We start from the raw sequence: 56,944 nt of genomic DNA, 5'->3' as shown, positions 1-56,944 counted from the left end.
GTGTCGGACTACTCCCGATACCTTCCGGCTGACACTCCGGCGCGCACGACCTTCGCGTGGACCTACGCCGGCTCCGTGATCGGCGGTTCCTGGGTTATGATCCTCGGCGCGGTCGGTGCCACGATTAGTGCCGAGGCAATGGGAACCGATTCCATCGGCTTTCTGAGCGGCCTGGTGCCCGCCGTCGGCGGGGTCATCCTGCTTGCGCTGCTGATCAGTGCCGTGCCCGCGGGCGCATACGGAGTATACGGCGCCTACCTCACTTTCATCAGCGCCGTCTCCGCCGGCGGCAACGGCCGAGCGACCCCGATGGTCCGAACGGTCTTCTCCATCGTCTTCACCATCGTCGTCACCGCGATAACCCTCGCCGCCGATGGCGACATCCTAGCGACCGTCCAAGAGATCACGCTGTTCCTCCTGTACCTCCTGGTGCCCTGGACGGCGATCAACCTCACGGACTACTACTTCGTGCGAAAGGGCAGCTACCAGGTTGCTGAGCTGTTCAAACCCCGCGGGGTATACGGGCTCGTGAACTGGCCGGCGATCATCATCTACGTGCTCGCGATGGCCGCCGAAGTCCCGTTCATCAACAGCAGCCTGTTCGTTGGACCACTCGTCCCCTTCTTCGGCGGAGCAGACCTCGCCTGGATCGTCGGGCTCCTGCTGCCTACGGTGCTCTACCTCGGCTACGCGCGGTGGCTGACGGTGAAAGCGCCTGTAGCGGCTGACGTAGCGGACCTTGCAGAGTCCAACGCCGACATGTAACCGGAATTCGCAATCGAACGCCGACCGCTATCCACGCTCCTATCTGGCGTGGTTCGACGAAGGCGTGTCACCACTTGAAGTCAGGGAACGCAGCAGCCGCCGTTATACGGAGTCCGCGGCGGTGCCGTCGGCGTAGGGCGCAGCGCCGGTCACGACGTCGTTCGAGGGATTGTTGGACCATTCGGAGAAGGAGCCCGGGTACAGGGCGGCCGGGAAACCGGCAATTTCCAGCGCCGCGATTTCGTGGGCCGCCGTCACCCCCGAACCGCAGTAGACCGCGGTGGAGACGTCCGGCCGCGCACCGAGGCCGGTAAAGCGCTCGCGCAACTCTTCGGCCGGCAGGAACCGGCCGTCCGGGCCGAGGTTGCCGGTGGTGGGCGCGCTCACGGCTCCCGGGATGTGGCCTGCGCGCGGGTCCACGGGTTCGATTTCCCCGCGGTACCGTTCCCCCGCCCGGGCGTCGAGCAGCAAGCCCTGCCGGCCCCAGCTGGCCGCCCGCCCCGCGTCGATCACGGGCATGGCACCGGCGGCCAGGACGACGTCCCCGGTCTCCGCTTGCCGTTCACCGCGGTCACCGCGTTCGACGTCGAATCCGGCGGCGCGCCAGGCGGCCAGTCCGCCGTCGAGCAGGTAAACGTCCGCGAAACCCGCGTTCCGGAGCATCCACCAGAGCCTGGCGGCGGCCATGTTGCCGCTGTCGTCGTAGGCAACGACGACATCTCCACTGCGGATGCCCCAGGAGCGGACGGATGCCTGGAATCGCTCCAGGGAAGGGAGCGGGTGGCGGCCGCGGCTTGGATCCGCGGGGCCGGCCAGTTCGGTGCCGAGGTCCACGAAGACGGCGCCGGGGAGGTGCTCCGCCAGGTAATGCTCCCGGCCGTGCGGGTCACCGAGCGCCCAGCGCACATCCAGCAGCACGGTCCGCCGGCCGGTTTCGCGGACGCCGTCCAGCCGGTCTTTGACTTCCGCTACATCCATGAGGGTCTGCATCCGCCAACTCTATCCGTGCTGGTCATCGTTGGCGCGGCCGCCGCGGGTAGGCTGGTGCGGTGATGAGAGAGCGCACAAACCACCGGGCCTGGGCCGATGAAGCCATCCGCAGAATCAACGCCGAGAACAACCGCTCCGCCGACACCCACCTCTATTCCGTCCCGCTGCCGGAACATTGGGGAGTGCAGCTGTACCTCAAGGACGAGTCCACGCACCGTACCGGCAGCCTGAAGCACCGGCTGGCGCGCTCCCTGTTCCTTTTCGGCCTGGTCAACGGCTGGATCGCGGAAGGGACCACCATCGTGGAAGCGTCCAGCGGCAGCACGGCCGTCTCGGAAGCGTATTTTGCCCAGCTGCTGGGGCTGCCGTTCATCGCCGTGATGACCCGGACCACCAGCCGGGAAAAGATTGCCCTGATCGAGCAGTTCGGCGGGTCCTGCCTGCTGGTGGATCACGCGTCGGAGGTCTACGAGGCGGCCGCCGAACTGGCCAGGAGCAGCAACGGCCACTACATGGACCAGTTCACCTACGCCGAGCGGGCCACGGACTGGCGGGGGAACAACAACATCGCCGAGTCGATCTTCGGCCAGCTCGCCCTGGAAGAGCACCCGATCCCGCGCTGGATTGTCGTGGGCGCCGGGACCGGAGGAACCAGCGCCACGATCGGTCGGTACCTCAGGTATCACCGCCACGATACGGAGCTGGCGGTGGTGGACCCGGAGAACTCGGCGTTCCATCCCGCGTGGCTGGCCGGCCGCGATGGCGGCGCCGGTGCAGCCGGCGTCGCCGGGCTCCCGTCGCGGATCGAGGGCATCGGCCGGCCCCGGATGGAACCAAGCTTTGTCCCCACGCTGATCGACCACATGATCCAGGTCCCGGACGCAGCTTCGGTGGCGGCGATGCGCCACCTTCGGCAGTTCGCCGGGCTGCACGCGGGCCCGTCCACCGGCACGAACCTCTGGGGCGTGTGGCAGCTCATCACGAAGATGATCGCCGAAGGACGGCGCGGCAGCGTTGTGTCCTTGATGTGCGACGGCGGTGACCGCTATGCCGGCAACTATTACAACCCGGACTGGCTTCAGGCCCAGGGACTGGACCCCGAACCGTACGAGGCGACGCTCCGGGAGTTCTTCGCCACCGGGGCCTGGCCGGCCTAGACGTTCCCAAGGGGCCCTCCGTGCGGGTCAGACCTCCACCGTGTCCCCGCTGGAGAGGTGGCGGTATTCGGTGCCGTACTTGGCGCCGATCCGCGTCACCTGTCCCTCAATCAGGCCCAGCCCGCTCTGGTTGAGCAGGGCGTCGTGGATCGGGAACGCCTTGGGTGCCCGGACGCCGATCACGAAGTCCACCACCTCGCCCACCTTGTTCCACGGCGCGTGGATCGGCACGAGCAGGGTCCGGACCTCCACGCCGTCGGGTATCGCGAAGGAGTCCCCCGGGTGATAGACGTTGGAATCCACCAGATAGCCCACATTCGCCACCACCGGAATCAGGGGATGGATCAGCGCGTGCTGGCCGCCGAAACTCCGGATGGCGAAGCCTGCGGCGTCAAACTCCTCGCCGGGGGCCACGGCATGGATCCGATTCGCAGCACCGTCCGCCTTCCCGCGCAATTCCTCCGCGACCCCCGCCGGCGCGAAGAGCTGCAGCGATTCCCTGCCCTCCAGGGCGGCAACGACGGCGTCGACGTCGACGTGGTCCGGATGCTCGTGCGTGATCAGCACGGCGTCCGCACCGGCCAGCGCCTGCTCCGTCTCGGAGAACGTCCCCGGGTCGAACACCAGCACCTTGCCGTCCTTCTCGAGGCGGACACAGGCGTGCGTGAATTTCGTCAGCTTCATCGGGCCAGCCTAGGGACCGGGCGCCGCGGTGTCCACGCCCCCGGCTGGTAATCTGGGACATTGCCAGCACCCCAAACGAAACCGACAGTGAAACGAGCTCCACAATGTCCCAGGGCGCCACAACCGACGGCAACCGGACACCGGCCCCCGCTCCCGCCGCGGGCAAGGAACAGCGCGTCACCAAGCAGCGCCTCGCGGTCAGCGCCGCCCTGGACGAACTGGCGGACTTCGTCAGCACCCAGGAGCTGTACCGCATCCTGCAGGAGCGGGGCACCTCGGTTTCCCTTGCCACCTCGTACCGGATCCTGCAGTCCCTTGCCGATGACGGGCTGGTAGACGTCCTTCGGAACGCCGACGGCGAGGCGGTCTACCGGCGCTGCGCCGTCACCGTCCACCACCACCACCTGCTGTGCCGCAATTGCGGGAAGGCCGTCGAGGTCGAGGCACCCGCGGTGGAAGCCTGGGCCGCGCGGATCGCCAAAGAACACGGCTTCACCGCGGTGGAACACACCGTGGAGATCTACGGGCTGTGCCCGGAGTGCACCGCCCGGCCGTCCGGGACATAGCCAAGGCCGTACCGGCGGCCCGGCAACTCAGTCCCTGCTGAGCCGGATTTGGCCAGCACCGCCCACCATGCCTTGTCATGGCGCCCTAGAGTGGTGCCATCACGCAGTGGTTGCCCCTTCCGGTATTGGAGATTTCATGACAGCAATAGCCCGCCTGGCCGCAGTTTCCGTCGATTGTGCAGACGCCGCCGTGCTGGCGGACTTCTACCGACGGCTGCTCGATGCGGAAGTGTTCTTCGAGTCTGACGATTTCGTTGCACTCAAAGGTGCGGGAGTGATGCTGACATTGCAGCGCGTGCAGAACTACCGTCCGCCTGAATGGCCCGGGGACGTTTCACCCAAGCAGCTCCATCTAGAGTTTGCTGTTGAGGATCTTGACGCTGCTGAACAGCAGGTTATTTCGCTCGGCGCCCGTCGCGCTGACGTCCAGCCCTCGCCGGACCGCTGGAGGGTCCTGCTTGATCCGGCTGGGCACCCTTTCTGCCTGATGCACCCGATTCCCGGCGCCTGACCCCGTTCGGCGCCTGACCCCGTTCACTGCCTCAGGCCGCCGGGACCGGTTCGCCCCGCAGTACCCGCCCGTTCATCCCGCGTTTGGCCCGGATGCCGCCGATGGCACGGCAGACCACGTAGATCAGGAACGACAACGTGGTGACGTAGGGGCTGATGGGGAGCCGGCCGCCGAGGGCCAGCATGATGCCGCCCACCGTCGCCGTCACGGCGAACACCACGCTGAGGAGCACCACCAGCCGGGGCGACGACGTCACCCGCAAGGCGGCAGCGGCAGGCGTGATCAGCAGCGCCAGGACCAGCAGCGCGCCGACAATCTGGATGGAAAGCGCCACGCTGACGCCCAGCAGCAGCATGAATCCGAGGGCGAGGGCCCGGACCGGCACGCCCCGGGCCGCGGCGACGTCGGGATCGACGCTTGCAAAGGTCAGCGGCCGCCAGATGGCGATCAGGGCCAGCATCACGACGACGGCGGCGACGGCCAGCACCTGCAGCTGGACGGTCCCGACGGACACGATCTGCCCGGTGAGCAGGCCGAACTTGTTGGCGGCGCGGCCCTCATACAGCGAAAGGAACAGGATGCCCAGGCCCAGGCCGAAGGGCATGAGCACGCCGATGGTCGAATTCTTGTCCCGGGCGCGGACCCCCATCAGGCCCAGCAGCAGGGCCGCCACCACCGACCCCAGCAAGGAACCGAGCACGACGTCCATGCCGATCAGCAGGGCGAAGGCCGCACCGGCAAAGGAGAGCTCGGAGATGCCGTGTACCGCGAACGCCAGGTCCCGCTTCATCACGAAGGTCCCGACCAGGCCGCCCAACAGTCCCAGGACAGCCCCGGCCCAGATCGAATTCTGGACCAGCGCGAGCAGTTCACCGTAGTTCTCGAAGTTGAAGATTGAATGAAGCACGCTGTCCAGGTCCATTCAGCCCACCTCCCCGGCCACCGCGTGCGCATCCTCGTGGTGGTGCGTGGTGGCATCCGGAACGCCCACCACCACCATCCGGCCATTTGCGTGGATCACTTCGACATGGCTGCCGTAAAGATCGGACAGGACCTCGGTGGTCATCACGTCCTCCGGCCTGCCCACCCGGAAGCGTCCGCCGGCCAGGTAGAGCACCGTGTCCACATAGTCCACGATGGGGTTGATCTCATGCGTCACAAACACCACGGCGCTGTTGTGCTCGTGGCACTGGTCGTTGATCAGGCCGCTGACGGCGTGCTGGTGCTGCAGGTCCAGCGACAGCAAGGGCTCATCGCAGAGCAGTATCTTCGGATCCGTGGCGAGGGCCTGCGCCACCCGCAGCCGCTGCTGTTCGCCGCCCGAGAGCAGGCCCACCGGAACCTTGGCATACTCGTCGGCGCCTACCAGCCGGAGCAGCCGGTCAATCGTCCGGTTCGCTTTGGCCGCTCCGAGCCGCACTCCCCAACGGTGGCCGTCGACGCCGAGGCCGACGAGGTCCCGGGCACGCAACGGGGTGTCCGGGTCAAAGGATTTCTGCTGCGGGATGTAGCCGATCCCCCGGCTGCCGCGTTCGACCGGGCGGCCGTCGAGTATGGCCGTTCCGGAGCTGAGCTCCTGCAGTCCGAGGAGCACCTTGAGGAAGGTCGTTTTGCCGCTCCCATTGGGGCCGAGAACGGCGAGGAATTCACCCGGGTTGATGTCCAGATCCAGGTTCTCCCAGAGGGTCCGTTTACCAAACGTGAGGGACGCACCGCGGAGGCTCACTACGGGTGTCAACTTGGATTTCCTCGATTTCTGCGTGACTGGTTCTACTCACGCTGTCCCGATAATCTTAGGCCCCCGGCTTTCCGGGGCCCGGTCATTCCGACGGCGATGGTGGCCCGGGCTGTCCTCAGGACAGCGTCTTGCCGATGGCGTCCACGTTGTCCGCCATCCACTCCAGGTACGTCTTGCCGTCGGGCAGCGTCTCACTGAAGTTCAGCACCGGAACGCCCGACGCCGCCGCCGCATCCTTCAGCGCCACCGTCTGCGGCCCCTCGGTCTGCACGTTGTAGGCCAATAGCCTGACGCCGCCGGAGCGGACAAGGTCGACTGCGGACTTCAGCACGGCGGGCGGAACGTCCGAACCGGACTCAATGGCCGCCATGTACTCGGCGGGGGTCTTGTTTTCCAGTCCGGCCGCCGCCAGCAGATACAACGACACGGGTTCAGTGACGGCGACCGCCCGCGGGCCCGACGCAGCCTTGATGGTGGCCAGCTTGGCTTCAAGGCCGGCGAGCGAGTCCTTGAAGGCGGCCGCGTTGGTACGGAAGGTCCCGGCAGAGGACGGTTCCAGCTCGCCGAGCTTGGCGGCGACGGCGTCGGCGAGCCGTGCCATGGCGGGCAGGCTGTACCAGACGTGCTCGTTGAAGCCAGCGTGGTCGTGGCCATCCGCGCTGGCGGTGCCTCCGCTGCCGGCGTCGTTGCCCTCCAGCCCGGAAAGCTCGACGGCGTTCAGCACCTTGGCCTGGTCCAGCCCGGTATCGTCCGCCAGCTTATGGATGAAATCGTCGTAGCCGCCGCCGTTCTCCACGAGCAGTCCGGCCTTGGAAACAGCCAGCTTGTCCTGGGTGGTCGCCTCGTAGGAGTGCGGGTCCTGGCTGGTGCGGGTGATGACGGAGTTGACGCGCACCTTGTCGCCGCCGATGGTGCTGACGATGTCGCCGTACACACTCGTGGACGCGACGACCTCAACGACCCCCTCCCCGGCGGTCCCCGGGGCGCTCCCCGCCGTCGGGCTGCAGGCCGTCAGCATCACGCTGAGGCCGGCAAGGGCGGCAACTATGGCACGGGCAGCAGGACGACGCACGGGGAACCTCGGATCAGTTATTGAGAATCAGGAGCATTAGCAACAGCCACGAGTGTATCCATAAATAGGAATCATTCCCATTTAGGGATACACCGCGCCGCTGCCTAGTCCTGGCCGAGCCGCCGGTAACCGGTGGCCTGGGTGGCGTCCCGGATCTCGCCGACGAGCTGCTCGATGACGTCCTCGAGGAACAGGACGCCCTGGGTGTGCCCGTCCGGCCCGATCACACGGGCGAGGTGCGAGCCCGTCCGCTGCATGACGGACATGGCCTTCTCGATCTCGTCGTCCATTGCCAGGTTCGCCAGGGAACGGATGCGGCTTTCGGCGATCGGCTGGTGATAGGCCGCGTCGGGGATGGACAGCACGTCCTTGATGTGCAGGTAGCCGGCAAGCATGCCGTCCTCATCGAGCATCGGAAAGCGGGAGAAACCGGTCCGGCTCACTGCCTTCTCGAACTCCACCGGCGTGGTGTTTGCCTTCTGCATCACGAGCTTGTCCAGTGGGACCATCACGCGGGACGCGGTGTGTTCCGAGAACTCCAGCGCGCCGGTGATCAGCCCGGCGTCGTCATCCACCAGGCCATGACGGGTGGATTCCTGCACGATCGACTGGACTTCCTCCAGCGTGAAGGAGGAGGTGACCTCGTCCTTCGGCTCGATCCGCATGAGCCTGAGGATGTGGTTCGCGGCCCAGTTCAGGGACACGATCACCGGCCTCACCGCCCGGGCGATGAACATCAGCGGCGGGGCGAGCAGCAGGGCCGCCTTGTCCGCGACGGTAACCGAGATGTTCTTCGGGACCATTTCGCCGAAGGTGACGTGCAGGAAAGTGACGGCCAGCAGCGCGATGGCAAAGGCCACGACGTCGGCGATTTCCATCGGGAGGCCCACCGCCTTGAGCGGCACCGCCATCAGGTGGTGGATCGCCGGTTCCGCGACCTGCAGGATCAGCAGGGAGCAGACCGTGATGCCCAGCTGGGCGCAGGCAAGCATGAGGGAGACGTTTTCCATCGCCAGCAGGGTGGTCTGTGCGCGCTTGGACCCGGCCTCCGCCAGCGGCTCGATCTGGCTCCGTCGGGCCGACATGACCGCAAATTCCGCCGCCACGAAGAAGGCGTTGCCGGCCAGCAGGACCACGAGCCAGAGAATGCCTGCCCAGTCGCTCATGCGGCACCGACCTGGCCGGACTTCTGGCTCCCGCCATGGTCCTCGCCATGGTCCTCGCTGACGTCCTCGCCGTGGTCTTCACCATGCTCGTGGCCGTGGGCGCGGGCGGGCTGGAAGCAGATCCGGTCGATCCTGCGCCCGTCCATGCGGGTCACGCTCAGGGTCCCGCCGCCCACCTCGACGGCGTCCCCCACTGACGCGATGCGGCCCAGCTGGCTCATGACGTAGCCTCCCACCGTTTCGTAGGCAGCTTCGTCGGGCACGGTCAGGCCCGGGATCTGTTCGGAGAGTTCGTCGGGGCGGAGGAGTCCCGGGAAGTACCAGTCCCCCGAGGCGCTCTGCAGCAGCCCCGGACGGACCTTGTCATGTTCATCGGCGACTTCCCCGACGATTTCTTCCACGAGGTCCTCCAGGGTGGCGATGCCGGCGGTTCCGCCGTATTCGTCGAGGACCACGGCCAGTTGCAGGTTGCCTTCGCGCAGCTCCGCCAGCAGGGCATCGAGATGGATGGTCTCCGGAACCCGCAGCACATCGGTCATGATGGCGCCCGCCTCCAGCTTGGCGCGCCGGCCCGAGGGAACGGCGATGGCCTTCTTGATATGCACCACGCCGCGGACGTCATCGGAGGAGTCCCCGATGACTGGGAAGCGCGAGTAGCCCGTGCGCCGGGCGGCCTCTACGATTTCCGAGACCGGCTGCTCGGCGTCGATCGTCTCCACCCGGATGCGGGGGGTCATGACGTCCGCCGCCGTCCGGCCCGAAAACTTGAGCGTCCTCGCGATGAAGTTGGCGGTCCCGGCGTCAAGGGTTCCCATCGCCGCCGAGCGGCGGACAAGGGACGCCAGTTCGGCCGGAGTGCGGGCGCCGGAGATTTCCTCCTTGGCCTCGAGTCCGAAGACGTTGAGGACCTTGTTGGAGAAGCCGTTGAGCACCACGATGGCGGGTTTGAAGATGGCGGTGAAAACCAGCTGGGGCCGGGCGAGGGCCTTGCCCATGGGAAAGGCCAACGCAATGGCCATGTTCTTCGGCACCAGTTCGCCGATCAGCATGGAGAGCAGGGTGGCCACGGCCATAGCGGCCACCAGCGAGATGGAGACGGCCGCGGCTTCGGGGACCCCGACGGCGGCCAGCGGCCCCTCGAGCAGCTTCCCGACGGACGGTTCCATAACGTAGCCGGTGAGCAGGGTGGTCATGGTGATGCCCAGCTGGCAGCTGGAGAGCTGCGTGGACAGGGACTTGAGGCATTTGAGCAGCGGTGCGGCAGCAGTATCGCCGCTGTCCACGGCCCGCTGGACGGTGGACTGGTCGAGGGCGACCAGGGAGAATTCAACGGCTACGAAGAAGCCCGTGCCGAGGATGAGCAGCAGGCCTGCTGCCAGAAGGAGCCATTCCATTTAGCGGCCTGCTTCCGGAGCAGCGGCACAGCGTGGGTGCTCGTGGAATCGGCCCGGCGGAGGATGGTCGGCGTGGGCCGACCCTGTTTCCTGGCCGGCCCCGGATGGGTATGGGGCTGGGTGTGGGGCCGGAGAATGATGGGCACGTGTTCGGGGTTTGCCGGCTCTGCGGGTGGACTGCGCGGTAACGGTTTCCGTTCTCCGCTGACAGCCCCCAGGCCGGCACCTAGATTTACTGTCCATAAGAAGTTCAGTCTACAGGAGCGGCCGCCGCCGGCCGTCACGTGACGCCCGGCGGCTGCCGCTTCAGCCGGCAGTCACATCACCAGCTTTGCGGAACCGGACGGCCCTCCTCGTAGCCTGCAGCGGACTGGATCCCCGCGACAGCGCGTTCCCGGAACGCGGCCAGGTCTGCCGCGCCGGCGTAGCTCATGGAGCTGCGGAGCCCGGCGGTGATCATGTCGAGCAGGTCCTCGACGCCGGGCCGGGCCGGGTCCACGTACATGCGCGAGGTGGAGATGCCCTCCTCGAACAAGGCCTTGCGGTCCTTTTCGAAGGCACCCTCGCGCTGGTTGCGGTTCTGTACGGCCCGGGCCGAGGCCATGCCGAAGCTCTCCTTGAACTGCCTGCCGCCGGCATCCAGTTGCAGGTCCCCCGGGCTCTCGTGCGTGCCGGCGAACCAGGAGCCGATCATGACCTGGCTGGCCCCGGCCGCCAGGGCCAGGGCGACGTCGCGCGGGTAGCGGACGCCGCCGTCGGCCCAGACCCGGCCGCCGGCCGCGCGGGCGGCGGCGGAACATTCCAGCACGGCGGAGAACTGCGGGCGGCCCACCGCCGTCATCATCCGGGTGGTGCACATGGCCCCGGGTCCGACGCCGACCTTGACGATGTCCGCCCCGGCCTCGATGAGCTGCCGGGTCGCGTCGGCGGTGACCACGTTGCCCGCCACCACCGGAACGCCGGGATTGAGGCCCTTGACGGCGGCCAGGGCGTCGAACATTTTCTGCTGGTGGCCGTGCGCGGTGTCGAGGACGAGCACGTTGACTCCGGCGGCGAGGAGCTCCGCCGCCCGGCCGGCGACGTCTCCGTTGATCCCGACGGCGGCGGCAACCGTGAGCCTGCCCGAATCGTCCAGCGAGGGCCGGTACAGGGTGGAGCGCAGGGCCCCCTTCCGGGTGAGGACGCCAACGAGGGCGCCGTCCTGCTGGACGGGGGCGAAGTCGGTGCCGGCGGCGTCCATCGCGGCAAAGGCACGGCGCAGCGCCGCCTCCGCCGCGGAGCCGTTTCCGCCGTCGAACGCGCCTTCGAACAGCGCCGCGTCCAGCACCAGCGGCTGGTGCCGGACCACAGAGCCCAGCGACGCGAAGCGGTCCTGGCCCTCGCAGTCCGCCGCGCGGATCACGCCGGCCACGGCGCCGGCGTCGTCCACAACGATGACCGCGCCGTGCGGCCGCTTGCCCATCAGGTGCAGCGCATCGATGACGGTGTCCAGGGGCGAGAGCGTCACGGGCGTCTCGAGGACCGGATGACGGGTCTTGATCCAGGCGGTGACGTCCCGGATCACCTCGAGCGGCACGTCCTGCGGCAGGACGGCGAGTCCGCCGCGGCGCGCCATGGTCTCCGCCATCCGTTTGCCGGTGACTGCCGTCATGTTCGCGGCCACCAGGGGAATCGTGGAGCCGGTTCCGTCGTCTGCCGCCAGGTCCACGTCCAGCCGCGACGTGACGTCGGAACGGGAGGGCACCAGGAAGATGTCCGAATACGTCAGGTCGGTGGTGGGCTCAGTCAGAAATCGCACGCTGCTCCTTGGTAGGCACTCTCAGTACTTAGGGGTTATTTGCGATTCTAGGCGAGCCTTCGCCTGCCTGCGAAGCGGCTCCGGATGCTACTCCGGGAGGCGACTTCGCGAAGGCTTCCGATGACTTCATGATATGAGCCGCCTTATTGGCGGTTTGGGAAGAATCGTCACTAGACTGGCATGGGTCTGGGTTCACTGGACGCGGAGACTGGTTCAATCGTCGTGCTGAGGCACCGTGGAAGCCAGTGGGAATCAAACTCATGGAAGAGGCGTAATTCAAGTGCCAGAGCAGCCTAGCCACCGTCTACCCGAGGAATTTGGCGGAAACGAGTGGCTCGTTGACGAACTGTACGAGCGTTACCAGCAGGACAAGAACACGGTTGATGCCAAGTGGTGGCCGCTGTTCGAATCCTTCGACGCCGGCGACGGTTCCTCCACCAACGGAACCTCGGGTGCAGCGCCTGTTGCGCGCCCGACCACTCGCGAACTTCCCGTAGTAGCTCCTGCTGCCGCCTCTCGGGCAGTACCTGCGCCGGCAGCCCCGGCTCCGGCCGCTGCTCCTGCCGCTGCTCCTGCCCCGGCAGGATCTGCGCCGTCAGCCCCGGCTCCCGCCGCCCAGAGGTCCCCGGCCACCGTCGCCCGGGACGGCGCCAAGACCACTAAGACCACTGAGGCCGGACCCGGCACCAAGCCGATTCCGGCCCAGCTGCCCAAAAACATCAAGGCCCCGACGGCGCCGGAAGAGGACGTCGTCTCCGTCCTCCGTGGCCCGGCCAAGGCCATCGCCACCAACATGATCACCAGCCTGGAGGTTCCGACCGCCACGAGCGTCCGGGCCATCCCGGCGAAGCTGCTGATCGACAACCGCGTGGTCATCAACTCCAACCTCGCCCGCGCCCGTGGCGGCAAGGTCTCCTTCACGCACCTGATCGGCTACGCCGTCATCCGTGCCCTGTCCCAGTTCCCCTCGATGAACGTCTATTACGACGAGGTCGACGGCAAGCCGGTCGCTGTCCAGCCGGCGCACGTGAACTTCGGCATCGCCATCGACATGCCGAAGCCGGACGGCACCCGCCTGCTCATGGTGCCCAACATCAAGAAGGCGGAGACGCTCAACTTCTCCGAGTTCTGGCACACCTACGAGGACCTGATCAAGCGTGCCCGCGCCGGCAAGCTCACCGCGGACGACCACTCGGGCACCACTGTCTCGCTGACGAACCCCGGCGGAATCGGCACCGTGCACTCGGTACCGCGGCTGTCCAAGGGCCAAGCCGCCATCATCGGCGTCGGTGCACTGGATTACCCGGCGGAGTTCCAGGGCGCCAGCGAGAAGATCATCGCACAGAACGCCATCAGCAAGGTCCTCACGCTGACCTCCACCTATGACCACCGCGTCATCCAGGGTGCCGGCAGCGGCGAATTCCTCAAGCTCGTGCACCAGCTCCTGCTGGGTGCCCAGAACTTCTACGACGAGATCTTCGAGTCCCTGCGGATCCCGTACGAGCCCGTGCGCTGGAGCCCGGACCTACAGGTTGACCCGTCGGACGAGATCAACAAGGTCGCCCGGATCCAGCAGCTCATCCACTCCTACCGCGTCCGCGGACACCTCATGGCGGACACCGATCCGCTCGAGTACGTCCAGCGCAAGCACCCGGACCTCGACGTCCTGACCTACGGGCTCACCCTGTGGGACCTGGACCGCGAATGGCCCACGGGCGGCTTCGGCGGCAAGCCGATGCTCGCCTTCCGGGACATCCTCGGAGTCCTCCGCGATGCCTACTGCCGCACCACCGGCATCGAGTACATGCACATCCAGGACCCGGCGGAGCGCAAATGGTTCCAGGACCAGCTCGAGCACCCGTACTCCAAGCCCAGCCGTGACGAGCAGCTGCGCATCGTCTCCAAGCTCAACGCCGCCGAAGCCTTCGAGACCTTCCTGCAGACGAAGTTCGTCGGCCAGAAGCGCTTCTCGCTGGAAGGCGGCGAGTCCCTGATTCCGCTGCTGGACGCGATCATCTCCGACGCGGCCGACGACGAACTCGACGAGGTTGCCATCGGCATGGCCCACCGTGGCCGGCTGAACGTGCTCACCAACATCGCCGGCAAGACCTACGCACAGGTCTTCCGCGAATTCGAAGGCACCCAGGATCCGCGCTCCGTGCAGGGCTCCGGCGACGTGAAGTACCACCTCGGCACCGAGGGCACCTTCACCTCTGACAACGGCAAGGAGACCAAGGTCTACCTCGCCGCCAACCCGTCCCACCTCGAAGCGGTGGACTCCGTCCTCGAAGGCATCGTCCGGGCCAAGCAGGACCGCCTCGACCAGGGCGAAGCGTTCCCCGTGCTGCCGATCATGGTCCACGGCGACGCCGCCTTCGCGGGCCAGGGCGTGGTGGCAGAAACGCTTAACCTCTCCCAGCTGCGCGGCTACCGCACCGGCGGCACCATCCACATCGTGGTCAACAACCAGGTCGGCTTCACCACCGCCCCGTCGTCGTCGCGCTCCTCCACCTACTCCACGGACGTCGCCAAGATGATCCAGGCACCGGTGTTCCACGTGAACGGCGATGACCCGGAGGCCGTGGTCCGGATCGGCCAGCTCGCCTACGAGTTCCGCCAGCGCTTCCACAAGGACGTTGTCATCGACATGGTCTGCTACCGGCGCCGCGGGCACAACGAGGGCGACGACCCCTCGATGACGCAGCCGCTGATGTACAACCTGATCGAAGCCAAGCGTTCGGTGCGCAAGCTCTACACCGAATCCCTGATCGGCCGCGGTGACATCACCGAGGAAGAAGCCGAGCAGCTGCTGCGCGACTACCAGGAACGCCTGGAGCGCGTCTTCGCGGAAACCCACGCTGCCCAGACCTCCCCGATTCCGATCATCACGGCCGATTCCGCTGCGGTCTCGGACCTCGAGCGCCCGATGGCCCAGCAGGCGGACACCGGGACCAGCGCCCCGGCCTCCACCGCGGTTTCCGCCGAGACGCTGGCCCGGATCGGCAAGGCCCACACCGAGATTCCCGAGGGCTTCACCGTCCACGCCAAACTCAAGCAGCTGCTGGAGAAGCGTGAGCAGATGTCCCGCGAGGGCGGCATTGACTGGGGCTTCGGCGAGCTCGCGGCCTTCGGCTCGCTCATCATGGAAGGCGTCCCCGTCCGGCTCGCCGGCCAGGACTCGCGCCGCGGCACCTTCGTCCAGCGGCACGCAGTCTTCCATGACCGTGCCAACGGTGACGAGTGGCTGCCCCTGGCCCACCTGTCGGACAGCCAGGCCAAGCTCTGGATCTACGACTCGCTGCTTTCGGAATACGCCGCGATGGGCTTCGAGTACGGGTACTCGGTGGAACGACCGGACGCCCTGGTGCTCTGGGAGGCCCAGTTTGGCGACTTCGTCAATGGTGCGCAGACCATCATCGACGAGTTCATCTCCTCGGCCGAACAGAAGTGGGGCCAGCGCTCCTCGCTCGTACTGATGCTGCCGCACGGCTACGAAGGCCAGGGGCCGGACCACTCCTCCGCCCGGATCGAACGCTTCCTGCTGATGTGCGCGGAGGAGAACATGATCGTGGCCAACCCCACGACGTCGGCCTCGCACTTCCACCTGTTGCGCCGCCAGGCGTACAGCCGGCCGCGGAAGCCGCTCATCATCTTCACCCCGAAGCAGCTGCTCCGCCTCAAGGCCGCAGCGTCGTCGGTGGAGGACTTCACCACGGGTTCCTTCCGGACGGTCATCCCCGAGCACGAGCAGCTGCAGGCGGACGCCGTCGAGCGGGTGCTGCTGGTCTCCGGGCGCCTGTACTACGATCTGCTGTCCACCCGGCAGAAGACCGAGGACAAGACGACGGCGATCGTACGCGTCGAGCAGCTCTACCCGCTGCCCGACGCCGAGATCGCGGCGGAGCTGGCCAAGTACCCGAACGCCGAAGTTGTCTGGGCACAGGACGAGCCGGCCAACCAGGGTCCGTGGCCGTTCATCGGGCTCAACCTGCCGGACGCCCTCGACCGCCGTGTGCGCCTCGTGTCCCGTCCTGCCTCGGCTTCCACCGCGGCGGGGTCGATGAAGCGTCACGCGGCCGAGCAGGATGCCCTGCTCAAGCAGGCATTCGCACGTAAGTAGGGTCATTGCTTGCCCGGCCGGAGATGGAACACGCAACTCCGGCCGGGCAGCTTTGTTTAACCGTCTGTGTTCAATTGACGCCGTCTCAACGACGCTGATCAGCTGACGCTTTGGACTGAAGAGGTAGTCGTGGAAGATCGAAAGCTGCGGATCGCAGCCGTTGGCGATGAACTGCTGGCCGGGCTCGGTGATCCCCGCGCGCTGGGCTGGCTGGGCCGTGTGCTGGCCCGTACGCCGCAGGACGGCCTGGTCATGGAAAGCTACTCCCTGCCGTGCCCGCAGGAAGGCACCGAAGGGCTGGCCGCGCGCTGGCTCGAGGAGGCCGACCGCCGCTTCAGCGCCCACCACGAGAACCGCCTGGTGATCGGGCTGTCCGGCCGCGACATCGAATTCGGGCTCTCCACGGCCCGCAGCCGGCTGAACCTGGCGAACATCCTGGATTCAGCCTCGCAGAACAAAATCGAGGTCTTCGTCGTCGGGCCGCCACCCACCCTCGATCCGACGCAGAACCGCCGGCTGGGCGATCTCAACACTGCCTTCGCCGATGTCACCACGCGCCGCAAACACCTGTATGTGGACACCTTCTCGCCGCTCCTGAACCACGAACAATGGCGCCAGGACCTTGCCGCGAACGGCGGCACCCCCGGCCAGGCCGGCTACGGGCTGATGGCGTGGCTGGTGCTGCACCGCGGTTGGTTCCAGTGGCTGGGCATGGACGCGCCGGAATAGACCATGGGCCGCCTCCGGCCTGAGCGAAATTCGCGATATATCTTGACCGTGCGGATCCGGCGATATATCGTGATTTTGAGGTCACGATATATCGCGACCATTCGCAGGAAATATCGCATTCCCGGAGGAACCATGGAAGAGAACACCTGGACCGTCACCGGCCCGCAGACCATCGACGTCGACGGCGTCAGTTCGCTCAAGCTCGGCATTGTCCGGGGGCGCTTCGACATCGTGACGCATGACGAGGACGTCGCCCGGATCGAGGTATCCGAAATCTCCGGGGATCCGCTCTCCGTCAGCCTGGTCAACGGCCGGCTGGAGGTCCGGCACCAGCTGCACGGCCCGCAGGGCTGGTTCAAGAACCTCATGGGCACCGTCAACAACAACAGCAGCAATTCCGTGGTCATCAGCATCGCCGTGCCGGCCGGCGTCGAGGTCGAGGCGGGCACCGTCAGCGGCGACGGCATGGTGTCCGGGATCAGCGGCCATACCCGTCTGAACACCGTCTCCGGCTCCGTCCTCGCCGACGGCACCTCCGGGAACCTGTCCGTCAATACGGTCAGCGGCGAGGTCATCGCGCGCAACCACCACGGTGTGCTGACCGCCAAGAGCGTCTCCGGCGAAGTCACGGCCTCCGGCGAGTTCAGCAACATCCGCGCCAACACCGTCAGCGGCGATCTCAGCTTCGATCTGCACGGTTTCACCCAGGACTTCGGGGCCAACTCCGTCTCGGGCGACGTCACCATCCGGCTCCCCCACGACGTCGGCGTGGACATCGTGGCGAAGTCCGCCAGCGGCGCCGTCATCATTGACGAGCAGATGTACACCCAGCCCGGCGGCACCGTGCAGACCATCGCCGGCCCCGACACCCACCTCATGCTGGTCCGGACCAACTCCGTCTCCGGAAAGACCTCGATCTTCCACGGAACCGCGGATACCGAAGCGGGCCTCTGATGCCTCCCGTCTTCGCCCACGGCGCGTTGCGGCTTTATCTGCTGGCGCTGCTTGAGTCGGGCCCCAAACACGGCTACGAACTCATCAAGGCCCTCAGCGAACGCTTCGGCGGGACCTACTCCCCCAGCGCCGGGACCATCTACCCCCGGCTCGGCAAACTCGAGGAGGAAGGGCTCGTGGCCACCCAGCCGGAGGGCCGCAGGACCAACTACTCCATCACCCCCGCCGGTCTCGTGGAACTCAACAGCCGGCGGGACGAACTCGCCGGCGTCGAGAACGACATCTCTGCCTCGGTCCGGCGGCTCGCCGACAATCTGCGGCAGGACATCCGCGTCAACATGCGCGGGCTCAGGGCGGACCTGGCCGCGACGGCGGAAGCCGCACGGTCCGCCGCCCGCTCTGCGGGATCGGCCCCCGGGGCCGAGGCAGGCCCGCGCTACTCCCAGGAGGGCGACCGCCGCCTGCGGGAAGCGGAGATGCTGGTCCAGGCGTTCCGCGACGACATCCGCGTGGAGCTGCGCCGCCACGGCAGCCGCAACCCCGTCACTGCTGTCACGCTGGAGACAGTCAGGACCGTGCTGGACCAGGCCCGGATCTCCATCCGCAATTCGCTGGACAGTTGAGCCGTAGTGATCGCCGGCCCGGTTCGCGGCCCAACCCGTGATGTGGGAGACTTGAGGGCAGCTCTTTTGAGTACCAAGATTAAGGAGGCCAGCTATGAGCAAACGTGCACGTAAACGTCGTGACCGTAAGCGTGGCGGCGCGAACCACGGTAAGCGCCCCAACGCCTAAGCAAAAGCTTGGATTACAGCTTTAAAGCAAATGACCCCGGAAACCTTACGGTTTCCGGGGTCATTTGTCTGTGGACCATTACTGGACCCTCCGGTGGACCGGCCTGGCCCCTCCGGTGGATCCGGCCTGGCGGCGACGAGGCCTCAGGCTTCGACCGGGCGGATCGAATGAATCCGGTCGAGAATCGCGTTCTTGAGGTTCTCGGGGGCAGCTTCGGTGCATGAACGCTTCACCATCACGCGGATGACACATTCGAGGTCGTACTGCTCAAAGCAATCCGGACACCCGTCCAGGTGGTCCTTGATCTCAGCGATGTCATCGTGCGTGAGCGCCCCATCCAGATACTCGTAGATACGTTGCATCCGGGCGTCGTCGCAATCGCCCAGTCCCTGGCAGTCGCTCATTTCCTGTTCTCCTGTTTGTTGCTTCCGGCCGCTGTGGTGGATTGTGCGGCCTTGAATCCCCGCTCGGAGGCGTAGTCGGCGAGCATATCCCGCAGCATCTTCCGGCCGCGGTGCAGCCGGGACATGACGGTCCCGATCGGGGTGTTCATGATGTCTGAAATTTCCTTGTACGCGAAGCCCTCCACATCGGCGAAGTAGACGGCCAGCCGGAACTCCTCCGGGATAGCCTGCAGGGCGCGCTTTACGTCCGAATCCGGCAGGTGATCCAAGGCCTCTGCCTCAGCCGAACGCAACCCCGACGACGTATGCGACTCGGCACGTGCCAGCTGCCAGTCCTCGATGGTGTCCGAATTCGACTGCAACGGCTCACGCTGCCGTTTGCGGTACAGGTTGATGTACGTGTTGGTGAGGATGCGGTACAGCCACGCCTTGAGGTTGGTTCCCGGCTTGTACTGGTGGAAGGCCGAGAACGCCTTCGTGTAGGCCTCCTGGACCAGGTCCTCGGCGTCCGCGGGGTTCCGCGCCATCCTCATGGCCGCGGAATACAGCTGGTCCACGTATTGCATCGCATCGCGTTCAAAACGGACCCGGCGCTCTTCCACGGTTTCGGTCGAGGTATCCAGCGGCTTCCCGTCCACCAGCGTCTCCTGGGCAGGATCGGCGGCTGCGCCAGCCGGGCTGGCTACAGGGGACTTGTTGGGCGTGGCGTCGTTTCCGGCAACCTCGTGCATGGCCGCAACGGCCGGATCCATGGTGCTCATTGCCTTCAAGTCTACTGTCACCCTCCCGAGGCCAGCTGAAACCGCACCCAGGGCCTCAACCCTGCGGACAGGCCGGGCCTTGGTCCAAGGATTCCCCGGGCCTGTGTCCAGCACTGTGTCCCACTCCGTGCTTGCCTTCACCAGCAACAAATTTCCGCCTCCCTTGCCTTCGCGCTTGCCTTCGCGGTCCTGCCGCCAATGCTCCTGTGTTATCGCACCGTTGTCGCACCGTTGTCGCACCACCTTGCGGCGTTGCCGTCATGGCACCGCGACCACGCTTCTGCAGTGCACTGCTGTTCTGTACTACTTCGAGCCCGCAAACCAGGGCCGATCTGACTCTTAATCCGGCCGCAGTAAGCGGCTGGAACCTGCAATTCACAACCACGCGCAACAGGCAAATATTCCGCAAAAGTGCAAGACTAGAACCGGTTCTCCCGCTTCATTTCCGCGGTTCGTCCATCCAGGAGGAAATTCATGTCCCTTGTCCGTTTTCTCGCCCGGCCCATGCTCGCCTCCAGTTTCGTCCTCGCGGGCATGGACAAGCTGAAGAATGCGGATGACACTGCGACACAGCTGTCGCCCCTCTTGCGCCGCGCGGCCGAATCGCTGCCGTTCCAGACCAATGAGAAAGTCCTTGCCCGCGTCATCGGCGGCACCCAGGTCGGCGCCGGGGTTTGCCTCGCCCTGGGCAAATCGTCTCGTCTCGCAGCCACCGTACTGGCCGTCATCTCGGCGCTCAACGGCTATGTTGAATGGCGCAGCGCGGACATCACCTCCAAGGCGGGCCGCGACGCACGCCGCAAGCAGCTGCTCAAGAACGTCTCGCTGACCGGAGGCGTCCTGCTGGCCTCCGTCGACACGAACGGAAAGCCCAGCCTGGCCTGGCGCGCCGAGCACCTCGCTGCCGGCGCCAAGAAGAACGCCGGACACCTCGCCGCCGACGTCAAGAAGACCACGGGCAAGCAGCTCAAGAAGGCCGACAAAGCCGTACGCAAAGCCGTTGACCACACCGTCGGAGCATAAGAAGGCAATGACAGGCGCCACCCCCACAGCAGCCGCCACCCCCGTTCCGGCAGACGGCGCTCCGCACTGGCCGGCGCCGTTTGCCGAGCGGCCCGTCGACGCGACGGTCACCGTTCCGGGATCCAAGTCCCTGACGAACAGATACCTCGTGCTGGCCGCCCTCGCCGACGGCCCCTCGCGCTTGCGCGCCCCCCTGCACTCGCGGGACTCGGCGCTGATGATCGGGGCTCTCCGCCAGCTCGGCGCCACGATCGCGGAGGTCCCGGGCGACGGCGCCTTCGGCCCCGACCTTGAAATCCTGCCGATCGGCCAGGACGGAGCCGCGGAACAGACCGGGATCGACTGCGGCCTGGCGGGCACTGTCATGCGCTTCGTCCCGCCGGTGGCAGCGTTGCGCCGCGGAGCCACCCTGTTCGACGGCGACCCGCACGCCCGCAAGCGGCCGATGGGAACCATCATCGAGGCGCTGGCCGGCCTTGGCGTCGAGGTCCGCTCGCCCGACGGCGGTCCAGTGTCCGCGCTGCCGTTCACCGTCCAGGGTGCCGGCGGGGTGCGCGGCGGCCACCTCGCCATCGACGCGAGCGCCTCGTCACAGTTTGTTTCCGCCCTGCTGCTCGCCGGCGCCAGGTTCAGCGAGGGGCTGCATCTGGAACACTCGAGCGTGGAACACCCCGGCACCCCCGTCCCCAGCCTGGACCACATCAACATGACCGTCGCCGTCCTCCGCGGAGCCGGTGTGGCAGTGGACGATTCCCGTCCCAACCACTGGATCGTGTCCCCCGGGCCCATCCGCGCCTTTGATCTCAGGATCGAACAGGACCTGTCCAACGCCGGGCCCTTCCTCGCTGCCGCCCTGGCCACCCGCGGGACGGTCCGGATCCCCAACTGGCCCGCCGGGACCACCCAGGTTGGTGACCTCTGGCGCAGCATCCTTTCCACGATGGGCGCGACCGTCACGCTGGAGAACGGCACCTTGACCGTGACCGGCGGCGAGGAGATCAAGGGAGGCGATTTCGACGAAACCAGCGAGCTCGCCCCCACGGTGGCAGCGCTCTGTGCCCTGGCCACCGGCCCCTCGCGCCTGAGCGGCATCGCCCACCTCCGGGGGCACGAAACGGACAGGCTTGCCGCCCTCGTGGCCGAAATCAACCGCCTCGGCGGCGACGCCGAGGAGACGTCCGACGGCCTCATCATTCGTCCGGCCACCCTGCACGGCGGTGTGGTCCGCAGCTATGCGGACCACCGCATGGCCACCGCAGGCGCCATCCTGGGCCTGGCCGTGCCCGGCATCGAGGTCGAGGACATCGCGACCACGGCCAAGACCATGCCGGATTTCCCGAAGCTGTGGACAGCCATGCTGGCACAGGGCCCTGGGGCCGAAGCCGCGGTTGCACCGGCCGCAGAAAAGGACGCCCCCCGTGGCCCGCAGCACTGATTCGTGGGACGAATCCGACGTCCGGATCCGTCCCAACAAGAAGGGCACCCGACCGCGCACCAAGGACCGGCCCAGCCACGACGAAGCCGTCACCGGGCGCATCATCACCGTTGACCGCGGACGCTACACCGCCGTGGTCGGCGAAGGCACCGGGCACGAACGCAAGATCATCGCCGCCCGCGCCCGGGAACTGCGCCGCAACCCCGTGGTGGCCGGCGACTTCGTCTCGCTCGTGGGGGATGTCACCGGAGAACCGGACACCCTCGCCCGGCTGGTCAGGATCCAGGACCGCAAGACCTTGCTGCGGCGCAGCGCCGACGACACCGATCCGATCGAACGCGCCGTCGTCGCCAACGCCGACCAGCTCGTGATCGTGGTGGCCGCCGCCAATCCGGAGCCGCGGACCGGGTTCATCGACCGCGCCCTCGTGGCAGCCTACGACGCCGGCATCGATCCGCTGCTGCTGGTCACCAAAGCCGACGTCAAGGATCCCGCCGAGCTCCTCTCCAACTACCAGCACCTGGATTTCCCGGTCATCATCAGCAAGACGGCGGATTCGGCCGCCTCCGGCATCGACGCCCGCTCGGATGACGGGCTCTCCGCCCGGCTGGACAAGGACGCGGTGTCACAGCTGCGCGACTACCTCGACGGCAAAGTCACCGTCATGCTGGGCCATTCCGGCGTCGGAAAGTCCACCATGGTCAACGCCCTCACCGGTGCCGAGCGCGCCACCGGCGGTGTCAACGCCGTCACCGGGCGCGGCCGCCACACCTCCTCCTCCGCGCTGGCGCTCAAGGTCAACGATGCGCCCGCCGGCAGCTGGATCATCGACACCCCGGGCATCCGGTCCTTCGGCCTGGCCCATGTGGATCCGGACCGGATCCTGCATTCCTTCCCGGACCTCGAACCCGGCACCGACAACTGTGAGCGGGGCTGCAAGCATGACTCCAGTGCCGTCAACTGCGGCGTGGATGCGTGGGTGGCTGCGGGCCATGCGGGGCCATCCGGCCCGGCGAGGCTGTCCTCGCTGCGCCGGCTGTTGGGCACGGACCCGCGGATGGAAGCGCAGGACGTCAAGGAACTCGGCACCGTTTCCTAGATTGTGCCGGGCACGCCCGGTCCACCTCCCGTGGCCCGGCAACGTGGCCTCCCGGCGAGCCGCCCCCTTTGGCGGTAGTTTGGAACCATGAGTCAACCCGCTTCGAGCTATAACGACGACCTGCGCCTTGCCCATGTACTGGCAGATTCCGTAGATTCCCAGACCATGAGCCGCTTCAAGGCGCTCGACCTTCGGATCGAAACGAAGCCTGACCTGACGCCGGTGACGGATGCGGACAAGTCCGCAGAGGAAGCGATCCGCGGCCAACTGTCCCGCTCCCGCCCGCGCGATGCCGTCCTGGGCGAGGAATTCGGCAGCTCCGGCCACGGGTCCCGGCGCTGGATCATCGACCCCATCGACGGGACCAAGAACTTCGTCCGGGGTGTCCCCGTCTGGGCCACCCTGATCGCCCTCGTGGACGAGGGCGAGCCCGTCGTCGGCGTCGTCAGTGCACCGGCGCTGGGCAAGCGCTGGTGGGCGGCCAAGGGTGCCGGCGCCTACATGGGCCGATCGCTCGCCGCCGCGACCCGGCTGAAAGTCTCCAACGTCTCCCAGCTCTCGGACGCTTCCCTGTCCTACTCAAGCCTGGGCGGCTGGAAGGAACGCGGAAACCTCGACGAGTTCCTGGGCCTCACCGAGGAAGTATGGCGGACCCGCGCCTACGGCGACTTCTGGTCCTACTGCCTGGTGGCCGAGGGCGCCGTCGACATCGCCTGCGAGCCCGAACTGAACCTGTATGACATGGCGGCCCTTGTCCCGATCGTCACGGAAGCCGGCGGCCGCTTCACCTCGCTCGAGGGTGAGGACGGGCCGTTCGGCGGCAACGCCCTGGCCACGAACTCGATCCTGCACTCGGAGGTCCTCAAGCGCCTCAACCCGGGACTGGACGACCTGCTGTAAGGTCCCGCTTACGGACGACGGCGGACTCCCGTGCGGGGGCGTCCGCCGTCGTTCTGCTGTGCCGCGGGGCTCCCCGCGCTCAAGATATCCCGAAGGTCGATGCATCACTCTGGCCACGGCAGCGGGCCTGAGTGCCCGCCGCGACGCGGCCTGGCCCTTTTCTGGGAGGAGAACAGCCATGTCCGGAACACATCCAACGGCGGATCCCGCATCCGGGGAATCCGGATCGGGGCCGGTCCTACTGGCGCTCATTGCGAGGTACCGGGACCTGGACCACGATTCGGCTGCGCGGCTGCATGCTGTCTCCGCCGAGCTCGCCCCGGACCTCCTCGCCAGCAGTCCCGCCGTTTCCGGATCGCTGGTCTTGTCCACCTGCAACCGCTTCGAAATCTACTGCGAAGTCCCCTCGGCCCCGGACGTTGAGTGCGCGCGGTCCGATGCGCTGGCCGCCCTCAGCCGATGCTCCGGCCTGCCGGCCGCCCTGCTCACGTCGCATTTCGAGTACCTCCAGGGCGCGTCGGTCCCCGCGCACCTCTTCGCGGTGGCGGCCGGACTGGATTCCGTTGTGGTCGGCGAGCGCCAGGTGTCCGGCCAGGTCCGCCGCGCCCTCGCCGACGCCCAGCTGGCGGGTACGGCCGGCGGACGGTTGAGTCGGCTGTTTCAAGCGGCCTCCCGCGTTTCCAAGGAGGTAGGGGCGCGGACAGCCCTCAGCGCCGCCGGACGATCCATCGCCACCGTCGCCCTGGATCTGGCAGCCATAGGATCCAGCCAGGGAAGCCTGGCCGGGGCATCCGTGGTCCTGGTAGGCACGGGTGCCTACGCCGCGCACGTGGCGGAACTCCTGAGAACCAGGCAATGCATCAGTGTTGCCGTCTACTCCCACTCCGGGCGGGCGGCTGCATTTGCGGCCGCCCGGGGCGGAACGCCGCTGACAGAGCGGGAGCTGCCCGCCGCCGCCGCCGCGGCAGACGTCATCATCGGCAGCAGCGGCACCGGGGCTCGCATTGGCGCCGCCAGCTTGGCGCGCTGGAGGCAGGACGCAGCCCGTCCGCTTACCGTCATTGACTTGGCTCCCAGCCACGATTTCGACCCGCACGTGGCGGAACTGCCGGGCGTCGAACTGATCACGCTGGGATCCGTGCAGCTTGCCGCTCCCCCAGCGGACGCCGAAGCACTTCGCCTCGCCCATACCCTGGTCGGGCAGGCTGCCCGGCAATTCGAGGAGCAGGAAGCGCTCCGTGCCGTCGACGCCGCCGTCGTTGCCCTGCGCCGGTACATCCAGGACGTCCTCGACGCCGAAATGGAGCGGGTCAGACGGCAACACGGTGGTGGCGCCCTGGCTGAGGACGTGAACATCGCCCTGCGCCGCATCGTCCGGCGGCTGCTCCATACACCGACCGTCCGGGCCAGGGAGCTGGCCACGGCCGGTCGGCAGGCCGACTACACGGCAGCCCTGGAGGCCTTGTTCGGCCTTGATGTCCAGCTCAGCAGCGCAGCCAGCGCCGCGCCGTAGGGTGCGACGCACCAAAGGCAGCAGCCACTGCGGTGCGTAACAAAGCGCTTCACATTCCTGCCCGGCCTTTTCCGCGGCGGCCGGGATGTCCTAGGCTCGAAGCAGGTCACGAGTGCCAGCGCTAAACCCCGGTTTGCTGGCCGGCAACCCTCCATTCGCGGTGGGGTGCCCCGGGTGACGACCTGGCCGGTCCGGAACGGACCCGGCAAGCGCGGATCCCCGGTGCGTGGGGTCCTTTTTCGAGCGAGGTCCCATGACAACTGCCACTTTTCCTGCCACCTTTCCTGCCTCCCTTCCTGCCTCCGGCGGCGGCCGCCCCGCGTCCGCAGCGGCGCTCCCGGACCGCTTCGCCGTCGCCGGCAGGCCGCTCGCCGCGGTCACCGGGGCGGAGATCCAGGCCCCGCTGATCCAAGGCGGACACGTCCGCTACGCCAACCTGGACTACGGAGCCTCCGCCCCCGCGCTGTCCGTGGTGTCGGCCTACCTGAACGAGATCCTGCCGTTCTACGCCAGCGTCCACCGCGGCGCCGGCTACGCCTCCCAGATCAGCACCTCCGTGTACGAAAACGCCCGCAACATCGTCCGCGAGTTTGTCGGCGGCCGCCCGGACGACTCCGTGATCTTCACCCGCAACACCACCGACTCGCTGAACCTGCTGGCCGGCTGCCTGCCGGTCAGCGACGGCAGGCACACCGGGGAGGTTCTCTACCTCGACATCGAGCACCACGCCAACCTGCTGCCCTGGCAGAGAGTGCCGCACCGCGCCGTCGTGGCCGCCCCCACCCTTGCCGCCACTCTGGACAAGCTGCGCGAGCAGCTGGCGCAAGGCGGCATCAGCCTGCTCGCCGTCACCGGCGCCTCCAACGTCACCGGCGAGATCCTGCCCATCCGCACCCTGGCCGCCCTTGCCCACGAGTACGGCGCCCGGATCGTCGTCGATGCGGCCCAGCTCGCCCCGCACCGGCGCATCGACATCACCGCGGACGACGTCGACTACCTCGCCTTCTCCGGCCACAAGCTCTACGCGCCGTTCGGCTCCGGCGTGCTGGTGGGCCGCCCGGACTGGCTCGACGCCGGCACCCCGCACCTGGCCGGCGGCGGAGCCGTCAGCGACGCCAGGCTGGACACGGTCAGCTGGACCACCGGCCCGGCCCGGCACGAGGGCGGCTCCCCCAATGTGTTGGGCGCGGCAACACTGGCCCGGGCCACCCAGGTGATTGCCGCCCTGGACCGGACGCAGTGGTACGCCCACGAGGAGGCCATCCGCTCCTTCCTCGTCGAGGGTCTCCGGCGGATCGACGGCGTGAGCGTCCACCGGATCTTCGCGGACACGGACCCCGAAGGCGACGGGCAGGGCGCCGGCATGATCGGCGTCGTCAATTTTTCGGTCGAAGGCTACGACGCCGGCCTCGTTGCCGCCTACCTTTCCGCCGAGCACGGCATCGGCCTGCGTGACGGCCGGTTCTGCGCCCACCCGCTGCTCAAGCGGCTGGGCCTGCCCTCGGGCTCGCTGCGGGCCAGCTTCGGCCTCGGCTCGCGGCTCGAGGATGCGCAGCGGCTGCTTGCCGGCATCCAGGAGCTGCGGCGGACCGGCCTCGGCTGGGACTACGTGGTGGATGCCGGCCGCTGGGTGCCGTCCAACGACGCCCGCAGCTACCCGCACTGGGCACCGAACACGCCGGGGACCGCCGGCGCCGCGCCGTGCGCGGTGGTGGAGTAGGCCTACGAACCCCCGGACCGGTGCCGGTGCCCGCGTGCGGTAAATTCGAAAGGTACCCATCAGACCTGCCGAAGGAGATCGCACGTGGCACGCGGCGGCCCCACCCTGCACGGTGGACCCAAACTTCATCAGGACCGCCGCCGGGAACTCGGGCAGAGCTTCCGGGACGGCGGCGCCCACTATGAGCGGGTCCGCCCGGGATATCCCGGCGAGTCGGCCGAGTGGCTGATCCCGGCCGGCGCGAGGGACGCCGCGGACATCGGCGCCGGAACCGGCAAGTTCACGGCCCTCCTGGCTGAACGCGGGCTGCACACCGTCGCGGTCGATCCTTCCGCCGATATGCTCGAACAGCTCCGGCGGACACTGCCCGGCGTGGCCGCCGCCGAGGGCACCGCCGAAGACACCGGGCTGGCTCCGGCAGCCTACGATCTTGTCACGATCGCCCAGGCCTGGCACTGGTGCGACCCGCTCCGTGCCAGCACCGAGATCGCCAGGATCCTGCGCCCGCACGGCGCAATGGGGCTGATCTGGAACCAGCTGGACACCGCCGTTCCCTGGGTCCACCGGCTCACGCGGATCATGCATGCCGGCGACGTGCACAAGCCCCACTTCAAACCGCCCCTCGGGCCCGAGTTCGCCGGCCTCGAGAGCCACCGGACCCGTTGGGAGGATCCGCTGACCACAGCGGACATTATGGAACTGGCAAAATCCCGGAGCTACTACCTTGCCGCCGGTGAGGCGGCCCGGGCCAAGGTGCTCGCCAACCTCGACTGGTACCTGCACGAGCATCTGGGCCATGCCCCCGGCGAGGTGCTTCCGCTGCCCTACCTGACCCAGAGCTGGCGGGCCGTCCGGGCCTGAGGATGTCCGGCCACGTTGCAGGCAGTGGCCGCGGGGGTTTATGGTTTCGGTATACCTAACAATCAGTTGTAGGCAGTCATAACTTTGGGACCGGCCCACCATCCGCCGGGACCGACCGTCGCGTCAATGTTGACGCCCCGAGCCATGGGAGCCGCAGTGCTGGAAGTAACTGGACACCAACCGCCGGCGGCGGGAGCGCCCAACCGGCGGACACCGGGAGCGCGCAGGGCACTGCTCGGACTGCTGGGTCCTGCCTTCGTGGCCTCCATCGCCTACGTGGACCCGGGCAACGTCGCCGCCAACCTCACGGCCGGGGCGCAGTACGGCTACCTCCTGGTCTGGGTCCTCGTCGCGGCCAACGTCATGGCCGTGCTGGTCCAGTACCAGTCCGCAAAACTCGGCATCGTGACCGGCAAGAGCCTCCCGGAGATCCTCGGCGAACGGCTCAAGCCGTTCTGGCGGCGCGCCTTCTGGGTCCAGGCCGAAATCGTGGCCGCAGCCACCGACCTCGCGGAGGTCGTGGGCGGAGCGATCGCCCTGTACCTGCTCTTCGGGCTGCCCCTGCCCCTCGGCGCCGTGATCGTCGGCGGCGTGTCGATGCTCCTGCTCGCGGTACAGGCCAAGAACAAACAACGGCCCTTCGAATTCGTCATCATCTTCCTGCTGGGCATCATCACCATCGGATTCCTGGCCGGCCTCTTCATCAGCCCGCCCAGCCCCGGCGGCGTCCTGGCCGGGCTGGTGCCGGGCTTCCAGGGGCCGGACACGGTCCTGCTGGCCGCGAGCATGCTGGGCGCGACGGTGATGCCGCACGCCATCTACGTCCACTCCGCCCTGTCCCGTGACCGGCACCGTCCCAATCCGCACCTGCATGTTCCGCTGCCCGCGATGGCCAGGCTGGTCAAGGCCACCCGGTGGGACGTCGTGGTGGCGCTCGCCATCGCCGGCATCGTAAACATCGGCATGCTGCTGCTGGCCGCGTCAACGCTGGGCGGACAGGACGGGACGGAGACCATTGAGGGGGCGCACGCCGCGATCACCGCCAACCTGGGGCCCGTCGTCGGCGTCATCTTCGCCGTCGGCCTGCTCGCCTCGGGCCTGGCCTCCACCTCGGTGGGCTGCTACGCCGGCGGAACCATCATGCAGGGCCTGCTCAAGATCCGCATCCCGCTGATGACCCGCCGCGTCATCACGCTGATCCCGGCCGTCGTGCTTCTGTCCGTGGGCTTCGACCCCACGTGGGGCCTCGTCCTCAGCCAGGTTGTGCTGAGCTTCGGCATTCCCTTCGTCCTGGTCCCCCTGGTGGTCCTGACCAGCAACAAGACGCTCATGGGCCGCTTCGCGGACGGCATCCCGCTCCGGACTGCCGCCATTATCAGCGTGGTCCTGGTGGTTGCCCTGAACCTGGTGCTGCTGTGGCTCACCTTGTCCGGGGCTGCCGGACGGTAGGCTTGTGGCTGTGAAGACCAGCTCGCCATCCTCCTCCATCGAGGACTACGTCAAGGTCATCTACTCCTTCACGGAGTGGCAGGACAAACCCATCACCTCCACGCAGCTGGCCCAGCGGCTCGGCGTCGCCAACTCCTCGGTCTCCGAAATGGTCCGCAAGCTCAAGGACCAGGGCCTGGTGGACCACCAGCCGTACAGCGCGATCACACTGACGGCCGACGGCGTCCGGCTGGCCCTGTTGATGGTCCGGCGTCACCGGCTGATCGAAACCTTCCTCGTCCAGGAGCTGGGCTACCGCTGGGACGAGGTCCACGACGAAGCCGAGCTGCTGGAGCACGCGGTCTCGGACACCTTCATCGAGCGGATGGCGGCCAAGCTGGGGAACCCGCTCCGGGACCCGCACGGCGATCCGATCCCGGCCGTCGACGGCTCCGTGCTGATGCCCCCGGCCCACCGGATGAGCGATCTCGACGACGGCCACACCGGCCGGATCATCCGGATCAGCGACGAAAACCCCGAGTTGCTCCGCTACCTTGCCGCCGAGGAAATCGACCTTGACGCCGCCGTCGAAGTCATCGGCCGGAGGCCTTTCGGCGGCCCTCTCGTCGTCCGTGTCGGCTCCGGCGCCAGCGGGCGCGAGGTGGACCTCGCCGAGGAAGTAGCCTCGGCGCTGTGGGTTCACAGCGAGCCGGCCCACGCAGACTGCCGTATCGCAGGACGCTGAATGCCGGGCACGCCGAAGCAGGCCAGGGCAGGGAAACGCCCGGGCCTGCCGGGCTGGCGGGCGTGGGCGGCCGTGGCGGCCGGCGGGTTGCTGGGAACGGAGCTGCGCTACGCGGCTGGCCTTGCCTTTCCGGAGGCGGCAGACGCGGTGCCGTGGACCACCCTGGCGATCAACGTCGTAGGCAGCTTTGTGCTCGCCACCCTCACCACCGTCTGGATCGCTCGGCCCAAGACCGCCTTCTGGCTCCGGGCCGGTCTCGGCCCCGGGCTGCTGGGTTCCTTCACCACCTTCTCAGCGGTCGTCTTCTCGGTGGACCAGCAGCTCCGCGGCGGCATCCACGGAACCTGGCTGGCCTATCTGGGGCTTTCCCTGGTGCTCGGGCTCGGGGCCGCCGCCGCCGGCTGGAAGTCCGGCAAGGCGCTGTCCGACCTGAGGGGAAGGGTCTCATGATCGCCGCGCTGCTCGTGGGCGTCTTCGGGGTGGCCGGGGCCCTGCTGCGGTTCGCCGTTGATTCCTGGTTTGCACACCGCCCGGGGCCCCACCCGCACTGGCCCTGGGCAACCTTGACGGTGAACATCGTCGGATCTTTCATCATCGGCCTGTCCATCGGAGTGACGGACCGGCTTGGCCTGGGACCCGAATGGCATGCCGGGCTCGCGACCGGCTTGGCCGGGGGCCTGACCACCTTCAGCTCCTGGACCACCGCCACGGTGCGGCTTGTCAGCGAGACGCGCTACCGCGCCGCCGCACTCAATGTGGCCGCCAATCTGCTGGCCGGCCTTGCTGCCGCGGCGCTCGGCCTCAGCCTGGCTGGCTAGAGGCGTCCGGCGCCTGCTTAGCCTCCCCCGGCCGGTTCCGGATGCCGACGGCGGAGCACACCGCCCCCACGACGAACAGCGCCGCGGTGACCGCCGAGGTGTTGTGCAGGCCCGACGTCGTGACGGCCGGTCCCGTGATCACCCCCGCGACAGCGATTCCGACCAGGCCTGCGATACGGGCGACGGCGTTATTAACGGCCGAGCCGATCCCGGCTTCTTCGGGATCCACCGCTCCGAGGATGGCCGCGGTGAGCGGTGCCACAGTGACGGCCAGGCCCAGACCGAAGACCAGCAACCCCGGCAGGACCTGGCCGACGTAGTTCAGCGGCAGGCCGATGGTGAGCATCAGCAGGAACCCGGAGGCGCACAGCAAGGGTCCCCCGGTCATGAACCAGCGGGGACCGAAGCGGCCGGCAAGGGCTCCGGCCCGGGAGGAGAGCAGCAACAGGATGAGGGTGGAGGGCAGCAGGGCGAAGCCGGCCGCGGTGGCACGCAGCCCGGCCACCTGCTGCAGGAACAGGCCCAGCACGAAGAAGCCAAGCGACAGGGCGCCGTAGATCGCCGTCGTCGCGATGTTGCCCCAGCCGAAGTTGCGGACGGCGAAAAGCCGCAGCGGCATCATCGGGGCCGGAGTCCGCGCCTCATGGATCAGGAATGCGGTCAGGCCCGCGGCTCCGGCGGCCAGCGGCAACCAGACCTGGGGAGAGCCCCAGCCCATGCTGCCGCGGGCAATGAGGGCATAGACGGCACCACCAAGCCCCAAGACCGCCAGGATGGTCCCGATGACGTCGATCCGGCCGCCGGGAGTGCGCGCGAGATCCAGTTCCCGCAGTTTGAGTAGGACCGGCCAGACGGCAATTGCCGGCACCACGTTGAGGAAGAAGATGATCCGCCACGTCCACAGATCGACGGAGAGGCCACCGAGCAGCGGCGCCGCGACGATCGCCCCGGACGTCCACGCCGACCATCGCCCGATCGCCAGGGACTGCGCCGGGCCGCTGAAAACGCTCACGATCAGCGCGAGCGAACTCGGCACGAGCAGGGCCCCGGCGACACCCTGCAAACCGCGGGCCAGGATCAGCGACTCCCCGCTCCAGGCGAGGCCGCAGAGCACGGAGGTGGCGGTGAAACCGGCGAGGCCCCATTGCAGGACCCGGACCCGGCCGAACTGGTCCGAGAGGGATCCCGCCACCAGGATCAGCGCGCCGAGGGTCAGGAGGTACGCGTCCACCACCCATTGCTGGACCACGAGGCCGCCGCCCAGCTCCCGCCCGATCGCCGGCAGGGCCAGATTGACCACCGACCCGTCCAAGAAAGCGATGAAGGAGGCGATGATCGCGACGAACAGGACGCGTCTTTTCAGGACGGACAGGGCTGCGGCGGGCGTTCCGGACATGGCTGCTGCCTTCCTCACTGCCTCCCGTGGCAAGGCGGAACCGGGTTTGTGATGAGCCTAACACCGCGGCGCCCAGGCCGCCTGCAGGGCCTGCTGCCGCCCTGCCATCACGTATCGTTGATGGATGATTACCCGACGTGTTGCAGCCCAGATCCTCGATATTCCGCTGGAGATGGCTCACCGTCACGGTATCCCCCCACGTCTCTCCGATGCGGACCTCGGCGAGCTCCTCGACAATCCCCCGGCATGGCTGGTCCAGTCCCGGGCGAACCGGACGGGCAAGCGCCCGGTCTGGGTCCAGTTGACCTGTGCGGTCTGCGGGTTCTCCGAAGCGGCCCGGCCGAAGAAGTGGTGGCCGGAGTTCACCTATGTCATCTGCGCCGATCACGCGTCGTATGAGATCCCGCCGCTCGGTAAGGGGCTGGTCCGCAGCGAGTATGAGGGAGTCGGCAGCCGCTTCGTCGGCATCGTGGACGTCGCGGTGCCGGAGGCGTAACTTAAGAAGAACGGGGCCACGCGGGCCCCTCCGCCTCAGGGAGGGCGCAATGCCTGACAAAACGCCGCACCAGCACCAGGCCAAGAAGCCGGTGAAAACCATCAAGGAAAAACGGGCCGAGAAGAAGACCAAGAACATCGCGGAAACCCACGCGGACCCGGTAGCGCACATCAAGAAACGCTGAGAATAAACGCTGAGCGGGAACGCCCGGGCACACGGAGCCAAAGCTCGGACAATCAAAAAGGCCGGAAGCATGAGCTTCCGGCCTTTTTATACGGGGTGGAGCACCGTTTCCGGCGCTCCCATGTGGAGATGGGGGGAATTGAACCCCCGTCCGATGTCGTGTTGTCAGGGCTTCTCCGGGCGCAGTTTGCGTCGGACTTTCTCGGCCCCGGCCACGCTGCAAACAGCTGGCCGATCCGGGCCCAGTCATCTAAGAGTCCCGTTCACCCCGATGACGGGGGTAAACAGCAGTGGCTATCTAAATGACGCCAGGATCCGGGGCAATAGCAACCTCGGGCTGACGGACTGTCTTACTGCTTAGGCAGCAAGAGCGAAGTCAGTGCGTTTTGATTCGGCACTTATTGGTTTGCAGACAGCGTTTACGAGATAATTCTGCATCCTCGGCCCGCTTCACCTGTCGCGACTAACATCGTCGAAACCGATCATCCCCGTATTTTTTTATCAAACCGGACAGGTCTGCAGCTGAACCGCTCCTCTGTTGCTGAACCGATTCCGCTCGTTTCCTTCCCGGACTATCAAGCATAACGCACGCCCCCGCAGAATGATTCCCGCTAGCGGCGGTTCCGTTCGCGCATCACCCGCAGGGCCTCGCGCTTGTCCTGCTGCTCGCGCAGCGTCTGGCGCTTGTCGTATTCCTTCTTGCCGCGGGCGACGCCGATTTCCACCTTCGCGCGTCCGTCCAGGAAGTACAGCTGCAGCGGCACGATCGTGAAGCCTGACTCACGGATCTTGTGCGAGATCTTGGTGAGCTCGTCGCGGTGCAGCAGGAGCTTCCGACGCCGGCGGGCGGCATGGTTGGTCCAGCTCCCCTGGTGGTACTCGGGGATGTGGATGCCCTCCATCCACAATTCGTCGTTGTAGAAGGTGCAGAAGCCGTCGACCATGGAGGCGTGGCCCGCGCGGAGCGACTTCACTTCCGTCCCCATGAGCGCGATACCGGCCTCGTAGGTGTCGAGGACGTGGTAGTCGTGCCGGGCCTTGCGGTTGGTGGCCACTACCTTACGGCCACTTTCTTTCGGCACGGTAGAACTCCTTGAATCGTGTGTTGGCTGGCTGCGCGCCAGGGGCGCGGGGTCAGCGGTCAGGGGTCCGGAGCCACTCCGGCGCGGATTTCTTCCAGTTTACGGCAGAGCCGCGGTACAGCCGCGAGGCTTCGCTCCGGGCGGATCAGAGCAGGTTCATCGGATCAACGGCCCGGCCGTTGAGCCAGGTCTCGAAGTGCGAATGGCAGCCGGTGGAGTTTCCGGTGGTTCCGGAATAGGCGATCAGCTGCCCCTGGCTGACCTGCTGCCCGCGGGACACAACAACGCTGGTGTTGTGGTAAAAAATCGTGGTCAGCGAGTTGCCCTGGACAACACCATGCGAGATCTTCACGTTGTTGCCGCCGCCGTCGTTGGCCCAGCCGGCGGAGAATACGGTACCCGCCGCCGGCGCGTAGACCGGAGTGCCGCAGGCGGCGCCGAAGTCGATGCCGGTGTGCATATAGCCACCCTGGCCATAGAAGTCGATGGTGCCCGGCGGAGTCGCGCGCCAACCGAAGCCGGAGGTGATCGGGACGCCGTTGAAGGGACTCCGCAGGCCGAACGCCGACGGCGGACCCTGCGCCGGGGGGACGTAGGGCTGGACCTCCTGGCCCTGGGCGCGGGCGGCTGCCGCGGCAGCTTCGGCAATGCGCCGCTGCTCGGCTTCCCAGGCCTCGCGCAGCTTCCGGTCGCGCTCGGCGATTTCCGCGGCGACGGCGTCCTGCTGGGCCTTGACCTGAGCCAGCTGGCTCTGGATGCCCGGCTTGGCCGCCTGCAGTTCGGCGTCGAGCCGGGTGGTGTCCGCGATGAGCTTGTCCACCTGGGCCTTCTTGGCCTCGGCCTCGTCACGGGCCGCCTTTTCCCGCGCCAGCGCTGCGTCTGCCTTGGCCTTAAGGTCCTTGATTTCGGCTTCCACCGCTTCGAGGCGGGCCTGGGCGTTGGTGTTCGTGGCGCTTTGCTGGGTGAGCTTGTCCATCGCCGCGTTCTGGCTGCGCATCGCCTGGTCGGCGAGGTCGATCGTTTCCGTCAGGCTGCCGTTGTTCGAGCCGAAGAACAGCGAGAGGTTGGAGGGGACGCCGCCGGACTTGTAAGCCTGGGTTGCGATCTGCCCGATCAGCTTCTTGGTGTCCGCGATCTTTTGCTTGTCGGTCTCCAGTTGCTGTGTGATCTTGGCTTTGTTCTGCTGCGCGAGATCCACCCGTGCCGCCAGGGCCTCGACCTCCTTGACGGCGCCAGCCACCCGGCCCTGGGCCTCGAGGAGTGCCTGCTGCGCCCCGGGAAGCTGCCCCTGGAAGAGGACCAGGTCGCCTGCGGCCTGGGCAATGCGGGCATCCACGAATTCGAGGGAGTGCTGGACCCGGGCCGCCTCGTCCCGGAGCGCGGCCTGCTGGTCTTCCAGCTCGTCCGCGAACGCCACCGGAGTCGAGGTGCCCAGGCTGGCCGCAAGCACCAGCGCCAGTGCGGCGCTGATCATGCGGCCGCGGAGTCCGGCCAGGCGGCGTCCGGCCAGGCGCTGTCCGGCCTGGCTGAACGGCCGTGCCTGTCGATCCGTCGGTGTCATGTGCCATCCCTTTTCGTTGCGCAAGCTAGACCCTCAGATAACGGCGGAGGGTCAGCAGTGAGGAAATTCCGGCCAGGAGAACGCCCATCCCGATCAGGGCCGGGGCCAGGATCAGGGTCTGCCCGGGTGAGATGAAGGCCGTGTCCGGATACTGCCTGGACAGATAGTCGCCGAGGAAGAAGTGGGCCACCGCCCAGAGCGTGCCCGAGGCCAGGGCGGCGCCGATCACGGCCGCAATTACGCCCTCCAGGATGAACGGCAGCTGGATGACCATCTTGGAGGCGCCCACGAGGCGCATGATCCCGGTTTCGCGGCGGCGGCTGAACGCGGACAGCCGGATGGTGGTGGCGATCAGCAGGATCGCGCAGATAATCATCACGCCGGCGATGCTGACCGCCACGAGCGAGGCGGCATTCATCGCGGAGAACAGCCGCTCGAGCAGCTGGCGCTGGTCGATCACGGTCTCCACGCCGGCCTGCGAGGAAAAGGTCTCGCTGATGATCTGGTACTTCTCCGGGTCCTTCATGTTGATCCGAAAGGACGCCGGCAGCTGGTCCGGCGTCACGGAGTCAACGATCGGGGAATTCGAGAACTGTTCCTTGAAGTGTTTGTAGGCGTCGTCCTTGGACTCGAACTGGAAGTCGTTGACGTACTGGGCCACCGCGGGCGACTGCAGGAGCGCGCGCAGGTTCTCCTGCTGCTCCGGCGTCGCCGGGCCGGTGGCGCAGCCGGCCGCCGTCGAACCGTCACTGCACAGGAAGATGGCCACCTGGACCTTGTCGTACCAGTAGCCCTTCATCTGGTTGATCTGCAGCTGCAGCATGCCGGCGGCACCGACGAACGTCAGGGACACAAAGGTCACCAGGATCACTGAGACCACCATGGACAGGTTGCGGCGCAGGCCGCTGCCGATCTCGGCGAGAACGAAAGCAAGCCTCACAGCTGGCCCTCCCCCGCGGCCCGGGCGGCAGCGCGCGAGCCGGCGGGCGCCTCGCTGCCGGTGGAGGAGGCTGATCCGGCAGCGGGCTCGGGGTCCCGGCCGCTGGCGTCCCTGAGCCGGCGCGACTGTCCCACGACCGGGATCATCGAGGTGTACAGGGCCCTGGCCTCATCGCGGATCACGACGCCGTTCTTCAGCTCGACGACGCGCTTGCGCATCTCGTTGACGATGTCGTCGTCGTGCGTGGCCATCACCACCGTGGTCCCGTTCTGGTTGATCTTGTCCAGCACGCCCATGATGCCCATAGAGGTGGTGGGATCCAGGTTTCCGGTCGGCTCGTCGGCCAGCAGGATCCCGGGGCGGTTGACGACGGCGCGCGCAATCGCCACGCGCTGCTGCTCGCCGCCGGAAAGTTCGTGCGGCAGGCGGTTCTCCTTGCCCTCCAGACCGACGGTCTTCAGGACCTCGGGCACGGTGTCCCGGATGACGCTGCGGCTCTTGCCGATGACCTGCATCGCGAAAGCGACGTTGGCGAACACCGTCTTCTGCGGCAGCAGCCGGAAGTCCTGGAACACGACGCCGATCCCGCGGCGCAGCCGGGGAACCCGCCAGCTGGAAATCTTCGCCACGTTCTGGCCCGCGACGTAGACGGCGCCGGAGGAGGCGTGGTCCTCCTTGAGGACCAGCCGGAGGAAGGTCGACTTGCCGGAGCCCGAGGCGCCGACCAGGAAGGCAAATTCGCCACGGTCGACCTCAAGGTTGATCGAATCCAGCGCGGGGCGCGCCTTCTGGTCATAGACCTTGGTGACATTTTCGAATCGGATCATGGCCCTAAGTACCCTGCAGGGCGTGGCTCATGGCCAGTCCTGCTGCCGGTGCGCGGGCTTTCGGTGGGGGAAGGTAAAGCTCCGGCTTCTCGACTATACGCACGGGTAACTGCCGTTGATCTGGAGCGGCGGGGTGTGTCGCGCGATTGGAGCCGTCAGTGCATCGTGCGGGCAGGCTCGGTCCGCCAGGCTTGGCGCAGGCGCTGGCCTACTTCTCGGCGTTCCGGTTGTCGGTCCGCCAGCGGATGCCCGCGTCGATGAAGTCGTCGATCTCGCCGTCGAACACCGCGGAGGTGTTGCCCACCTCGTGTTCGGTGCGGAGGTCCTTGACCATCTGGTACGGGTTGAGTACGTAGGAGCGCATCTGGTCACCCCAGGAGGCCTTCACATCGCCGGCGAAGGCCTTCTTTTCGGCGTCCTCCTGCTCCTTCTTGAGCAGCAGCAGGCGGGACTGCAGCACCCGGAGGGCAGCGGCACGGTTCTGCAGCTGGGATTTCTCGTTTTGCATGGACACCACGGTGCCGGTGGGGATATGCGTCAGGCGCACGGCCGAGTCGGTGGTGTTGACCGACTGGCCGCCCGGGCCGGAGGAACGGAACACGTCGACGCGGATTTCGTTGTCCGGGATGTCGATGGAGTCCGTCTGTTCAATCAGCGGGATCACTTCGACGGCGGCGAAGGAGGTCTGGCGGCGGCCCTGGTTGTCGAAGGGGCTGATCCGGACCAGGCGGTGGGTGCCGGCCTCGACGCTCAGCGTGCCGTAGGCGTAGGGTGCCTTGACTTCGAAGGTGGCGGATTTCAGCCCGGCCTCTTCGGCGTAGGAGGTGTCCATGATGGTGGTCGGGTAGCCGTGGCGTTCGGCCCAGCGCAGGTACATCCGCATGAGCATTTCGGCGAAGTCGGCGGCGTCCACGCCGCCGGCGCCGGCGCGGATGCTGACCACGGCTTCGCGTTCATCGAATTCGCCGGACAGCAGCGTCACGACCTCGAGTTCCTTCAGCGCCTTCCGGATCGATTCCAGCTCCGTGGCGGCTTCCCCCATGGAGGCGGCGTCATCCTCGTCCTGGCCAAGCTCCACGAGGACTTCGAGGTCGTCGATCCGCGAGGTGAGCGAATCCAGGCGTGCCAGTTCGGACTGACGGTGCGAGAGCCGGGAGGTGATCACCTGGGCGGCTGCGGGATCGTCCCATAGATTGGGTTCACCGGCCCGTTCGCTCAGTTCGGCGATGTCTTCCTTCAGCGCCTCGACATTCGAAACGTTTTCGATGGAGGCGTAGGTGGCGCGCAGCGCGCGGATTTCTGCGGGAAAATCAATGTTAGCCATGGTTTTTTAACCCTACGCTATCCGTGCTGGCCGGTCCGCCCGGGCTGACCTCGGTGCTGGGCCTGGCCCGTGGCCGGGCGGGGGCACATTGACGCGGACCCGGCGGTATTTGGCGGCGAAACCCGTGCCGCGGCCCTCAAAGTGCCCCCGGACCGCCCGGGCGTCTCTGAGATCGGGCGGCGCGGCAGGCTGCTAGCGGGTGAGCCGCGAGCGCGCCGTCGAACTCGCCTCGACTCTGATGCCGTCCGGGACCAGGAAATTGACCACCGGAGGATGCACAGCGACGCTCAGGGTCACGACGGCGGTGGAACCGTCCGGGCTGCCGGTTTCGGGAGCCAGGGCGAGGCCGCTGAACCGGGAGAAAGCACCGTTGCGCTCCAGGTAGTCGACGGCGGCGCCCCTGACCCTTCCGCCGTCCAGCACGGCGGTGGGCGTTCCGGTGAAATTCTCGATCTGCCCCAGAGTGAAGCTGTCGGCCGCCGCCACCGAGGCGCCGTCGGCCAGCGAGAGCAGCTTCTTGTGCTCAATGTAGACGCTGGACACGGCCACGACGACGGTCGCGACGAGCAGGGCGAGCACGACGTAGCCGATGATCAGCACCGCCATCTGGCCGCCTTCCCCGTGGTTTGCCCTGTGGTTTGTGTGCAGCCTTCTGTGCCGAGCGCTGCGCCGCCTGCTGCGGCGCCCGCTGTGCTGACTGCCGCCGGGGGCCGGCCGGGCGATCGTGCGGGTCACCGGAAGCGTCCGACCAGCTGGGTCGCCGAGGCGCTGAGCCGGCTCGCATTGAGGTGGAGGGCATCACTGAACGGAACAAACGGCAGCGGAACGGTGAGATGGACGGTGACGGTCACGGTGGAGCCGGCAGCCATACAGTCAGCCGGCTGGCAGCTCGTGTCCAGGCTCGCATTTCCGGCCTCCTGCCCGTGGTCGGCGAGCGCCAGCAGGACGGCCTGCTCCGCGGCGGCCCTCCCGCTCACCGCATCCGGCTGGGAAACGAAGACCTTGGCGGCCTGGTCCGCGGCCCCGACGACGGCGAAGGAGCCTCCCTGGATCTGCCCTACGGTGATGACGAAGTAGACGAGCGGGACCATCAGCAGCAGGGACAGGAAGGTGAATTCCACCACCGCGCTCCCCTGTTCGGAGCCATTGGCTCCGCTGGACTCCTGGCAGTCAGGACTGGATGGCCGCATGCCCCCGCACCTCCAGGAATTCCCGCGGCCCAATCAGTCCGATCACCGGCAGCGGGGCACGGACGATCACCTCCAGAGTACGGATGCCCTGATAGGTGGTTTCACTCGTGGTCACGTCTCTGGCAAAGTCAGGGTTGAGGGCCACGCCGATCAGCTGGGCCGTCCGGTCCCGGGCATCTCCGGAATTGCGGTCCGCGAGCGTGCCGTATCTCGCACCGGAGGCGGCCGCGTCGATCAAGGTGTTCCGGACGTGGAGGACCAGGGTGAGCTGGATGATGGCCAGAAAGAACAGCGTCAACAGGCCGCCGACCAGGACGAAGTCCACCACGGCCGCGCCCCGGTCCGCTTCCCGGCCCGTTTCCCGGTCCGCGCCCCGGTCCGCTTCCCGGCCCGCTTCCCGGTCCAGACCTCGGCCCCAGCATTCGCCGGGTGCACCCACCGGTTACTGCCCGACCTTGTCCATCGCCTGGTTGAACAGTCCCTCGAGCGCCGGCCCCGCGATCGCCAGCAGTGCGGCGACGAGAACAGCCGACATCAGGGTGATCATCACCCACCCCGGCACGTCCCCGCGTTCAGGGTGGTCCCGGCCCTGGGCCGGCCGCCGTTCCCGCGCTGCCCGTGCCGATGGCCGCCGAAGCAGCGTGCTCAAGGCGAAGATCGACATTGCCATGCGGATACCAATAAGTTTCACTGTGTCCCCTTTGTACTGGTGGTTGGAGCTTTGTCTACGCTATGGTCCTGTTCTTTTCCTGTGGCCTCGTTCATTACCTGTTGGCCTAGAGTCCGAGACTGATGGCAGCCAGACCCGGGAACACCGCAAATACGACAGTGAGCGGCAACACCCCGAAAACGAGCGGCACCATCATCCCGATTTCCTTCTTTCCGGCTGATTCCATCAGTTCGCGTTTCGCCGTGTCCCTGACATCCTGCGCCTGGGCCCTCAGCACGTCGGCCAGCGGCGTCCCGCGTTCGACGGCCACGATCATTCCGTCCACGAACCGGATCAGCGGGCCCAGGTCCGTCCTTGACGAGAACCCCTGCAGCGCGTCGACCAGGGGCGTCCCAGCCCTGGTCTCGGCGAGAACGCGGGTGAATTCCTTCGACAATTCGCCGCGGGCGCTTCGGCAGACCCGGTCCAGCGCGCCCGTGGCACTCTCGCCCGCACTGACAGCGAGCGCCATGAGTTCCGCGATGCTGGGGAATTCCGCCATCATGCGGGACTCCCTCCTCTTGATGTGCGCCGACAGCACGTAGTCCCGAAGCAGGTAACCGCCGCCGGCGCCGGCCAGTACGACCACCGCGGCAATCGTGGGACTGAACCGTCCGGCGGCGCCGAAGACCATCACCGCGCCGACGGCCAGTACCAGGCCCCCGGCTCCCCACAGGAGTTGCTCGGCCCGGAAATCGATCGGCGACTTGGAGCTCCCCGACCGGGCCAACCGGCGCGTCAAGGCCGAGGTACCGGGGTTGATTTTGCCCAGAGTGGCGATTGCGTCCCGCAGCACCGGCCGGAGAATCCGTTCCAGCGGACCAAACGGGGTCACGTCCCGGGCCGCTGTGCGCAGCAGTCGCGATTCAAGGTTGTGGGACTTCAGCTGCGGCCCGATTCGCTCGGCAAAGCTGATGGGTCTCATGAACGGCAGCCGCACGAGCAGGAGCCAGAGTCCGCCGCCGAGGACCAGACCGCACACGGTGGCGCTGGCCATGAGCCCGCTCAACGCAGGACCCTTTCATCTTCCGGGAGGGCTCCGATGCGCAACATGATGGCGTAAGAGACCAGGGAGGTCGCGAGACCGCCCAGCAGGACGCCCGCTCCGAGCGGCGTGTTGTAGGCCGCTACAGCTTCGGGTCTGCTTGCCAACAGGACGAGGACGATCCACGGTGCGGCGACCGCGAGGCGTGCCGCATTGACGGTCCAGGATTGCCGGGCCTCCAGTTCGCTGCGGGTCCGGGCGCTCTCCCTCAGGAACTCGGCAAGGGTGCCCAGGAGGCGGCCCAAATCCGACCCGCCCACTTCCCGGGTCAGCCGGAGCGCCTCGACAATTCTGTCGGCCACAGGGTCGGCCAGACGATCCTTCAACCTGGTCAGGGACGGATCGAACCGGCCTCCCGAACGGTAGTCGGAACCGAAGTCGCGGAACACCTGACGGAGCTCCAGCGGACCGTTGTCTCCGAGCTGGATGAGAGCCTCGGGCAGCGAGAGGCCGGCCCGAATGGCGGATCGCAGGTGGTCGACGACGTCGGGCCAGAGCTGGCGGAGGACGCCGGCGCGTTTCCGGGCCCGCCACCTCACGACGGCCATCGGCAACCAGGCGCCGAACAATCCGAAGCAGCCCGAGATCGGCCAGGACCTGGTCAGTGCGAAGAAGACGAGGGTCGTAAAAGCCCCGACGCCGAGGCAGCTGGCCAACAAGCCCGGTCCGCTGACCTTCTCTATGCCCGCAGTCCGCAGCAGGTCCTCTAGCCTGCGGCTTCGCGGCGCGCGCTGGGCAGCTTGCGGCTGCTCCCAGGCGGACCACCAGATCAGCAGAAGTCCGGCCCCTGCGAGCACCCCGAGCAGCGGGGCCATTAGCGTGGCTCCAGCAGCGCAGCGACGTCATACCCGGAGCGCGCGAATTTCTCCGCAGCGGGCATTGAATTGGCTTTGGGCTGAAGCTGTCCGTCGATCATGGCAAAGACCATGGAAGATTCGATGATGCCGTTTTCGACTCTGCGTCCGAGCGAAAGGATTTCCGTGACCTGCCGGCGCCCGTTGGCGTACCGGCTGCAGTGGACCACCAAGTCGATGCAGGAGGCGACAGTAGGAACGACGAAGGCACTGGAGATATTCTCCCCGGCCAGCAACGGGAGGGTACACAGCTTCGTCACGGCGTCATGGGCCGAATTCGAGTGAATCGAGCACATTCCCGGCAACCCGGAATTCAAGGCGATCAGCATGTCGAGGCTTTCGGCCTCCCTGACTTCGCCGACGACCAGCCGGTCCGGCCGCATTCGCAGTGCCTCCTTGACGAGCCGGCGAAGAGGGATCTCGCCCTCTCCTTCCAGATTCGCCTGCCGGCACTGGAGGCCCACCACGTCACGCAGCGGAAACTGCAGTTCAAAGATTTCCTCCACGGTAATGACACGCTCCCGGGTGCCGATGCCGGCTGCGAGGCAGTTGAGCATTGTGGTCTTGCCTGCCTGGGTGGCGCCGGACACCAGGATGTTGAGGCCGCTGGCCACAGCTGCGCCCAGGAACCGCGCAGCCTGCGGGGTGAGTGTTCCCAGCTCCACAAGGTGTTCGAGCCTGCTGGCCTTAACGACGAACTTGCGGATGTTGATGGCCCAATGCCGCCGGGTGATGTCCGGAATCACGACATGGAGCCGCGATCCATCGGGAAGGGCGGCATCAACGAACGGAGAGGACATATCGAGGCGCCGCCCCGAGCTCTTCAGCATCCGCTCGACCAGGTCCCGGACCTGCTGGTCGGAAAGTGAGATGGAGGTGAGCTCCGATTCGCCGTTGCGGGCCACATAGACCTCATGCGGCGCGTTGATCCAGATCTCCTCGATCCCGGGGTCGTCCAGCAGCGGCTGCAAGGCGCCGAAGCCGGCCACGGCGTCGAAGACGAATCGTCTGGCCGGCTCCAAGGGTCCAATCGGAGGCAACGGCGCCAGGAGGGCCCGCTCGTCATAGTCGCTGACGGCTGCCTCGACGAGGCGCCGGACTTCTCCGGCCTGCCGCAGCGGGTCCAGCCCGCGGCGTCGGATCAGCTCGCGGACTTCATCCTCAACAATGCGCACAGCCTCCACTTGGCCCCCGATTTATGACTGCCGCCCTGCCGCCGAGGCAGGGCAATCGGGTTAAAGCTATGGGAGGGTGATCGGCGCGACAATAGCGCGCGAGGCGGTATGTGGATAACTGCCAAGATTTCGACATGACAACTTTCCCGTGAGCAACACCAGAACCACTGGTTTCACAAATCCACCGATGTTAGGGTGAGCGCGATAACAAACCATCTCTGGCCCCGGACAGCCTTTTCGCAGTTCAACCGGGCACTAGACCTACGTGACGCGGCTCGGACAGCGTGTCATTGCTCCGGAGCGGAATATGAAGCGGACCCTACTTGCCCCAGCCAGTCAGTGCGGCCGCCGAATCGGGGCCACCATCCTCGCCGTCGCGCTCCTGGCCGGTCCAGGTCTGGCCCAGCCGGCGGGCGCCGTCGAGCCGTCGCCCACCGGGACGCCGGCTCCCGCCGCCACCACGTCTGCTACTTCCCCGCCTGCTCCGACGGCGACCGCCGGCCCCACGGCCGCAAAGACAGCTGCTCCGGCTCCATCCGCTTCCCGGGGCACAACCCAGGCGGCGGCGCCAGCCTCGCCCGGACCCTCCACCGCCAGCCCTGCTCCGGCTCCCGGCGCGCCCAAGGACCCCGCGGCCATGGCCGCGGCAATCGGTCCCGGCGGCGCAGAGATGGGCCAGCGATCGGCCCGGGTCACCTCGTCCTCCCAGGCCCTCAAGAGGTCCAGCCAGTCCGCGGCGATCGGAACGCTCACGACACAGAGCACGTGGTCGCCGTCGTTCGGCATCAAGGGTATGGACGTCAGCGGCCACCAGCCGAGCGTCAACTGGCAGCAGCAGTGGAATTTGGGCGCACGGTTCGCCTACGTCAAGGCCAGCGAGGGCAACTACTACGCCAGCGAGACCTTCGGCTCCCAGTACGAGGGCTCCCGGAGCGTGGGAATGATCCGCGGCGCCTACCACTTTGCGATCCCGAACTGGTCGTCCGGGGCGGACCAGGCACGGTACTTCGTCCGGAACGGCGGCGGCTGGAGCGCCGACGGCGCCACCATGCCGCCGGTCCTCGACTTTGAGTTCAACCCTTACGCCGGCAGGACGATCAGCGGCTTCTACTTCGGGAACACCTGCTACGGCATGTCACCCGGGCAGCTGGCGTCGTGGGTTCACGACTTCGGCAACACCGTGCGATCGATGACCGGCCGGCTTCCCGTTATTTACACCAACACCTCATGGTGGAACCAGTGCCTGGGCAACCCGTCCGGCTTCGGGGACTACCCCTTGTGGGTCGCCTCCTACCCGAGCTCATTCACGAACAACGCAGGACCGGTTCCGTCCGGAAGCTGGAGCAACTACAGCATCTGGCAGTACAGCAGCACGGGGCCGTTCGCGGGTGACTCGAACGTCTGGAACGGCACGTTCTCCCAACTTTCCACGTTTGCCGCCAAGGCAAGTGCGGCCCCCCCTGCGCCGCCACTGCAGCTTTCGTCCACGTACAAGGCCTCGTGGGCCGGGGATTCCGACGGTGACGGCAAACCGGACCTGGTCACGCGGCATTCGGACGGTTCTCTGTGGTTCTATGCCGGGACAGGCGGCGGCGGATACCGGACCGGCCGCGTCATCGGCAGCGGATGGAACATCTACGACAGGCTCGCGGGCGTCGGCGACTCCAACCGCGACGGCAACCCCGACATGGTGGCCCGCCGGCCCGACGGCAGCCTCTGGTTCTACGCCGGCGACGGAAAGGGAAACTACCAATCCGGCCGCCAGATCGGCACCGGCTGGAACGTCTTTGACCAACTGGTCGGGGCCCGCGATGCCAACGGCGACGGAATCCCGGACCTGGTGGCACGAGACTCGGTCGGCGGACTCTGGACCTACGCCGGCGATGGCAGCGGCGGCTACCGAACCGGCTCGAAAATCGGTACGGGCTGGGGCATCTACAACCTGATCGTCGGTTCCGGCGATTTCGATTCCGACGGCATCCCCGACGTCCTGGCACGACACTCCAACGGCAGCCTCTGGTTCTACCCGGGTAACGGCAACGGGGGCTACCGGTCCGGCCGCCAAATCGGTACGGGCTGGTCCATCTACGACCAGATCCTCGGGGCCGGGGACAACAACGGCGACGGAAAGGCTGACCTCCTTGGACGCCGCCCCGACGGCAGCCTGTGGTTCTACGCAGGCGACGGCATGCGCACCGACGGATACAACCTCGCTCAAAAGATCGGCACCGGCTGGAACATCTTCACCCGCGTCACGGGGGTCGGGGATTCCGACGGTGACGGCAAACCGGACCTGGTCACGCGGCATTCGGACGGTTCTCTGTGGTTCTATGCCGGGACAGGCGGCGGCGGATACCGGACCGGCCGCGTCATCGGCAGCGGATGGAACATCTACGACAGGCTCGTGGGCGTCGGCGACTCCAACCGCGACGGCAACCCCGACATGGTGGCCCGCCGGCCCGACGGCAGCCTCTGGTTCTACGCCGGCGACGGAAAGGGAAACTACCAATCCGCCCGCCAGATCGGCACCGGCTGGAACGTCTTTGACCAACTGGTCGGGGCCCGCGATGCCAACGGCGACGGAATCCCGGACCTGGTGGCACGAGACTCGGTCGGCGGACTCTGGACCTACGCCGGCGATGGCAGCGGCGGCTACCGAACCGGCTCGAAAATCGGTACGGGCTGGGGCATCTACAACCTGATCGTCGGTTCCGGCGATTTCGATTCCGACGGCATCCCCGACGTCCTGGCACGACACCCCAACGGCAGCCTCTGGTTCTACCCGGGTAACGGCAACGGAGGCTACCGGTCCGGCCGCCAAATCGGTACCGGCTGGTCCATCTACGACCAGATCCTCGGGGCCGGGGACAACAACGGCGACGGAAAGGCTGACCTCCTTGGACGCCGCCCCGACGGCAGCCTGTGGTTCTACGCCGGCGACGGCATGCGCACCGACGGATACAAGGGCAGCAAAGCCGCGGGGGGCCTGTGACCCCTCAAAGTCCTGCGGAGGCGGCACGCGGGTTCTTGCATTGCGGGAGTCGGCCGGCCAGGCGGGGGGAAGGGCCTGTCAGGCGGAAATTTCTTCGGAGTCACTCGGCGCACGGCTGCCGGACCGGAAAATCCAGTGCTTATAGAGGAGAAAGTTCCACGCCGTGATCAGGGCAGTGGAAGCAATCTTCCCGATCTGATAGCCGAGCCCCATCCACTCAGCAAAATTGACGATGAAGTCAACGGCCGCGGTGTTAAAGGCAACCAGCAAGCAATACTTGAGCAAACTGACGCTTCGGCCATTTTGCGCGCGGAAAGTAAAGACTCGTTGAAGGACGAAGTTGAAGACGAGACTCGTCAGGAACGCGATCGGAGTGGCCAACCACAGCTCAACACCGAAGACCTCGTGAAGCAGCGTGAGAAGGCCGAAATCTATGGCGAAGGATAAACCGCCGACGATCAGGAACCTGGCCACCTCATTGTTTAGCACGACTTTTGAATGCCTTCTGAGCACTTAACCTCTTAGCTTTCAGTGGATCCTGCGTTATCCACGCTAGTAATAACGCCGCCGAAACAATCAAACCGGATCAGGCTATTTTCAGCTCAAGGGAGGCCGCGCACCGATCCAACATAGGCGCCGCCTGCATCGCCCGAGGGGCCGCATCACCCGAGGGTCCGCTGTCAGCGAGGTGCCCTGCTTTCGGTGGGTCCGCATGGAACCCTCCGCTATACGGTAGCATACTGAGGTCGCCGCGTCAGGCTGATGGCACCCACCAAACGTCCTCCATCTGCCTGCATGTTAGATTCGAAAGCGATTCCACGACGAGCCTTTTTAGGACTAATAGTTTGCCAACGACAGCGACATTTTCTTCACGTGTTTCACGATCTAAAGAGAAACTTCTTACGTGGATATGCCTCAATGACAATGCGTTAAAGGTTGCGGTTGTCCTTGCCTATTTGGTTGTTGTGGCCTGCGGAGCCACCACTTCATCCATTGGGATTTCCGTCCTCAGGGAGGACTCGAGCCATCCCCTGGGTCTTCAACTCGGAGAGTCGTCCCGGATTCGGGCGGACGAATACAATGCATTCTCCCCGATTGTCCTTTCGATCATGGCGACCGGCGGCGCACCGACGACGAGCGTGCTTGCTGCCCCGGCGGATCTGGTTCACCGCTACTCGTCCGGTGGTTTTTTTGAATCCATTGTGTTCTTCGATTCCACCCTCCTGCACAGTGCATCGTTCTTGCCGGACGCCATGGTATTCGCTGCCCACTGGTGGCTGCCGGCACTGCTGCTTTTCCTCTTCCTCCCCAAGTGGTTTGTCCAGGTAGGTGCCGGCGGCCGCTGGGGGTGGCTGGCAGCGATGCTGATAGTGCTGTCCCCGGCCGCATCGTGGTGGACGATGATGCCGATCCAGCTCATCGCTTACACAGTGGCAGGTTCGAGTCTTCTGTTGTCCGCGTTCCAGCGGTTCACGCGTCAAGAGCGCCTCATCCCCGCACTGCAAAGCATTGCGGCAGGAATTCTGATCGCCGGAATGCCCAGTTTTTACATCCCGTGGTCCCTTGTTCTTGGCCTGCCCATCCTTGTTGCGACCGTCGCCTGGATTTTCGCCGGCCGGGCAAACTGGAAGCCGAAAATCCTGGCTTTGGGCAGCGCGGGCCTGGTTGCCATGGTGTTTGCCGGGGGTGTCCTCTGGGAAAACCGTGCTGGAATAGCGGCGCTGCTGGAATCCGTGTACCCGGGCTCACGCAGGTCCGCGGGCGCGGCGCAGAGCTTCGGCATGCTCTTCGGCGCTCCGGCCCTGGGCGCGCTGCAGGAGATGACCCCGGTGGGCAGCAACGAAAGTGAGCTGTCGACGGCGTTCACCATCACGTTTGTCTGGGCAGCTTTCCTGCTCGTCGGTCTCAGAAAGTTTGGGCGGCCGCGGGACAACGTCGTCGTCTTGGTCCTGCTGGGATTCGGGCTGACATGGCTCGCCTGGTGCACCATAAACCTTGGAGACCAGAGCGCAGCTATCCCCCTGCTGAACTACATCCAGCCCGGCCGGGCGGCCCAGGTCTGCGGGATAACCGGAGCCGTCCTGGTCTGCCTGCTGCTTTCCCGTCTGCCGGCCAGGCCTGGCTGGCGGCTCCCGGTTGTCTCGGCTGTCGCCTGCGGCCTGATTACTGCCTACGCCGCTTCCCTGCTTCAGCAGTCCCAGCTTCCCGTGATCACGCAGGAGTTCATCGCTCTTGTGGCTATCGCCGTCGCCGTCGCGGTCTTTTGCGTGACGCGGTTTCCGCACAGGATCTGGCCGATGCTGCTTGTCTCCGCTCTGGCCGCGGTGCCTGTCATCAATGCAAACCCGTTGCTCTTCGGCATGGGTGATCTGCGCGTATCCGCAACGGCAGGCTACCTGCGCGATCAAGGAAAGACTGCACGGGAAACGGATGGGGTGTGGGCGTCCGACTCACCGGCATTTGACACCGTCATGCTGGCCAACGGTGTCCCGTCGCTGAGCGGGCTGCAGCGATCCGGGCCCGACAAGACGCAATGGGCCAAGCTGGATCCGGATCAGGCCCATGTAAACGAATGGAACCGCGGTGGCGGATTCGTCTACTTCCAGTGGCTGTCTGGCCAACCCATCTTGTTCGGCAACAATGGCTCGGACTCCGCAATGGTCGGGGCCGACCCCTGCGACCTCAAGCTGCGCATCCCGAACCTGCAGGGAATCGCTTCCACCCACCCGCTGAATGATCCATGCCTCCGAGCGGACCGGGTCCTTAAGTGGTCCGATCAGGACATATTCACGTACAAGTTCTCCTAAGTGCCAGGCGGACGTTCCGGCAGCATCGAAGGCAGGGCAGCGGCACCGCCGTGCGGCGCCTGATTGCTGTTCCGTGCCGAGCACCGGAGGCCGCTGCAACCCGCCGAAATGGCAAGCCGCAAGTGCAAAGAGGCTAGGGTTGTAGGGAGGTAGGACTCGGCACACTCCAGATTGGGAAAGGATTTTCGTTGCGCAATCGGTCCATAGGCGGGGCTTTGGCCTGCATTCTGCTCGCTGGCATAGGAGTGGCCGGTTGCTCCGGCGGGACGTCCGCAAACGGCGTCAGAGGTTCTCTCACCGCGATCGGGACCCCCGTGCAAAAAGACCCGATCGGGGCATGGAGCAGCGCCTGGACCAAGAAAAACAACGCCACGTCCCTGAACTACTCCCCCGATGGCCACGACGTCGGGCTGTCCGCCCTGTCAACGGGGCAGGCCTACTTTGCGGCATTGGATGCGCCCCTCACGGTGGAGCAGCAGGATCGGACGAAGGCGGCCTGCGGGCCGTCGGGGGCTTTTTCCGTCCCGGTTTCCATCACGTCCATCGGCGTTGCATTCAACATGCCCAGTATCCGGAGCCTGAAACTGACGCCGGCGGTGCTTGCCGGCATCTTCTCCGGCGCAATCACCCGCTGGGACGCGAGTGAGATCGCCGGGCTGAATCCCGACACCACGCTTCCATCCGCGAAGATCGTTCCGGTCACGGCGACGGCACCAAGTGCCGAAACGACAGCGTCCACCAAATATCTCAGCGGCGCCCCGGAGTGGACGGCCGGCGTTTCCGCCGTCTGGCCGAAATCCGAAGACGGGATCGAGGTCAAGAAACTCTCCGATGTCGGATCCAAGGTCGACGAGACAGACGGGGCCATAGCGTTTATGGATCTCGGCTCGATCGGCGGCCGCTTCGACACTGCACTGCTTAGCTTCGGTGACGGTTTCATCCGCATCTCCAAGGACTCAGCGGCCGTCGCTGCCCAGGAAGGCGCCACCCGGACCGTCCCCACAGGCGTCGAGTTCACGCTTCCGGAAACCAGCGCCCAAGGCTACCCCCTGGGCGTCGTCAGCTACCAGGCATTCTGCCGCTCATACAAGAACGCGCAGCTGACCACGCTCGTGAAATCCTGGGGGAAATTCGTGCTCAGCCCCGATGGCCAGGTCGCCTCGACCTACTTCGCCAACGTGGCATCGCCCAGCGAAGCCGCCTTGCGCGAGTCCAACAAACTGATTGAAACTATCGGGGAGGCGAGTTGATGCACGCAACCGAGACCGGCAGCCCGCCGTCGTCCGTCACTGCTGGCACAAAGAACACACTGCGCGGCCGCTCCCGCAGGCGCGGGTTGTCCCCGGCCACCCGCAGCGGGCTGAGGTTCTTCCTGCCCGTCTTCGCTCTTCTGTCCCTCCTCACCACCCTGTGGATCCTGGCGACGCCGCTCATGGCGTATCCGGATGAACCCTCGCACGCCATCAAGGCGGCCGCAGTGGCCCGGGGCCAGTTCTTCCCCGCACCGGGAGAGTCCTACGGCCACGGCATCCACGTTCAGGTTCCGTCCTACATCGCCAACGTCGAATCCCAGATGTGCTTTTCGTTCCAGATGCAAAAACCCGCGGGTTGCGCTCCGGCCATACCGCCGGATGACAACTACCAAACCATCGGCGTCACCTCGGCAGGCTTGTACAACCCGTTCTATTACTGGCTGGTCGGGCTGCCCAGCCTCTTCATGTCAGGTGCCCCCGCACTGTTTGCCATGCGGATCGTCAGCGGCCTGATGTCGGCCGCGTTTTACGCGGCCGGCTTCACCGCCCTGTCACGTCTCCGCCACCCGAAGTGGCCGCTCATCGCGGCCAGCATTTCGACGACGCCGATGGTGCTGTTCCTGGCGAGCGGCATCAATCCCAACTCCCTGGAAGTGGCGGCCTCGATGGCCGCATTCTGTGGACTGGTTTCAGTGCTGGAGAACTCCCGGCACCTGGACCGGGCGCGCCCCGGCATCGTGACCGTCGGCGTCGCCGCCGCCACGCTGGCCAACACCCGGAACGTGTCGCTGCTGTGGCTGCTCTGCGGCGCGATCGTTGCATGCCTCTTCTTCCGGCGGGCCGACGTTGCAGCCATCTTCAGGAACCGGATGGTGCTGGCGGTCACGGCCCTGGCGAGCGTCGGAATTGTCCTGGGCGTGGCCTGGAACTTCATCATGCTGAAGGCGCCCGCTTCCGCAGGGGAAGCCCCGGCAGGCATTTCGAATCTCGGCGGAGAAGTGCGCCCTTACAACGCCTTCCTGACCATGATGGACAGGTCGTTCGACTTTGTGCACCAGTACGTCGGCGTAGCCGGGTGGCTCGACGCGCCGGTGCCCCAGGGAGTCCTCGCCTTCTGGAGCCTGCTGCTGATCGGGCTGGTACTTATGGTGTTCCTCGTCCGGCCCTACCGGCTGCAAGGAGCCTTCTGGGTGGCACTGGCATTCCTCGCGGTGGTGCCGGCAGCGCTCCAGGCAGCGCTGATCAACACCACCGGCTTCATCTGGCAGGGACGCTACAGCCTCCCGCTGTTCGCGATTGCGCTGATCTCCGCGGGCCTGGCCATGAGGTTCCGCCCCTTCCACCAGCGCCCCCAGAGCCGGACCATCACCCGGATCCTGCTGCTGGCAGCCTGGGTTGCACACATCTACGCGTTCCTGAACGTGCTGCGGCGCTACGTCGTCGGCCTGCAGGAGTGGGCCAATTGGCAGACCATGTTCACGGTTCCCGGCTGGCAGCCTCCCCTCTCCTGGGAGGTCCTCACCGTGGCATTCGCAGCAGTGCTGCTGGTCGCCGCTTCGAAACTGTTTTCCTACCTGCATCCAGGCTTCGAGCTGTTGCCGAAGCTCTCCCGCCGGGTCAGGAAACTGCGTTCCGCCCTGAACCGGCCATCGATCAACCGCTGATAAGCCTGCCTCCGGCGCAAGCGAAAGGACCCGTTCCAGCCATGGCTCGAACGGGTCCTTTGTTCCGGCGCGGCGCCGGACTGCTGCCAACTGAGGGCTGACTCAGCCCTGCGAAAGCTCGGCGCCGAGGTACTCCTTGAGCCGCTGGGACACCTGCGGAGGCTGAAACCCGGTGGCCCGGATCTTGTCAAGCGCCAGGACGCTGTTCAGGGGCCGCGGCGCCGCCGGCTTGCCCTTGAAGTACTCCTCCGTGCTGACGCCCGAGACATGTGACGCCTGCCCGCCGGCCAGGCCAAATACATCGGCGGCGATTGCGGCCCAGGACTGTGGTTCGCCGTCGTTGCTGAGGTTGTAGACGCCGTAATCCGAGCCCGTCTCCAGCAGGTGCCGGATGCCGGCGGCGATGTCCTGCGTGAACGTCAACCGTCCGATCTGGTCATCGACGACGGACGGCTCGATCCCCCGCGCCGCGAGCGAGGCCATGGTCCGGACGAAGTTGTTCCCCTCGCCGATCACCCAGCTCGTGCGGACGATGTAGTGCCGGGGAACAACGCTGACGACGGCGTCCCCCGCGGCTTTCGTCTGGCCGTAGACGCCCAGCGGCGCCACCGGTTCGGACTCCGCATGCGTCGTGCGGGCGCCGTCGAAGACGTAGTCCGACGAGACATGGACCAGGGTCAGGTCATGCTCGACGGCGGTGCGGGCCAGCCGCGCCACGGCCGTGACATTGATCGCCCAGGCGGCGGCCCGGCCTTCCGGCGACTCCGCCGCATCCACCGCCGTGTAGGCGGCCGCGTTGATGATCGTCGAGTAGTTCTTCCAGTTCCGGGACGCGAAGGAATCCTCGCTGGCCAGGTCGAACTCGTGCCGGCCGGCAAACTCGACGGAAGCGTCGCCGTCGTACAGTTTCCGCAGGGCCTTGCCGAGCTGGCCGTCCGCGCCGACCACCAGGATCTTCTTCGCCGGCATCGGCGCCACATCCGCCAGGCGCGGGTGCGCCTTGTCCTTGTCGGAGAGTTCGGCCCGCTCCAGCGGGATCGGCCACGCGATGGCTGCGGTCTCGTCGGCCAGGTTCAGGAAGGTGTACTGGCCCTGGGCATCCGCGGACCAGTGGTCGTTGACCAGGTAGGTGTAGGCGGTGTTGTCCGCCAGGGTCTGGAACGCGTTGCCCACGCCCCGGGGGATGAAGATGGCCTGGCTCGGGTCCAACTCGGCCGTGAAGACCGCGCCGAACGACGGACCCTCGCGAAGGTCCACCCACGCGCCGAAAATCCGTCCGGTGGCGACCGAAATGAACTTATCCCAAGGTTCGGCGTGGATTCCGCGGGTGGTCCCGGCCTTTTCGTTGAACGAGATGTTGTTCTGCGCCGGGCGGAAGTCCGGCAGGCCGAGGGCCACCATCTTTTCGCGCTGCCAGTTCTCCTTGAACCAGCCGCGGTTGTCTCCGTGGACCGGGAGGTCGTAGAGGACGACGCCGGGGATGGGGGTTTCGTGCGCGGTGAGCTTCTTCGAGAACTCGATCGACATGATCTACTGGCCCTGTTCCTTGTACTTGGCTTCCGTGGCCGCCTTCTGCGGGCGCCACCACTGCTCGTTGTTCCGGTACCAGGCGATGGTGTCCTCGATGCCAGCGTCGAAGTTGGAGAAGCGGGGCTCCCAGCCGAGCTCCCTGCGGAGCTTCGAGGAATCAATCGCGTACCGCATGTCGTGGCCGGGACGGTCAATCACGTGGTCGTAGGCGTCCGGGGCCTGGCCCATGTGCTTCAGGATCAGTTCGACGACGTCCTTGTTGTTCTTCTCGCCGTCGGCGCCGATCAGGTAGGTTTCGCCGATCCGGCCCTTGTCGATGATGGCCAGGACAGCCGAGGAGTGGTCGTTGGCGTGGATCCAGTCACGGACGTTCTCGCCCTTGCCGTACAGCTTGGGGCGGATCCCCTCGATCACGTTGGTGATCTGGCGCGGGATGAACTTCTCCACGTGCTGGTAGGGCCCGTAGTTGTTCGAGCAGTTGCTGATGGTCGCCTGCAGGCCGAAGGACCGCACCCAGGCGCGCACCAGCAGGTCCGAGCCTGCTTTGGTGGACGAATAAGGGCTCGACGGGTTGTACGGGGTGTCCTCCGTGAAGCGTTCCGGATCGTCCAGCTCGAGGTCGCCGTAGACCTCGTCGGTGGAGATGTGGTGGAAGCGCTTGTTGTACTTCCGCGCAGCCTCGATGAGGGTGTAGGTGCCGATGATGTTCGTGTCCAGGAACGGGCGCGGATCGTGCAGCGAGTTGTCGTTATGGGATTCCGCGGCGTAATGGACCACCACGTCCGCTTCGGCGACGAGCCCGTCAACGATGCCGGCATCGCAGATGTCGCCCTGGACCAGCCGGAAGCGGTCCCCGGGAAGGCCCTTCACGGACTCCACATTGCCGGCGTAAGTGAGCTTGTCGAGGACCGTGACGTGATGGTCCGTGTTCTCCAGTACGTAGTGGACAAAATTGGAACCGATGAAACCGGCGCCGCCGGTCACGAGGAGTTTCTGCATCCTGCCAGCTTACCGAACGCCCGCGGCTGGCTTAGAACCGATTGCGTCAGAACCGATTGCGCCGCCTGCGGAGTGCTTCGACCATGAGCCGAAGCAGCATCATCCGTGCAGCCACTATTTTGGGGAGCGACCGCCAGCCGGCAGGAGTCTGGTTTTCCTCGTGGAGGCGCCGGCAGATGGTCGACGCGTCCAGATGGGAAATAGACCCGGCAACGTTGCCGCAGACGGCGAGCCAGAGGTCGTGGGATTCGCGCACGTACGGGGGAATCGGCAGGAAGTATTTGGCCGCGTCCCGGCGGAACGCCATTCCGCAGCCGTAGTAGGCACGGTATCCGACCAGGATGCCGGCGAGGTTGGCGAGGTGCCGGCGGGAGTCGGCGGAGCGCAGCCGTGGTATCCACGGCCGGGGGCCGCCCCCCAGCATGTCAAAGTTGCTGGCAACCACCTGGGATTCCGCGAGGGCCCCGAGCATCAGGTCGATCCGTCCGGGAATCCAGACGTCGTCCTGGTCTGACAGGAAGATGTAGTCCCCGCGGCTGAGCCGGACGGCCTCTTCGAAGGTGCGCACGTAGCCCCGGTTGCTGGCGGCCCGGACCAGGCGGATGCGGGGGTCCCTGATCGCGGCGATGATGGTGGCCGTCTGGTCGGGGGACGCGTCGTCCACGATGACGAGCTCGTCGTCGGCGCCCAGCTCGGCGAGGATGGAGGCTACCTGCTCCTGGACGAACGCCGCTCCCTTGTAGCTCGCCATGCACACGCTCACCCGGATCTTCCGCCCGTCCGGCGTCGTCAAATCGTTCATGGAGACCACTCTAGGTGAACCCTTGCGGCGGAAGGCCGGACGGGGGGAATCGCGTATCATCGATAGGTCAAGCCCTCGAGCACTAGGACCGTACACCGCATGAGACCCGTATTGCTCCGGCTTGCAGGCTTTACCCTGCTGCCGCTGCTGGCGCTGGTTCTTCCGTTCCTCCTGTTGCCGATCATTGCCCGCGTCGTGGGTGCGGCCGGCTGGTCCAGCATCACCTCAGGCCAGGCCATCGGTGTCTTTGGGGCGACGATCATTCTCTGGAGCTGGAACATCTCGGGTCCCGTGGAGATCGCCCGGGCCGGGGCCGCCCCCACCCGGGCCGCCCTGTACTCCAGCAGCATCCGCTCCCGGATGGTGATCGCGGCGGTGGTCCTGCCCCTCATGACCCTGGTGGTCGCACTCGTGGCACACGACGGGTACCGGCTCGATGCCATCACCATGGCCTGGGCGACTGTCCTCACCGGGTTTTCCCCCGCCTGGTACGGGATCGGGACCGGGCAACCCCGGATCCTCGCGGTCTACGACACGCTCCCCCGCTTCTTCGCGGCGGTCATCAGTGCGCCCCTGATCGTGGTCACCGGCCAGGTCTGGACCTACGGTGTCGTGTCAGTCGTTGCGACCCTGGCGGCGCTGGCGGCGTTCCACAAGCGGTTCGGCGAGGCGGGAACCTGGTTCCCGAAGAGTCCGCGGAGCGTCCTCCGGGAGATGATCGTCCCCCACGCCGGTACGGCGGGCATCAACCTCACGGGGAGCGCCTACGCGTCCTCGCCCGTGCCGATCGCCACCGCCACGGTGCCGTCCGCGACGGCCACCGCCGGGTTCGCCTCCGCCGACGCGATCTACCGGCTGGGACTCTTCAGTGTTGTTGCCCTCGGCAACACCTTCCAGGGATGGACGCTTGAGCGCGACGCCGCCGACCCGCGCCGACGGCACCTCGTTGCCCTGGGCACGCACGCCGTGCTC

At 66.7% G+C, this 56,944-nt stretch carries 54 protein-coding genes, 1 other RNA gene and 1 riboswitch (2 of these 56 only partly in view); of the genes, 27 read left to right on the top strand and 28 right to left on the bottom strand.

The window, feature by feature from the left end:
- Positions 1–765 carry the 3' portion of a purine-cytosine permease family protein gene (locus tag ABIB26_RS03290; RefSeq protein ID WP_354239554.1) on the top strand. Its footprint begins 651 nt before the window's first position, so only the last 765 of its 1,416 coding nucleotides appear in the window; its start codon lies beyond the left edge, outside the window; its stop codon occupies positions 763–765.
- A gap of 102 nt (positions 766–867) precedes the next feature.
- On the opposite strand, the gene ABIB26_RS03285 is transcribed toward ABIB26_RS03290, so the two are convergent.
- Positions 868–1,755, bottom strand: coding sequence for a sulfurtransferase (locus ABIB26_RS03285; RefSeq protein WP_354239552.1), 888 nt, complete (start codon positions 1,753–1,755; stop codon positions 868–870).
- A 62-nt stretch (positions 1,756–1,817) separates the two neighbouring features.
- Between ABIB26_RS03285 and ABIB26_RS03280 the strand changes: the two genes are divergently transcribed.
- The gene (locus ABIB26_RS03280) at positions 1,818–2,912 is read left to right on the top strand and encodes a PLP-dependent cysteine synthase family protein (protein ID WP_354239550.1); all 1,095 of its coding nucleotides are present in this window, start codon (positions 1,818–1,820) and stop codon (positions 2,910–2,912) included.
- Between the two features lie 27 nt (positions 2,913–2,939).
- Here the strand turns inward: ABIB26_RS03280 and ABIB26_RS03275 are convergent, their stop codons facing one another.
- Positions 2,940–3,596 carry an MBL fold metallo-hydrolase gene (locus tag ABIB26_RS03275; RefSeq protein WP_354239548.1) on the bottom strand — a complete coding sequence of 219 codons (657 nt, stop codon included), beginning with the start codon at positions 3,594–3,596 and terminating at the stop codon, positions 2,940–2,942.
- Positions 3,597–3,700: 104 nt separating this feature from the next.
- Between ABIB26_RS03275 and ABIB26_RS03270 the strand changes: the two genes are divergently transcribed.
- Entirely contained in the window at positions 3,701–4,162 is a 462-nt protein-coding gene (locus ABIB26_RS03270; protein WP_354239546.1) for a Fur family transcriptional regulator, read from the top strand.
- Between the two features lie 136 nt (positions 4,163–4,298).
- Positions 4,299–4,673, top strand: a complete 375-nt coding sequence (locus tag ABIB26_RS03265) for a VOC family protein (RefSeq protein WP_354239544.1) — start codon at positions 4,299–4,301, stop codon at positions 4,671–4,673.
- 31 nt (positions 4,674–4,704) lie between these two features.
- Here the strand turns inward: ABIB26_RS03265 and ABIB26_RS03260 are convergent, their stop codons facing one another.
- From ABIB26_RS03260 to ABIB26_RS03235, 6 genes are all read right to left on the bottom strand, one after another.
- The gene (locus ABIB26_RS03260) at positions 4,705–5,595 is read right to left on the bottom strand and encodes a metal ABC transporter permease (RefSeq protein WP_354239542.1); all 891 of its coding nucleotides are present in this window, start codon (positions 5,593–5,595) and stop codon (positions 4,705–4,707) included.
- Complete coding sequence (locus ABIB26_RS03255) at positions 5,596–6,411, bottom strand: metal ABC transporter ATP-binding protein (protein WP_354239540.1); 816 nt, start codon at positions 6,409–6,411, stop codon at positions 5,596–5,598. It lies immediately after the preceding gene.
- Positions 6,412–6,526: 115 nt separating this feature from the next.
- Positions 6,527–7,483, bottom strand: a complete 957-nt coding sequence (locus tag ABIB26_RS03250; protein WP_354239538.1) for a metal ABC transporter solute-binding protein, Zn/Mn family — start codon at positions 7,481–7,483, stop codon at positions 6,527–6,529.
- A 104-nt stretch (positions 7,484–7,587) separates the two neighbouring features.
- Positions 7,588–8,649 carry a hemolysin family protein gene (locus ABIB26_RS03245; RefSeq protein ID WP_354239536.1) on the bottom strand — a complete coding sequence of 354 codons (1,062 nt, stop codon included), beginning with the start codon at positions 8,647–8,649 and terminating at the stop codon, positions 7,588–7,590.
- Positions 8,646–10,043, bottom strand: coding sequence for a hemolysin family protein (locus ABIB26_RS03240; RefSeq protein WP_354239534.1), 1,398 nt, complete (start codon positions 10,041–10,043; stop codon positions 8,646–8,648). Before ABIB26_RS03240 ends, ABIB26_RS03245 begins: the two co-directional genes overlap by 4 nt.
- A gap of 322 nt (positions 10,044–10,365) precedes the next feature.
- Positions 10,366–11,841 (bottom strand): GuaB1 family IMP dehydrogenase-related protein, encoded by a 1,476-nt coding sequence (locus ABIB26_RS03235; protein ID WP_354239532.1) that lies wholly within the window; start codon positions 11,839–11,841, stop codon positions 10,366–10,368.
- 280 nt (positions 11,842–12,121) lie between these two features.
- Here ABIB26_RS03235 and ABIB26_RS03230 point away from each other — a divergent pair, with 280 nt between their 5' ends.
- From ABIB26_RS03230 to ABIB26_RS23730, 5 genes are all read left to right on the top strand, one after another.
- Entirely contained in the window at positions 12,122–15,961 is a 3,840-nt protein-coding gene (locus ABIB26_RS03230) for a multifunctional oxoglutarate decarboxylase/oxoglutarate dehydrogenase thiamine pyrophosphate-binding subunit/dihydrolipoyllysine-residue succinyltransferase subunit (protein ID WP_354239530.1), read from the top strand.
- Positions 15,962–16,090: 129 nt separating this feature from the next.
- A complete protein-coding gene (locus ABIB26_RS03225) occupies positions 16,091–16,690 on the top strand; it encodes a GDSL-type esterase/lipase family protein (protein ID WP_354239529.1) in 600 nt (199 codons plus the stop codon).
- Between the two features lie 132 nt (positions 16,691–16,822).
- Entirely contained in the window at positions 16,823–17,644 is an 822-nt protein-coding gene (locus tag ABIB26_RS03220) for a DUF4097 family beta strand repeat-containing protein (RefSeq protein WP_354239527.1), read from the top strand.
- Complete coding sequence (locus ABIB26_RS03215) at positions 17,644–18,267, top strand: PadR family transcriptional regulator (RefSeq protein WP_354239525.1); 624 nt, start codon at positions 17,644–17,646, stop codon at positions 18,265–18,267. Before ABIB26_RS03220 ends, ABIB26_RS03215 begins: the two co-directional genes overlap by 1 nt.
- A gap of 94 nt (positions 18,268–18,361) precedes the next feature.
- Complete coding sequence (locus ABIB26_RS23730; protein WP_104061284.1) at positions 18,362–18,436, top strand: 50S ribosomal protein bL37; 75 nt, start codon at positions 18,362–18,364, stop codon at positions 18,434–18,436.
- A gap of 143 nt (positions 18,437–18,579) precedes the next feature.
- Here the strand turns inward: ABIB26_RS23730 and rsrA are convergent, their stop codons facing one another.
- Positions 18,580–18,840 (bottom strand): mycothiol system anti-sigma-R factor, encoded by a 261-nt coding sequence (gene rsrA, locus ABIB26_RS03210; protein WP_354239523.1) that lies wholly within the window; start codon positions 18,838–18,840, stop codon positions 18,580–18,582.
- Positions 18,837–19,601 (bottom strand): sigma-70 family RNA polymerase sigma factor, encoded by a 765-nt coding sequence (locus ABIB26_RS03205; protein WP_502913614.1) that lies wholly within the window; start codon positions 19,599–19,601, stop codon positions 18,837–18,839. Before ABIB26_RS03205 ends, rsrA begins: the two co-directional genes overlap by 4 nt.
- A 474-nt stretch (positions 19,602–20,075) precedes the next feature.
- Here ABIB26_RS03205 and ABIB26_RS03200 point away from each other — a divergent pair, with 474 nt between their 5' ends.
- The 11 genes from ABIB26_RS03200 to ABIB26_RS03150 all read left to right on the top strand — a co-directional run bounded on the left by ABIB26_RS03200 (position 20,076) and on the right by ABIB26_RS03150 (position 31,143).
- On the top strand, positions 20,076–20,624 hold the full coding sequence (locus ABIB26_RS03200; protein ID WP_354239521.1) for a DoxX family protein: 549 nt from the start codon (positions 20,076–20,078) through the stop codon (positions 20,622–20,624).
- Positions 20,625–20,631: 7 nt separating this feature from the next.
- Positions 20,632–22,059: a 3-phosphoshikimate 1-carboxyvinyltransferase gene (gene aroA / locus ABIB26_RS03195; RefSeq protein ID WP_354239519.1), complete on the top strand. Its 1,428-nt coding sequence runs from the start codon at positions 20,632–20,634 to the stop codon at positions 22,057–22,059.
- On the top strand, positions 22,043–23,158 hold the full coding sequence (gene rsgA / locus ABIB26_RS03190; protein ID WP_354239517.1) for a ribosome small subunit-dependent GTPase A: 1,116 nt from the start codon (positions 22,043–22,045) through the stop codon (positions 23,156–23,158). The genes aroA and rsgA overlap by 17 nt, the downstream gene beginning before the upstream one ends.
- Positions 23,159–23,245: 87 nt before the next feature.
- Entirely contained in the window at positions 23,246–24,058 is an 813-nt protein-coding gene (gene hisN / locus ABIB26_RS03185; protein WP_354239515.1) for a histidinol-phosphatase, read from the top strand.
- A 178-nt stretch (positions 24,059–24,236) separates the two neighbouring features.
- Positions 24,237–25,571: a glutamyl-tRNA reductase gene (locus ABIB26_RS03180; protein ID WP_354239513.1), complete on the top strand. Its 1,335-nt coding sequence runs from the start codon at positions 24,237–24,239 to the stop codon at positions 25,569–25,571.
- A gap of 104 nt (positions 25,572–25,675) precedes the next feature.
- Positions 25,676–25,789: riboswitch (SAM riboswitch) on the top strand.
- A 35-nt stretch (positions 25,790–25,824) separates the two neighbouring features.
- On the top strand, positions 25,825–27,291 hold the full coding sequence (locus ABIB26_RS03175; RefSeq protein ID WP_354239511.1) for an aminotransferase class V-fold PLP-dependent enzyme: 1,467 nt from the start codon (positions 25,825–25,827) through the stop codon (positions 27,289–27,291).
- An 84-nt stretch (positions 27,292–27,375) separates the two neighbouring features.
- A complete protein-coding gene (locus ABIB26_RS03170) occupies positions 27,376–28,152 on the top strand; it encodes a class I SAM-dependent methyltransferase (RefSeq protein ID WP_354239509.1) in 777 nt (258 codons plus the stop codon).
- Positions 28,153–28,296: 144 nt separating this feature from the next.
- Positions 28,297–29,601: an Nramp family divalent metal transporter gene (locus ABIB26_RS03165; RefSeq protein WP_502913613.1), complete on the top strand. Its 1,305-nt coding sequence runs from the start codon at positions 28,297–28,299 to the stop codon at positions 29,599–29,601.
- A 10-nt stretch (positions 29,602–29,611) separates the two neighbouring features.
- Positions 29,612–30,325 carry a metal-dependent transcriptional regulator gene (locus tag ABIB26_RS03160; RefSeq protein WP_354239505.1) on the top strand — a complete coding sequence of 238 codons (714 nt, stop codon included), beginning with the start codon at positions 29,612–29,614 and terminating at the stop codon, positions 30,323–30,325.
- Positions 30,326–30,775 (top strand): fluoride efflux transporter FluC, encoded by a 450-nt coding sequence (locus ABIB26_RS03155; RefSeq protein WP_354239503.1) that lies wholly within the window; start codon positions 30,326–30,328, stop codon positions 30,773–30,775.
- On the top strand, positions 30,772–31,143 hold the full coding sequence (locus ABIB26_RS03150; RefSeq protein WP_354239501.1) for a fluoride efflux transporter FluC: 372 nt from the start codon (positions 30,772–30,774) through the stop codon (positions 31,141–31,143). The genes ABIB26_RS03155 and ABIB26_RS03150 overlap by 4 nt, the downstream gene beginning before the upstream one ends.
- On the opposite strand, the gene ABIB26_RS03145 is transcribed toward ABIB26_RS03150, so the two are convergent.
- Positions 31,127–32,539, bottom strand: coding sequence for an MFS transporter (locus ABIB26_RS03145; RefSeq protein WP_354239499.1), 1,413 nt, complete (start codon positions 32,537–32,539; stop codon positions 31,127–31,129). The genes ABIB26_RS03150 and ABIB26_RS03145 overlap by 17 nt on opposite strands.
- A gap of 124 nt (positions 32,540–32,663) precedes the next feature.
- Here ABIB26_RS03145 and ABIB26_RS03140 point away from each other — a divergent pair, with 124 nt between their 5' ends.
- Both ABIB26_RS03140 and ABIB26_RS03135 read left to right on the top strand, forming a co-directional pair.
- Entirely contained in the window at positions 32,664–33,035 is a 372-nt protein-coding gene (locus ABIB26_RS03140) for a hypothetical protein (RefSeq protein WP_354239497.1), read from the top strand.
- Positions 33,036–33,084: 49 nt separating this feature from the next.
- Positions 33,085–33,219, top strand: a complete 135-nt coding sequence (locus ABIB26_RS03135) for a hypothetical protein (protein ID WP_354239496.1) — start codon at positions 33,085–33,087, stop codon at positions 33,217–33,219.
- A gap of 120 nt (positions 33,220–33,339) precedes the next feature.
- Here ABIB26_RS03135 and ssrA read toward each other — a convergent pair.
- From ssrA to ABIB26_RS03070, 13 genes are all read right to left on the bottom strand, one after another.
- Positions 33,340–33,708, bottom strand: a transfer-messenger RNA (tmRNA) gene (gene ssrA / locus ABIB26_RS03130).
- Between the two features lie 121 nt (positions 33,709–33,829).
- Positions 33,830–34,300 carry an SsrA-binding protein SmpB gene (gene smpB / locus ABIB26_RS03125; protein WP_354239494.1) on the bottom strand — a complete coding sequence of 157 codons (471 nt, stop codon included), beginning with the start codon at positions 34,298–34,300 and terminating at the stop codon, positions 33,830–33,832.
- A gap of 145 nt (positions 34,301–34,445) precedes the next feature.
- Positions 34,446–35,861, bottom strand: a complete 1,416-nt coding sequence (locus ABIB26_RS03120) for a peptidoglycan DD-metalloendopeptidase family protein (protein WP_502913612.1) — start codon at positions 35,859–35,861, stop codon at positions 34,446–34,448.
- A 25-nt stretch (positions 35,862–35,886) separates the two neighbouring features.
- Positions 35,887–36,801, bottom strand: coding sequence for a permease-like cell division protein FtsX (gene ftsX, locus ABIB26_RS03115; protein ID WP_354239492.1), 915 nt, complete (start codon positions 36,799–36,801; stop codon positions 35,887–35,889).
- A complete protein-coding gene (gene ftsE, locus ABIB26_RS03110) occupies positions 36,798–37,628 on the bottom strand; it encodes a cell division ATP-binding protein FtsE (RefSeq protein WP_354239491.1) in 831 nt (276 codons plus the stop codon). Before ftsE ends, ftsX begins: the two co-directional genes overlap by 4 nt.
- A gap of 208 nt (positions 37,629–37,836) precedes the next feature.
- Entirely contained in the window at positions 37,837–38,952 is a 1,116-nt protein-coding gene (gene prfB, locus ABIB26_RS03105) for a peptide chain release factor 2 (RefSeq protein ID WP_354239490.1), read from the bottom strand.
- A 192-nt stretch (positions 38,953–39,144) separates the two neighbouring features.
- Positions 39,145–39,558, bottom strand: coding sequence for a pilus assembly protein TadG-related protein (locus tag ABIB26_RS03100; RefSeq protein WP_354239488.1), 414 nt, complete (start codon positions 39,556–39,558; stop codon positions 39,145–39,147).
- A 125-nt stretch (positions 39,559–39,683) separates the two neighbouring features.
- Positions 39,684–40,076, bottom strand: a complete 393-nt coding sequence (locus ABIB26_RS03095) for a hypothetical protein (protein WP_354239486.1) — start codon at positions 40,074–40,076, stop codon at positions 39,684–39,686.
- 46 nt (positions 40,077–40,122) lie between these two features.
- Positions 40,123–40,470, bottom strand: coding sequence for a TadE family protein (locus tag ABIB26_RS03090; protein WP_354239838.1), 348 nt, complete (start codon positions 40,468–40,470; stop codon positions 40,123–40,125).
- A 114-nt stretch (positions 40,471–40,584) separates the two neighbouring features.
- The gene (locus ABIB26_RS03085) at positions 40,585–40,833 is read right to left on the bottom strand and encodes a hypothetical protein (protein WP_354239484.1); all 249 of its coding nucleotides are present in this window, start codon (positions 40,831–40,833) and stop codon (positions 40,585–40,587) included.
- An 85-nt stretch (positions 40,834–40,918) separates the two neighbouring features.
- Positions 40,919–41,860 carry a type II secretion system F family protein gene (locus ABIB26_RS03080; RefSeq protein ID WP_354239482.1) on the bottom strand — a complete coding sequence of 314 codons (942 nt, stop codon included), beginning with the start codon at positions 41,858–41,860 and terminating at the stop codon, positions 40,919–40,921.
- Entirely contained in the window at positions 41,857–42,711 is an 855-nt protein-coding gene (locus ABIB26_RS03075) for a type II secretion system F family protein (RefSeq protein WP_354239480.1), read from the bottom strand. Before ABIB26_RS03075 ends, ABIB26_RS03080 begins: the two co-directional genes overlap by 4 nt.
- Positions 42,711–43,934: a TadA family conjugal transfer-associated ATPase gene (locus ABIB26_RS03070; RefSeq protein ID WP_354239478.1), complete on the bottom strand. Its 1,224-nt coding sequence runs from the start codon at positions 43,932–43,934 to the stop codon at positions 42,711–42,713. Before ABIB26_RS03070 ends, ABIB26_RS03075 begins: the two co-directional genes overlap by 1 nt.
- A 298-nt stretch (positions 43,935–44,232) precedes the next feature.
- Here ABIB26_RS03070 and ABIB26_RS03065 point away from each other — a divergent pair, with 298 nt between their 5' ends.
- A complete protein-coding gene (locus ABIB26_RS03065; protein ID WP_354239476.1) occupies positions 44,233–46,917 on the top strand; it encodes a GH25 family lysozyme in 2,685 nt (894 codons plus the stop codon).
- Positions 46,918–46,995: 78 nt separating this feature from the next.
- Here ABIB26_RS03065 and ABIB26_RS03060 read toward each other — a convergent pair whose 3' ends face one another.
- Positions 46,996–47,391 carry a GtrA family protein gene (locus ABIB26_RS03060; RefSeq protein WP_354239475.1) on the bottom strand — a complete coding sequence of 132 codons (396 nt, stop codon included), beginning with the start codon at positions 47,389–47,391 and terminating at the stop codon, positions 46,996–46,998.
- Positions 47,392–47,762: 371 nt separating this feature from the next.
- Between ABIB26_RS03060 and ABIB26_RS03055 the strand changes: the two genes are divergently transcribed.
- The 3 genes from ABIB26_RS03055 to ABIB26_RS03045 all read left to right on the top strand — a co-directional run bounded on the left by ABIB26_RS03055 (position 47,763) and on the right by ABIB26_RS03045 (position 52,641).
- A complete protein-coding gene (locus tag ABIB26_RS03055) occupies positions 47,763–49,724 on the top strand; it encodes a DUF7657 domain-containing protein (RefSeq protein WP_502913611.1) in 1,962 nt (653 codons plus the stop codon).
- 245 nt (positions 49,725–49,969) lie between these two features.
- On the top strand, positions 49,970–50,974 hold the full coding sequence (locus ABIB26_RS03050; protein WP_354239836.1) for a substrate-binding domain-containing protein: 1,005 nt from the start codon (positions 49,970–49,972) through the stop codon (positions 50,972–50,974).
- The gene (locus ABIB26_RS03045) at positions 50,974–52,641 is read left to right on the top strand and encodes a DUF2142 domain-containing protein (protein WP_354239471.1); all 1,668 of its coding nucleotides are present in this window, start codon (positions 50,974–50,976) and stop codon (positions 52,639–52,641) included. The genes ABIB26_RS03050 and ABIB26_RS03045 overlap by 1 nt, the downstream gene beginning before the upstream one ends.
- Before the next feature lie 102 nt (positions 52,642–52,743).
- Here ABIB26_RS03045 and ABIB26_RS03040 read toward each other — a convergent pair whose 3' ends face one another.
- Genes ABIB26_RS03040 through ABIB26_RS03030 form a run of 3 tightly spaced genes read right to left on the bottom strand, consistent with a single transcriptional unit; the run spans position 52,744 to position 55,972 of the window.
- Positions 52,744–54,168, bottom strand: coding sequence for a sugar nucleotide-binding protein (locus ABIB26_RS03040; RefSeq protein ID WP_354239469.1), 1,425 nt, complete (start codon positions 54,166–54,168; stop codon positions 52,744–52,746).
- Between the two features lie 3 nt (positions 54,169–54,171).
- Complete coding sequence (gene rfbB, locus ABIB26_RS03035) at positions 54,172–55,170, bottom strand: dTDP-glucose 4,6-dehydratase (protein WP_354239468.1); 999 nt, start codon at positions 55,168–55,170, stop codon at positions 54,172–54,174.
- 46 nt (positions 55,171–55,216) lie between these two features.
- Positions 55,217–55,972 carry a glycosyltransferase gene (locus tag ABIB26_RS03030; protein WP_354239466.1) on the bottom strand — a complete coding sequence of 252 codons (756 nt, stop codon included), beginning with the start codon at positions 55,970–55,972 and terminating at the stop codon, positions 55,217–55,219.
- A 99-nt stretch (positions 55,973–56,071) separates the two neighbouring features.
- Between ABIB26_RS03030 and ABIB26_RS03025 the strand changes: the two genes are divergently transcribed.
- Positions 56,072–56,944 carry the 5' portion of a polysaccharide biosynthesis protein gene (locus ABIB26_RS03025; RefSeq protein WP_354239464.1) on the top strand. It continues 369 nt past the right edge of the window, so 873 of the gene's 1,242 nt are visible here — the first part of the coding sequence; the start codon lies at positions 56,072–56,074; its stop codon lies off the right edge, out of view.

Origin of the sequence: Arthrobacter sp. UYEF20, from assembly GCF_040546335.1 — a bacterium.
In the GTDB taxonomy this organism is placed as follows: Bacteria; Actinomycetota; Actinomycetes; order Actinomycetales; family Micrococcaceae; genus Arthrobacter.
This window is presented reverse-complemented; position numbering and strand designations above follow the sequence as displayed.

Coding starts and splice junctions, on each gene's coding strand:
- hisN (WP_354239515.1), top strand. CDS start 23,246: ATGAGTCAACCCGCTTCGAGCTATAACGACGACCTGCGCCTTGCCCAT.
- ftsE (WP_354239491.1), bottom strand. CDS start 37,628: ATGATCCGATTCGAAAATGTCACCAAGGTCTATGACCAGAAGGCGCGC.
- rsrA (WP_354239523.1), bottom strand. CDS start 18,840: ATGAGCGACTGCCAGGGACTGGGCGATTGCGACGACGCCCGGATGCAA.
- ABIB26_RS03040 (WP_354239469.1), bottom strand. CDS start 54,168: ATGTCGATCGAGTTCTCGAAGAAGCTCACCGCGCACGAAACCCCCATC.
- ABIB26_RS03145 (WP_354239499.1), bottom strand. CDS start 32,539: ATGTCCGGAACGCCCGCCGCAGCCCTGTCCGTCCTGAAAAGACGCGTC.
- ABIB26_RS03180 (WP_354239513.1), top strand. CDS start 24,237: ATGTCCGGAACACATCCAACGGCGGATCCCGCATCCGGGGAATCCGGA.
- ABIB26_RS03215 (WP_354239525.1), top strand. CDS start 17,644: ATGCCTCCCGTCTTCGCCCACGGCGCGTTGCGGCTTTATCTGCTGGCG.
- ABIB26_RS03220 (WP_354239527.1), top strand. CDS start 16,823: ATGGAAGAGAACACCTGGACCGTCACCGGCCCGCAGACCATCGACGTC.
- ABIB26_RS03205 (WP_502913614.1), bottom strand. CDS start 19,601: ATGAGCACCATGGATCCGGCCGTTGCGGCCATGCACGAGGTTGCCGGA.
- ABIB26_RS03165 (WP_502913613.1), top strand. CDS start 28,297: ATGGGAGCCGCAGTGCTGGAAGTAACTGGACACCAACCGCCGGCGGCG.
- ABIB26_RS03065 (WP_354239476.1), top strand. CDS start 44,233: ATGAAGCGGACCCTACTTGCCCCAGCCAGTCAGTGCGGCCGCCGAATC.
- ABIB26_RS03120 (WP_502913612.1), bottom strand. CDS start 35,861: ATGACACCGACGGATCGACAGGCACGGCCGTTCAGCCAGGCCGGACAG.
- ABIB26_RS03260 (WP_354239542.1), bottom strand. CDS start 5,595: ATGGACCTGGACAGCGTGCTTCATTCAATCTTCAACTTCGAGAACTAC.
- ABIB26_RS03075 (WP_354239480.1), bottom strand. CDS start 42,711: ATGGCCCCGCTGCTCGGGGTGCTCGCAGGGGCCGGACTTCTGCTGATC.
- ABIB26_RS03030 (WP_354239466.1), bottom strand. CDS start 55,972: ATGAACGATTTGACGACGCCGGACGGGCGGAAGATCCGGGTGAGCGTG.
- ABIB26_RS03045 (WP_354239471.1), top strand. CDS start 50,974: ATGCACGCAACCGAGACCGGCAGCCCGCCGTCGTCCGTCACTGCTGGC.
- ABIB26_RS03265 (WP_354239544.1), top strand. CDS start 4,299: ATGACAGCAATAGCCCGCCTGGCCGCAGTTTCCGTCGATTGTGCAGAC.
- ABIB26_RS03275 (WP_354239548.1), bottom strand. CDS start 3,596: ATGAAGCTGACGAAATTCACGCACGCCTGTGTCCGCCTCGAGAAGGAC.
- ABIB26_RS03245 (WP_354239536.1), bottom strand. CDS start 8,649: ATGAGCGACTGGGCAGGCATTCTCTGGCTCGTGGTCCTGCTGGCCGGC.
- ABIB26_RS03285 (WP_354239552.1), bottom strand. CDS start 1,755: ATGCAGACCCTCATGGATGTAGCGGAAGTCAAAGACCGGCTGGACGGC.
- ABIB26_RS03155 (WP_354239503.1), top strand. CDS start 30,326: ATGCCGGGCACGCCGAAGCAGGCCAGGGCAGGGAAACGCCCGGGCCTG.
- prfB (WP_354239490.1), bottom strand. CDS start 38,952: ATGGCTAACATTGATTTTCCCGCAGAAATCCGCGCGCTGCGCGCCACC.
- ABIB26_RS03175 (WP_354239511.1), top strand. CDS start 25,825: ATGACAACTGCCACTTTTCCTGCCACCTTTCCTGCCTCCCTTCCTGCC.
- ABIB26_RS03150 (WP_354239501.1), top strand. CDS start 30,772: ATGATCGCCGCGCTGCTCGTGGGCGTCTTCGGGGTGGCCGGGGCCCTG.
- ABIB26_RS03200 (WP_354239521.1), top strand. CDS start 20,076: ATGTCCCTTGTCCGTTTTCTCGCCCGGCCCATGCTCGCCTCCAGTTTC.
- ABIB26_RS03280 (WP_354239550.1), top strand. CDS start 1,818: ATGAGAGAGCGCACAAACCACCGGGCCTGGGCCGATGAAGCCATCCGC.
- ABIB26_RS03270 (WP_354239546.1), top strand. CDS start 3,701: ATGTCCCAGGGCGCCACAACCGACGGCAACCGGACACCGGCCCCCGCT.
- ABIB26_RS03140 (WP_354239497.1), top strand. CDS start 32,664: ATGATTACCCGACGTGTTGCAGCCCAGATCCTCGATATTCCGCTGGAG.
- ABIB26_RS03135 (WP_354239496.1), top strand. CDS start 33,085: ATGCCTGACAAAACGCCGCACCAGCACCAGGCCAAGAAGCCGGTGAAA.
- rfbB (WP_354239468.1), bottom strand. CDS start 55,170: ATGCAGAAACTCCTCGTGACCGGCGGCGCCGGTTTCATCGGTTCCAAT.
- ABIB26_RS03240 (WP_354239534.1), bottom strand. CDS start 10,043: ATGGAATGGCTCCTTCTGGCAGCAGGCCTGCTGCTCATCCTCGGCACG.
- ABIB26_RS03100 (WP_354239488.1), bottom strand. CDS start 39,558: ATGGCGGTGCTGATCATCGGCTACGTCGTGCTCGCCCTGCTCGTCGCG.
- aroA (WP_354239519.1), top strand. CDS start 20,632: ATGACAGGCGCCACCCCCACAGCAGCCGCCACCCCCGTTCCGGCAGAC.